28 protein-coding genes and 1 tRNA gene (1 of these 29 running past the window's edge) are annotated in these 41561 nt (G+C 69.1%); 13 read left to right on the plus strand and 16 right to left on the minus strand.

What is annotated here, in order from left to right; genetic code table 11:
- Positions 1-206 carry the start of a competence protein CoiA family protein gene (locus ACFV18_RS02145; protein ID WP_380478258.1) on the minus strand. It extends 1435 nt beyond the left edge of the window, so 206 of the gene's 1641 nt are visible here — the first part of the coding sequence; the start codon lies at positions 204-206; its stop codon lies beyond the left edge, outside the window.
- Between the two features lie 288 nt (positions 207-494).
- Here ACFV18_RS02145 and ACFV18_RS02150 point away from each other — a divergent pair, with 288 nt between their 5' ends.
- On the plus strand, positions 495-815 hold the full coding sequence (locus ACFV18_RS02150; protein ID WP_380478259.1) for a hypothetical protein: 321 nt from the start codon (positions 495-497) through the stop codon (positions 813-815).
- 33 nt (positions 816-848) lie between these two features.
- On the opposite strand, the gene ACFV18_RS02155 is transcribed toward ACFV18_RS02150, so the two are convergent.
- Positions 849-2117 (minus strand): hypothetical protein, encoded by a 1269-nt coding sequence (locus ACFV18_RS02155; RefSeq protein WP_380478260.1) that lies wholly within the window; start codon positions 2115-2117, stop codon positions 849-851.
- A 33-nt stretch (positions 2118-2150) separates the two neighbouring features.
- Positions 2151-4235, minus strand: coding sequence for a hypothetical protein (locus ACFV18_RS02160; RefSeq protein WP_380478261.1), 2085 nt, complete (start codon positions 4233-4235; stop codon positions 2151-2153).
- 242 nt (positions 4236-4477) lie between these two features.
- On the opposite strand from ACFV18_RS02160, the gene ACFV18_RS02165 reads away from it, so the two are divergent.
- Entirely contained in the window at positions 4478-4930 is a 453-nt protein-coding gene (locus ACFV18_RS02165) for a tyrosine-type recombinase/integrase (protein WP_380478262.1), read from the plus strand.
- Positions 4931-5091: 161 nt separating this feature from the next.
- Here the strand turns inward: ACFV18_RS02165 and ACFV18_RS02170 are convergent, their stop codons facing one another.
- The 6 genes from ACFV18_RS02170 to ACFV18_RS02195 all read right to left on the minus strand — a co-directional run bounded on the left by ACFV18_RS02170 (position 5092) and on the right by ACFV18_RS02195 (position 15307).
- On the minus strand, positions 5092-7740 hold the full coding sequence (locus ACFV18_RS02170) for a S8 family peptidase (protein ID WP_380478263.1): 2649 nt from the start codon (positions 7738-7740) through the stop codon (positions 5092-5094).
- Positions 7733-8710 (minus strand): AAA family ATPase, encoded by a 978-nt coding sequence (locus ACFV18_RS02175; protein ID WP_380478264.1) that lies wholly within the window; start codon positions 8708-8710, stop codon positions 7733-7735. Before ACFV18_RS02175 ends, ACFV18_RS02170 begins: the two co-directional genes overlap by 8 nt.
- A gap of 183 nt (positions 8711-8893) precedes the next feature.
- The gene (locus tag ACFV18_RS02180) at positions 8894-9427 is read right to left on the minus strand and encodes a hypothetical protein (RefSeq protein ID WP_380478265.1); all 534 of its coding nucleotides are present in this window, start codon (positions 9425-9427) and stop codon (positions 8894-8896) included.
- A gap of 510 nt (positions 9428-9937) precedes the next feature.
- The gene (locus ACFV18_RS02185) at positions 9938-11353 is read right to left on the minus strand and encodes a hypothetical protein (RefSeq protein ID WP_380478266.1); all 1416 of its coding nucleotides are present in this window, start codon (positions 11351-11353) and stop codon (positions 9938-9940) included.
- Between the two features lie 400 nt (positions 11354-11753).
- Positions 11754-13751, minus strand: coding sequence for an ATP-dependent endonuclease (locus ACFV18_RS02190; protein ID WP_380478267.1), 1998 nt, complete (start codon positions 13749-13751; stop codon positions 11754-11756).
- A 419-nt stretch (positions 13752-14170) separates the two neighbouring features.
- Positions 14171-15307 (minus strand): Fic family protein, encoded by a 1137-nt coding sequence (locus ACFV18_RS02195; RefSeq protein ID WP_380478268.1) that lies wholly within the window; start codon positions 15305-15307, stop codon positions 14171-14173.
- Positions 15308-15895: 588 nt separating this feature from the next.
- Between ACFV18_RS02195 and ACFV18_RS02200 the strand changes: the two genes are divergently transcribed.
- Positions 15896-17050, plus strand: coding sequence for a tyrosine-type recombinase/integrase (locus ACFV18_RS02200; protein WP_380478269.1), 1155 nt, complete (start codon positions 15896-15898; stop codon positions 17048-17050).
- Between the two features lie 493 nt (positions 17051-17543).
- On the opposite strand, the gene ACFV18_RS02205 is transcribed toward ACFV18_RS02200, so the two are convergent.
- The 3 genes from ACFV18_RS02205 to ACFV18_RS02215 form a co-directional block, all read right to left on the minus strand.
- Positions 17544-17617, minus strand: a tRNA-Pro gene (locus ACFV18_RS02205).
- Positions 17618-17757: 140 nt separating this feature from the next.
- Positions 17758-19197 (minus strand): MFS transporter, encoded by a 1440-nt coding sequence (locus tag ACFV18_RS02210; protein ID WP_380478271.1) that lies wholly within the window; start codon positions 19195-19197, stop codon positions 17758-17760.
- Between the two features lie 127 nt (positions 19198-19324).
- Complete coding sequence (locus tag ACFV18_RS02215) at positions 19325-19954, minus strand: TetR/AcrR family transcriptional regulator (RefSeq protein WP_380478273.1); 630 nt, start codon at positions 19952-19954, stop codon at positions 19325-19327.
- 112 nt (positions 19955-20066) lie between these two features.
- Between ACFV18_RS02215 and ACFV18_RS02220 the strand changes: the two genes are divergently transcribed.
- Positions 20067-20786 carry an SDR family oxidoreductase gene (locus ACFV18_RS02220; RefSeq protein WP_380478275.1) on the plus strand — a complete coding sequence of 240 codons (720 nt, stop codon included), beginning with the start codon at positions 20067-20069 and terminating at the stop codon, positions 20784-20786.
- 57 nt (positions 20787-20843) lie between these two features.
- Here ACFV18_RS02220 and ACFV18_RS02225 read toward each other — a convergent pair whose 3' ends face one another.
- Positions 20844-21101 carry a YbhB/YbcL family Raf kinase inhibitor-like protein gene (locus tag ACFV18_RS02225; protein ID WP_380478316.1) on the minus strand — a complete coding sequence of 86 codons (258 nt, stop codon included), beginning with the start codon at positions 21099-21101 and terminating at the stop codon, positions 20844-20846.
- Positions 21102-21524: 423 nt separating this feature from the next.
- Here ACFV18_RS02225 and ACFV18_RS02230 point away from each other — a divergent pair, with 423 nt between their 5' ends.
- The 4 genes from ACFV18_RS02230 (at position 21525) to ACFV18_RS02245 (ending at position 24691) form a co-directional block, all read left to right on the plus strand.
- Positions 21525-22058, plus strand: coding sequence for a helix-turn-helix domain-containing protein (locus ACFV18_RS02230; RefSeq protein ID WP_380478277.1), 534 nt, complete (start codon positions 21525-21527; stop codon positions 22056-22058).
- On the plus strand, positions 22016-22459 hold the full coding sequence (locus ACFV18_RS02235; protein WP_380478278.1) for a very short patch repair endonuclease: 444 nt from the start codon (positions 22016-22018) through the stop codon (positions 22457-22459). The genes ACFV18_RS02230 and ACFV18_RS02235 overlap by 43 nt, the downstream gene beginning before the upstream one ends.
- 92 nt (positions 22460-22551) lie before the next feature.
- Positions 22552-23511, plus strand: coding sequence for a DNA cytosine methyltransferase (locus ACFV18_RS02240; protein WP_380478280.1), 960 nt, complete (start codon positions 22552-22554; stop codon positions 23509-23511).
- 10 nt (positions 23512-23521) lie between these two features.
- Positions 23522-24691: a DNA cytosine methyltransferase gene (locus ACFV18_RS02245; protein ID WP_380478282.1), complete on the plus strand. Its 1170-nt coding sequence runs from the start codon at positions 23522-23524 to the stop codon at positions 24689-24691.
- Between the two features lie 38 nt (positions 24692-24729).
- Here the strand turns inward: ACFV18_RS02245 and ACFV18_RS02250 are convergent, their stop codons facing one another.
- From ACFV18_RS02250 to ACFV18_RS02260, 3 genes are read right to left on the minus strand one after another with little or no spacing between them, the layout of a single operon-like run.
- Complete coding sequence (locus ACFV18_RS02250; protein ID WP_380478283.1) at positions 24730-25638, minus strand: DUF6339 family protein; 909 nt, start codon at positions 25636-25638, stop codon at positions 24730-24732.
- Positions 25635-26612: a hypothetical protein gene (locus tag ACFV18_RS02255; RefSeq protein ID WP_380478285.1), complete on the minus strand. Its 978-nt coding sequence runs from the start codon at positions 26610-26612 to the stop codon at positions 25635-25637. Before ACFV18_RS02255 ends, ACFV18_RS02250 begins: the two co-directional genes overlap by 4 nt.
- Positions 26609-28693, minus strand: coding sequence for a helix-turn-helix domain-containing protein (locus ACFV18_RS02260; RefSeq protein ID WP_380478287.1), 2085 nt, complete (start codon positions 28691-28693; stop codon positions 26609-26611). Before ACFV18_RS02260 ends, ACFV18_RS02255 begins: the two co-directional genes overlap by 4 nt.
- 330 nt (positions 28694-29023) lie before the next feature.
- On the opposite strand from ACFV18_RS02260, the gene ACFV18_RS02265 reads away from it, so the two are divergent.
- The 5 genes from ACFV18_RS02265 to drmB all read left to right on the plus strand — a co-directional run bounded on the left by ACFV18_RS02265 (position 29024) and on the right by drmB (position 41334).
- Entirely contained in the window at positions 29024-29431 is a 408-nt protein-coding gene (locus ACFV18_RS02265; RefSeq protein ID WP_380478289.1) for a hypothetical protein, read from the plus strand.
- Between the two features lie 109 nt (positions 29432-29540).
- On the plus strand, positions 29541-34325 hold the full coding sequence (locus ACFV18_RS02270; protein WP_380478291.1) for a DEAD/DEAH box helicase: 4785 nt from the start codon (positions 29541-29543) through the stop codon (positions 34323-34325).
- Positions 34322-36244: a UvrD-helicase domain-containing protein gene (locus tag ACFV18_RS02275; RefSeq protein ID WP_380478293.1), complete on the plus strand. Its 1923-nt coding sequence runs from the start codon at positions 34322-34324 to the stop codon at positions 36242-36244. The genes ACFV18_RS02270 and ACFV18_RS02275 overlap by 4 nt, the downstream gene beginning before the upstream one ends.
- 29 nt (positions 36245-36273) lie before the next feature.
- Positions 36274-39477 (plus strand): helicase-related protein, encoded by a 3204-nt coding sequence (locus tag ACFV18_RS02280; protein ID WP_380478318.1) that lies wholly within the window; start codon positions 36274-36276, stop codon positions 39475-39477.
- A gap of 3 nt (positions 39478-39480) precedes the next feature.
- On the plus strand, positions 39481-41334 hold the full coding sequence (gene drmB / locus ACFV18_RS02285) for a DrmB family protein (protein ID WP_380478294.1): 1854 nt from the start codon (positions 39481-39483) through the stop codon (positions 41332-41334).
- Positions 41335-41561 lie beyond the last annotated feature (227 nt).

Here is a 41561-nt window from a genome sequence, read left to right on the forward strand (position 1 = left end):
TGCGCGAAGTGGCAGATCTTGTCATCGCAGCGGCGGGTCATCAGCTGGCGGCCGCAGCCGCCCGGGAGGTTCACGCCGCACCACCAGGTGGTGTCCTTGTTCTGCAGCCGGAAGAGATCCAGCTCCTTCGGGTCCTCCGGGCAGATCGCCGGCTCGTCGGAGTCCGGGGATCCGACAACCGCGGTCTGGATGAGGCGTCTGTCCATTCTGCTCCCAATGGGCCGAAAGGGTTACCTGGATCACATTGTGCTCCTGTCCGCTGACACGCCGGCCTTTCCGGGGGCGGATCAGCCGGCGGCCGACGGTCACACCCGCCCGCGCCGTGTTACCGGCATGGGAGCGAGCTGGCCGTCGCGTGTGCTGGAGCGCTGGGACTGCCTCGGTCGAGGCGGGGCAGCCTGAGCCGCCCCTTTTCCGCGGGGAATGCCGGCATGCGCACCGCATCGTTGAGATGATGCAATAGTTCTCAAATGCCATTCTCTGTAGGAGAGTTGATGCGCAAACGTTCGAAGAACCCGCTTCCCACCTTCGGCCAATTCCTCATGGCACCCCGCATGATGCGGCGCATCTCCCTCTGGATGCTCGATCACGACCTGACCTTCGAGGAGGCCCGAGCCTGGGAGGCGTCGCGGCGCCTGCTGAGGGTGCACCTCACCGACACCTACGGGCCGAAGTGGCACCGGAGCGGACCGGCCGAGCTGGTGGTGCTGGCTGGCCGGGCGGTGGACTTCGACCCAAAGCTCCTGCCGTACGGGGTGAAGGGGATCTACCACCCGGAGCCCCTCGCGGCGGTGCGCAGTCGCGAGCTCCGGTAGTAGGCGCGGCCGGGCTCGCTTCTATTTCGCCCATCATGACGCTTCTGTCGATGACGGTTCATCGTCCGGGGCCAGAAGGCTCTGCGCCACCCAGTCGGGAAGGGCCAGTGCAGTGGTCCGGGGCAGGTGCGCCTTGTGCCGGAGGAGCCGTTCTTGGAAGACGGCACGTGTCAGCCAGGCGAAGGTGTCATCGTCCAACAGGTCGGGGTGGCCGGCGGCGGCGTCAGCGAAGTGTTCCGGGTCTGTGAAGACTTCGAGGACCGAGGCGGGGAGGGTGCCGGCATCCGCGGCGCGGCCGATAGCGCGGCGGGTCACGGTTTCGAACCAGCCTGAGCCCCACCACTCGCCAACGGACTCGGTGTGGGAGCCGTGCATGGAGAGCATGCGCATGGTGGTCTCCGGGCCGAGCTCCTCGTCGACCCGTTGCCAGAGGTCGATCTCACGATGAATGGATGCGAGGATCGGCTCCCAGCCTTCTTCGAAGATGTCCCGCAGGGCTTGGCCGTCGGCGAGTCGGCGGGCGGGGGCTGTGAGGGCGAGCCGCACAGCGTGCCAGTCGATGGCCTCGGGGTGGACGTGGGGCAGGACGGCCCGGGTGGCGGCGATGTTGGCCCGGGCCATCGCGATGTCGTCGATCTTGAAGTGCCAGTCCTCAACGTCGCTCTCGCGCCGCCAACACCATTCGGCGACGCCCCGCGCTGCCGCTGATGGCACCAGGTCGGGGGAGATCACTGGGTAGGTGCGCAGTCCGCTTCCGATGCGCCAGGAGAAGTCCTCGCCGAATGCCTTGAGTGCCTGCAGGACGTCGTGCTCGCGGCGGTGCTGGCGGATCGCAGGGCTGATGTGCTCTTTCCAGAACAGGGTGCTCAGGGTCCCGCGGAGCGGTGTCGCGTCGTCGGGCAGGTGGATGCGTGTCGTGTCGAGCAGCCCGGCGGCGGCAAAGGCACGGCGTGCGGCCTCCGCCTTGTCCACCTGGGTGGAGTACGGGCTCAGGTCGATGGTGAGCGGCTCGTCGAGCGCGAACAGCGGAGGAAGGTATCCGTCCCAGTCCCAGGCGTCGGTGGGATCGTCGATGACGAGGCGGCCGGTAGCCGGAGACCAGCTGATGAAGAGGTGGAAGTTGGAGCGGCTCAGTTCGACAGTTGCCGGCGCATCGTGACCAGAATCGTCCTCGTCCTCTTCGTCCTCGTACCAGGTCTCGTCCTGCTTCCATCCGGCTTGCCGCAGCGGTGCGGTGAGCCGCTCGAGCAGTTGCGGCCCGAGGGCGTGCGGTGACAGGGGGCTGTTCGGTGTGTTGTCCATGGGGCCTCGTCAAGTGGTCGGTCGAGGGAGGCTTCAGGGCTGGTCGGCTTGGGCGGTTCGGGCCCGGAGCAGCAGCTCCCGGACGATCTGGTGCCACTGGTGGGAGTCCTCGCTGTGGGGGCGGTCGTCAGTGTCGGGGTCCCACTTCTGAAGTTCCAGGAGTTGCTCCACCAGTTGTCCGAGGCGGCCGGGGTCGTATCCGCCTCGGACGGGGTCCATTTGCTGCGCGATGTCGTGGAGCCAGTGGGCGGCGCGGTAGTGGGCGAGCTGGGTGTCCGTCAGGCGGCGGATCGCGTAGCCCCCGCACTTGCTGCACCAGTCGAACTTCGTGTCTCCCAGCAGGTCCGCGATGGTGAGCAGGTCGTCGTCTGCAACGACACCGCGTTCGCGGACGTGGGAGCAGAACGGCGAGTGCCCCTTGCCCTGGTAGCGGGGGTCGGCGTTGACCGCGTAGACCTGGACATGCGCGAGGACCCCCAGCGGGATGCCGCTACCGCTGCGCTTCCAGGTGCCGGTGTCGGGTGCTTCGAACGGTTCGAGGTCCAAGTCCTGGCCGTGGGCGAGGAGTCCTTGCCACACCGCGTGGGGAAGGCTGCGCGAACGTCCGGCCCGGTCGTACCCGGAGTCCAGACTGCGCAGGTCGGGCACACCGCGGGCCACCGCTAGCAGCCGCAGGTTGAACTCCCGCGCCCAGGGCCTGTCCCTGGAGACCAGCCAGGCGGCACGCTCGGCTCCGGCTTCGAGACCGAGTCGCTCACCGAACAGCGGGTCGTCGGCTTCGCGCATCCGCTCCCGCCACAGGGCGGAGGGCTCCTCCGGGCGCTGGCCGATCGCCTCGGACCAGGGCTCGATCAGTGCCGCGGGCAGGTCGGCGGAGCTGGCGAGCAGGACACCTCGCCAGCCACGGGCTGCACGCCGCTCCAACTCCTTGAAGGGCAGGACCTCCGTCCCGGCGTCGGTGGAGAATACGGTGTACAGCTGGTCCTCGGCGCCGGGCGCGGTGCTGAGCAGCCGCAGGTGCTCCGCGGTGAGGGGGCGGCGCTGGTGCACGGCGGTGTCGTCGAAGACGCCCGGCCCCAGGGGACTCGCTTCGCCGGCAGCCGTCGGGGCTGCGGGAGGCTCGGGCTCGCACCGCACGAGCGCGGCGCGGGCCAGAAGTTGGTCGACGATCAGCTGGGGCGCGCGGAGAGTGAGCCTGCGCCGGCCCCAGTCGGCGGTGGTCAGGTAGGTGGGCAGGACGCCGAGCGTCCAGTTGTCGAGGCCGCCCAGCAGCCCCCGCTCACGCTGCCGCGTGTGGGGGTCCTCATTCCGGGGTTCCTGCAGGTGTGCGGTCAGCGTCACCGTCACGCCCGGGTCCGACGCACGGGCGACCCGGCGTGCCTCCTCCTCCCAGGAAGCCAGCAGCCGGTCTGCCGCACTGCGGGCTCCGTCATACCCCTTGCGCCGTGAATTGATTCCCCCAACGGCCTGATACGTGACCAGGTGGTCGCCCGGCAGCCCCCATGCGTCCGCCGCTGCCCCCTGCCAGCGGGACCACATCGACCGCAGCCGCCCGGCGATCTCCTTGTGGTCACCGATGGCGCTGAACGCTTCGTCGTCCGTGGGGAGTTTGGGCATTTCCAGGCTCGCAGCCGCCGCTGCTTCCACCAGACCCGTCGCGTCGACGAACAGCCCCGCTCGTTCGCGCAGCGTCTGGAGGTACTCCTCCTTCAGCGCCGCCTTCGGCCGAGCCCAGTCGGCGAGCCAGGGGAACTTCGCGACGACGCTCTCGGCGAGGTAAAGGCTGTCCACGGCGTCACGCCACCTGGACAGCACCAAGTCCCGAAAGCGCTCCGCGTCGTCGCGGACCTCCCGGTCCCCGTCGTAGGTCTCGTCCTCCTCGGAGACCGGCTCGACGCGTAGAACGTCCGCGGCGCCTTCGGCTTCCTCCTGCGTCACCTCGTCGTGCGGGTCCGCCTCCGTGTACTCCTTCAGCTGGGAGATCAGCCCGCGGTGGCCGCCGAGTGCACGCAGGAAGAGGCCGACACCGCTGTCCGGCCGGTCCCAGTCACCGTGGTACGCGCAGACGGAGCACATGCGGGCGATCGTCCCGGCGTTCAGCGGCACCTCCAAGGCCACCGCCCCGTCCGCACGAAGCCGGGTGCACCTCAGGTGTGCATGCAGCTTGGAGGCTTTGCCCTTCGCCGCGAAGACAGGCACGAGATGGCCGTCGAACGGGCCGAGCGGAACATCAGCGGTCAGCACAGAGTCGCGCACTCAACTCCCCTATCAGTCTCGACCGGTGAGCCTATCCGGCAGCACGGACAGCGACCCCGACGGCGCCTGTTCCGGGCGAACTGCACCACAGCGGGAGCGCGTCCGTGGTACCCAGCACGCTCGCTTTGAAGAGAAACGAATCCAGCGTCGCGCGTCGTCCGACTCCTGCTTCCGTCCCACCCAAGCCCCTTGCAGCGGAACGCACTTGCTGGACCCCGGACGAGGCTGCGACGTTCCTGCGGCATGGTTCGGAGCAGTTCGCGGATCAGCTGACCGATCTCTTCGAGGTCATGCTCGGCACCGGCATGCGCCGCGGCGAGATCCTCGCCCTGCACTGGTCCGACGTCCACCTCATGGACCGCAAGCTCTACGTCCGCTGGACCCTCGCCGCCATCGACAACAGCGAACTCGCCGTCGGGCAACCCAAGACCGAGGCCAGCCGCGCCTGGATCAGCCTCTCCCCCAAAGTCATGACCGCCATCCACCGCCAAGCCACCCTCCAGATGGCCGCCCATCCCGTCCCCCGTGGCGACGACGACCTGCCGTTGGCGGCGTAGCGGTGAGCCGCGGCCGGCCCTGTCAGCCCGGCGGAGCTGTGCTTGGCCGACGACCCAGGACGGGTGACCGGTGGCCTTCAGGGCCTCGGGGCTGGCTGCCCTCCCGGCTTCGCACAGCGCTGCATGCCGCTGAGCCAGAGCAGCTGCCGGAACGCTGCGGTCTACCAGTCCAGGGGCAGCTGCACGGGGATCCCGGCAGACGTCTCCACTCGCGCGGCCAGGTCGGTCGGGATGGGCACGTCGAGCCGTACCGCGGTCGGGGTGTAGAGGTCGATCTCGATTTCGGGTGTCGTGAGGGACACGAGGAGGGCATAGGAGACCAGGCGGCCGACGCGGTCGGATCTGTTGTTGTACTTCCACCAGCCACCGGCCGGGTAGACCGCCAGGGCTCCGCAGTCGGCGAGCTCGGCGGCAGTACCGCTCCAGATGTCGGCATGCAGGGAGCCACGGTTGCGGTTGTCGAAGCCGACGAGCCAGGCCTTGTCGCCTTCGAACTTGCCGACCGTGGTCATGCCGTCGTTCGCAGCTTGCGCGTCCTTCGCGACGCGTCCTTCGAAGTCCGACAGGTTCTCCAGGGACCCCTTGATCGCGAACCGCAGCTTGTGGGACGCGTAGGTGTGCTGGCCCATGACACCGCGTCGGCCGGGGTTGGGTTCGACGAAGTAGGAGAGGGTGACGCGCAGCTGGACCGGGGTGGCGCCGAGGTCGAGGAGCTGCTCGCGCGGCCAGGGCAGTTGGTGGAGCTTGAGTTCTCCCAGGTGGACGCGGCCCTTGTCACGGCGGAACGGGACAAGGGAGCCCTGGATCATCAGCGTGACGGCGTTCGTCGCGCTTGACAGGACCCGTTCCTCGGTCGGCACTCCCCAGCCGTAGCGGCGCAGCACGTTGCGCGCGAAGTCCTTGCTGCCGTTGCCCTTGCCCGTGCGGCGGCGGCCGTTGGCGTTGAGGATGCCGTCGGTCATGGCACTGGTCCAGCGTGCCTCGTGGACCAGCAGTGCCCGGATGGTTTCGGGGGTGAGGGCGGGGTAGGCGGCGTGAGCGATGGCGGCGAGGCGTGCGGCCTGGGCGGTGGCGGCGCTGGTGGCGTTGGCGGTGGTGAGCGGTCGGTCGATGCCGTGGTGGGTGGTGGTGAGGCTGACGACGTCGTGTTCGTCGGTGAGGGTGCCGTCGGCATCGACGAGGAGGTTTCCGCCTTCGAGGACGATGTCCGGCTTGACGGGGGTCTTCACGGGAAGAGCGACGGAGGTGCGGCTGAAAGGCGAGAGCTCGCCTGCGGCAGCCAGGGGACGGTAGCCGTCGAACATGGCGTCCCGGGGCGGCTGGGCGAGGTCGGTGTAGGCGCCGACGGTCAGGACGTTCCAGGCCTGGGCAGGGTTCTCTATCGCGGAGGTGTCGCAGAGCGTGAGGTGGTGCAGGGTTCCGTCGTCCTGACGGAGGTGGGTGACGGGGTGTTCGCGGATGTTGCCGGCCGAGACGACGATGAGCCGGGAGGCTCGGGGGTCGGGGGCGCCGAGGAGTTCGATGCGGTCGTCGTGGACGGCGATGTCGGTTCCGGCGGCGAGGGCGTCGAGGGAGGAGGACCACAGGCTGGCCCGGCCGTCGGTGCCGTTGCGTTCGGGTGTGGAGCGTTCGGTGACCGCCATGGAGAAGACTCGGGCGTGCGGCTGGTCGATGCCGCCGGTCTCGGCGTCGGAGATCGCGTTGACGGTGACTTCCGCGTGGCTTCGCGGGGTGTCGTCGTGGCGGATCTGCCGGGGAAGGATTTTGACGGATTCCAGGCCGTGAGTGAGCGTGATGGTGCCTGTGGATTCGAGGGCGCCGGCAAGGTCGCCGAGGAGGGCGAGGCCAGCCATCTTGGTTCCGTGGCCGTTGTTGTCGTCGGGTCCTTCGTGGGGGAACACGCTCTGCGCGCGGCCGGCGAGGGCCTGCTTGAGGAGTGGGTGCTCCTGGTGGATGCCGGTGTCGAGGATGCACACGACGGGTGCGCCGGCGGCGGCGTGCTCCAGCCGGGTCGCGAGGTCGAGGGCGAGGTCGCGCTGGAGGGTTCGGGCGGTGGTGTGGATCTGCTCGGCGAAGCTGGGCTGCCGCACTTCCGAGGGGCAGGCGTTGGTGGCGAGGAGCGTCTTGAGCTGGGCGCCGGTCGTGGCGACGTGGGCGACCCGGTAGTCGCCGATGGTGATCGAGCGGTCGGCGATCGGCCAGCCGTTGGCGGCGGCGATCCGCTGGAGGACAGCGATCTGGTCGGTGTCGGTGATGCCCGGGTCGAACCACAGTTCCCACCAGCGGTGTTCGCTCATGTCCGGCAGTGGTGCGTCATCCTGCCAGAGGTGGTCAAGCAGAGCGTGCTGGATGCGTTCTGTGTTGGCGACGGCGGCCTGCTGCTTCGGCTTGCCGCTCGGGGTGTCCTGGGTGAACTGGCTGATCTTCTCAGCGAACGCCTGCACCCGTCCGTCGGGGATCCAGATGACGGCTTCCTGCGGGCTGCTGCCGGTTGCCTCGTGAACGCTCATGAGCGTCAGCCCGGAGTTGGCGAGGCTGCGGACCTGGAGGTCGTAGGTGTCGGCGGCCTCCACCCGGATCGCGAAACCGCTCGCCCGTTCGGCCGCGTCCACCTCATGACGCTCTGTGGTGGAGGCCTTCCGGGCTTCTTCGAGGCCGTCGAGCAGGCGGTCCACGTGGCCCTGCCGGTCCGCGGACCGGTCGGCGAACCCGCCGCCCCGTGCGGGTCCGGAGGGTTTCGGCGTGAGCGTCTTCGGATCCCACGGGACCAGCAGGTGCGGGGTGAACCGCGACGGGGCCCGGTCAGGCATGGCGCAGCGCGTGCCGCTCGTCCAGTCCTTCGGTCAAGAGGTGTTTGTTGACCACGTCGTTGCCTCCGAGAATGGCGCGTTTGGCCGCGGATTCGGCGGCCTTGACCAGTTCGGCGTGGCTGAGCTGGTCGACCTTGGCGATCAGGTCGGACCAAGGTACGCCGGTGGTGTCCATCCCGGCTAGGCGTCGTTGCAGAATCTCGATCGCCTGTTGTGGGGAGGGCGGTGCGTAATGGACGACGAGGTCGAAGCGGCGGAAGAGCGCGCGGTCGAGGAGGTGGCGGTGGTTGGTGGCGGCGACGACGAGGCTCTCGGAAGGGGCTTCGTCGAGGAAGAGGAGGAAGGAGTTGAGGATGCGGCGGGCTTCGCCGACGTCGTTGCCGGCGGTGCGTTCGGCACCGAGGGCGTCGAACTCGTCGAACAGGTAGACGGCGCGGGTCTCCGCGGCGGCTTCGAAGACGGTGCGGAGCTTGGCGGCGGTCTCTCCCATGAAGCGGCTGATCAGTCCGTCGAGGCGGATGGTGAACAGCGGCAGGGAGAGTTCTTTGGCCAGGGCTGCGGCGGTCATGCTCTTGCCGGTGCCGGGCGGGCCGGACAGCAGGATGCGGTGCACGGGGGTGAAGCCGAAGCGCTCAAGGCGGGCGCGCTGGCGCTGCTCGTGGAGGACCGTGTCCAAGGGGGCGCGGACGTCGTCGGCGAGGGTCATGTCGTCGAGGCGGACGTCGGGGTACCCGGCGGTGAGGAGGCTCGCGAGTTCGCCCCGGGGCTGGACGACCGGTGTCGGGGCGATCCTGGGGATCTTGTCGGCGCGGGCGGCGTCGATGAGCTCGCGGAGTTCGACGGCGAGTTTGCCGTGGCCCTGGCGCGCGGACTTCGCCGCGACCTGAAGGGCGATGCTGTAGAAACGGTCGTCGTCGCCGGTGGCATGGGCGTTGAGGAGTGCCTTGAGGTGGTCAGCCGTGGCAGCCACACCCCTCACGCTCCTCTTCAGCAGACCGGCCTGCCACTCTAACGAGCGCCTCGGACGACGGATACCCCTGGCGCGCGGTCCAGCACCTTGTTCATCGTACGGCGGCCCCCTCGGCGATCCCCAGGCGGGTTCGCACGCTTCACAATGACGCAACCGGGCGGCCGGGCGGCGCGACAGGATCGTTCAGCTCCTCGCGGTCCGGCCACCGGCGGCCGTGGGCAGCATGCGGGCGGGCAGTTCGCTCCAGTCGTTCAGGGATCCTTGGAGCAGGTTGTCCAGTTGCGCCTTGCCCTCGTTGACCAGGAGGTCGCGCAGGCAGGCGCAGTCGTTCATCGTGCCCGCGTCGGTGAAGCAGATGAAGATGCCGGCTGCTTGGAGGCCGCGGGCGGCGAGGGCGATCTCGTGTCCGAAGGGGAGCGGTACGCGGCTGGCGAGTTCCTGGGCGAAGACCTGCTCGATCCGGGGACGGCCCAGCGCGGCCAGCAGGGCGCCGACGAGACTGCCCATCACGCCGTGCAGGGACTTCTTGCCGTCCAGTAGGGCTCGGGCGAAGGCAGCGAGTGTGTCGCAGCCCTTGCCGCGGTGCCGCTCGACGAGGGCGTTCCAGGTGTCCGGGGCCACGTAGCGGACGGCCTGGGCGGCGATGACGTCACCACCGCCCCCGCCGACGAGTTGGGCGCACGCCCGGACGGTGCTGTCCGTCTCGGCACGGGTCACCACGCGCGGGGTCCGAGGTGGTGGCGCAGGCTGGCCGCGCTGGGCGGGAATCCGAGCGGGTCGCGGATCGGGTGTGCGGCGCGGGCTGGCAAGGGTGCCGGTACGGTGGGGCCGCGGCTTGGTGGTGCCGGTGCGTGAACCGGCCAGGGTTCGTCGGGGCGAGGGCCCGAGCGGGCGGCGGCCTGCAGGGAGTCCTTGGCGCTTGTGGCAGCGCAGTCCCTCCTCCCGCACCCGGTTCTTGCAGAGCCTTCCGTCCTTCTTCATGGCACGGCACCTGTTGACCATGGACAGAGAGTGTCGGCCCCATTACCTTCCGGCAACATCGGGGGTCAGTTGCCGGATCGATCCGGACATCTCAACTGTCCAATTGGCCAAGGACTTTGAAAGTCTCGCAGGTGAATCCGCAGCTTGCGGGTCTGCGCTCGTGGGCGGAACCTGCCCGGATTCGCAGCCTTCGCCTGCCCAGGACGCCGGGGAGCAGCGGCCTGGGCCTCCCCACCCGTTTTCCGGTCAGCGGCGGAAGCCACGGCGGGGGTCGCGGGCTTCGACGTTGCCGAACGGTTCGAACCACGCGGCCGGACGCAGGTCGCCGATGCCGAGGTCGCGGTTAATGTCGTTGTCGGGGTCTTCGATGCCGTCGAACCGAGCGCTGTAGAGCATCAGGACGTCGGTGTCCTGGAAGAACAAGTCTCTGCATGCGTCGTAGTCGTAGTCGTCGCGGTGGACGGGGAGTTGGTGGTGCGGGTGGCCGTCGTTGTCGTCGACCTCATCGCGGTAACTGGGTGCTTCGCGGAGCGCGAGGTGGAGGGCGAGTTCTTCGGCGGTGCAGGTCGGTTCGGGCCAGTCGCCCTTTTCGAGGTCGCCGACCAGATCGTCCAGGGCGCGGGCCATACGGCGGCGCCACTGCAGGTCGCAGCGGTAGGTGAGTTTGGGCATGCTGGCAAAGATGTCCCATGCACTGCGATTCTCGGCGGTCAGCGGCCGGTCACCGAGGTCCTCGGTTTCGTCGTACGCCTGGTCGGCGAGGACGCTCAGCGCGGTGTGCAGGAGGTCGGCGGTGCGGGGGGTGAGCTGCCAGCCGCATTCCTCGCAGTCGTCGTCTTTGCAGTGGTCTTCGGTGACCGGGAACAGGGCAGCGAAATCGGGGAGTTCCCCCTCCCCCTCCGGCTGATCGTCTTGGGAGGCCTGCAGGCGCCATCCGGATTGGAAGGTCGCGACGACGGGCTGGCTGCTCCAGTCGGCGAGCTCATGTCCCTGTTCGGCGTTCAGGAAGGAAGCCGAGCTCTGGTCGGTGAGTGTGTCGGCTCCCTCAAAGTAGCCGTCCTGGTCGGCCAGCCACATGACCGCCCCGACCAGGTCCTGTGGGTCCTCGTCGGGGAGTTCGTCGTCGGACATCGGAGTCCAGCCGGCTCCCCGGGCGGTCTTCAGCAGCAGGTCGGAGTCGTGGACGTGGAACTCGCGCAGTGTGGTGACCTGAACGACCAGGCCCGGGAGGTCGCGCAGCCTCGCGTCGTAGGGGGTCCGCTTCTCCCGCTCCTCGTGGCCGGTGTCCTCGTCTTCGTCAAGGTAGTCCGGCGCGGTTTCCTGCTCCTGGTCGGGCGAGACGGTGAAGGACGCGGCGCTCACGGGCCAGGTGCCGACGAGGGCGTGCGAGACAGCTTGGCGCAGGGACGAGGCCGGCGCGTCGGGGAGCCTGGAGTACAACGCATCCGCCCGCTCCGGCTGCCACGACTTCGTCGCGGACTTCAATGCCTGCCGCAGCAACACCGCAGCATGGTGGGCGAGTTCACGATCACGGCAGGTCAGGACGGCCTGGAGCGAAGCGGGGCCGCTCTCGTGGTCCACGAGGGCCATGACCCGGCTCTTGCTGGGGGTGTGCTCGCAGAAGAAGTCCCGCGGGATGGCGGCAACGTGCTGATCGGGCATGCGGAAGGCTCCGGGGGCAGAAGGGCAGGCGGACGGGCGTGCCCGGTGAAAGTGGAGTCCCGCTGGTGGGCGCGCTGCGAGCGCGCCCCCGGACGGTGGTGAAGTCGTCGCCCGTGACTGGTTCCGCCGGTATTGCCGGCAGCCCGGATCCGAGGCTTCCCTCCACCATAGCCGAAGCCGCTAACCCCACCGCGCATATCAGGACGACGAGTTCACCGCCGGAACGGAGAGCGCGGGGAGGTCAGCTTCGGTCCTCGGTGGTGAGCCGCACACGGCGAGCAGGGAGCGGCCGACAATTGGTGCGGCCTGTCCGAGATGACAGCTCACGGCAAGGACACAACTATCCCTGCTGGCGCCCTCGCCGGTACGCTGCGGCAGCTCCGGAATGGTTCGGTTCGGTCTAGGTAGCGGGTACTACAGCCTCGGCAGCGTTGTCGGGCCCGAGTTGGCGCGGCAGGGCGTGGACTGACGGCGGCATGCTGGCCTTCAGTAGCTCCTGGACGTTGGCCAGGAGCTGGACGAGCAGCGCGGGCGGATTGCCTTCCGCGCCGCTGGCGGCTTCCCGGTAGGTGGGGGCGTTCTTGCCGGGAAACCCCTCGCCGGATTCGATCAGTTGCTTGAGCCGCTTGGACCATGCGGGCCAGGCACCCTTGAGGTACTCCTCCAGGTTGTCGTCGAAGACCGTGTAGGTCGAGGTGGACACCGACTCCGGCCAAGGGACCCGCTTCTGCGCGCCCAGGTATCCGAGCAGGTCCGTATTCATCCGGGCGGCGTCGTCGGCCGCTGCGGTGATCTTCTTCATGGCTTGGAGGTAGTCGTCACCCTCCCGCCCCTGGATCGAAGCCAGTTTCCGCTCCTCCATACCGCAGTCACCGTCAAAGACGACGTAGCAGGGCACTCCGAGGGCGGTGAGGATGGCATGGCAGAGGATCAGGTTGTTCTTGCCACTGACGTGAATCACAGTGACGCCCTGGGCGGCAAGGCCGAGGTTCATGTTCTGGGCACAGCCGGTGATCAGACCGGCGTCGGTGTCCCCCTCCACGAGCACGGCGGCCAGAGCAAAGAAGCCTTCGGCAAGGGTGTCGGTGCAGCGAAGGCCGGCGTGGCGGCGCACGCTGTCAGGCTTCACGTAACCGGCGAGCGCCTCGCAGAGGTCGTCCACAGTGACCTGACTGGTGCGGGTCGTGGGGTGGTTGTCGACGAAGTCGCGGCGCAACCTGCGTACCTGGTGGAACGCGCGGTGGTCCACGAAAACGGTGCTGTGGGTGGCGTACGTGACCTGGACCCGACTTCCGTCAGCAGTGGCGAGGTCGCGCAGGACGTCGGCGAAGATCCTTGCCTGCGCGGGGTGTTGGAAGAGTTCGGGCTCCTCAATGGCGAGGCACAGGGTGCGCGTCTCCTGGCTGGGCTTCCGGGTCTCGGCGAGGAGTTTGAGGGCGGCGATGATCAGCGCGCGCTGGAAACCGTGGCCCTGGCGGCTGACGGAGGTCTCGGCCGCGCCATCCCAGATGCTGACCTTGAAGCTGGTCCTGGCCGGCTTCGGCGTGTGGACGACCGGTGCGAGCGCGATCCCCCGTCCCGTCGTGAACTGTGCGAGTTCCCGGGAGAGCGCACCCGAGATCCTGTCGAGGACCGGCTTGTACGCCTCGTTCTGGATCTTCAGACGCTCCTCGTGGGCGGTTTTCTCAAGTTCGCTGAGTGCTGCGATCTCCTGGGTCCGGTTCACCGCGTAGTCGAGGATGCGGCCCAGCGCGGAGGCCTTCTGGTCGTCGGCTTCCTCTGCGGCGCGAAGGTCGGCGGAGACAAAGACGAAGTCGATCAGTTCGGCGAGTTTGCTCTGGCCCGCGAAGCCGAAGAAGTAGGTGCTGTTGCGCTCAGTGGGGACGAGCCGGTCGCGGTGCTCACGCTCCCAGGTCAAGAGCGCCTCCATGACAGCGGCCTCGGAGCCTGCGGACGGGAGGTCCAGGTCCGGCTGCTGGTCGCACAGTTCGCCATATGCCTTCCGTTTGGCCATCGCGGTCGGCACGGCCCTGACGGCTTCGAAGGGCGGGAAGGCGAGCGCCCTTCCGCTGATCTTGTCCTCGCCGTCCTCCCAGGTACGCCACACGATCACGGTGTCGCTCTCGGGCGGGGCGTAGCTGCCCAGCACGCCCCGGTCGTACTCGGTGAGGTCGTTGAACTCGACCTCGACGGTGATCCGGCGGCTGTCGGCCGCAGAGTGGAGATCGTGCTCGTCAAGGGAGAGCGTCTTCTCCCCGTTGAAGAACCAGTCGAGCGCCCGCAGGACGGTGGACTTCCCCGCGCCGGTCGGCCCGATGAAGCACGTCGTCGCATCGAATTCGATGTCCACCTCCCGCAAGCTGCGGAAGTTCTGGATGCGTGCTCGCTTGATCTTCATCGTTACCTTGTGTCGTGCGAGGGGCGGTGGGACAGTCTGCGATCTGCGACGTATGGGAATGGTAGTAGCCAAGGTGACTGGCGGTCAGCGAAATTGCGGCCGGTGCAAACCACATTGGCGCACCAGAGATGCTGGGTGTTGTCTCCCTGGCCGAGGAGGCAGGTACCCCCGGGTTGGGCAGTCCGTCGGCTTGCTCGACTACATCCCGGCCAACACCGATGGTGAGGCGCTGACCAACCCCTTGGTGAACACCGGGCCGGGTGGACCGGCAGCGGGGACCTCTCCGGCCCAACGGTCCGTTCCTTTGCCGGACCCCTCTGGCACATTCTCAAGCAGCCGAAGCGCTGGGCCCTTCACACGCCGACCATCCGGAGGAAGCCCTACCGATCCTGATCGGCCCGGCATCGACTGAATGAGCCTCAGGACGAATAAGGATCGCGAAGGGGCCGTGGCTCCCGCACGCCTCGAACGATAGCTTCGGGAAGGCCAGGGCCAGCGGTGTAGTAGCGGCCCTGGGCCTCGCCGTTGGCGGCGAGCCACTCGGCGCGGACGAGTTCGCGGATGTCGCGCTGGGCCTGCTGCTCACTCAGGTCGGCATCTGCCTGGTAGGTGGCGCGACGGACGCGATTGCCCATCGCCGCCGGATAGAGGGCGTAGAGCATCCGGTCTGGCCAGCCCTGGCGCTCGACGGCCTCGTCGAGGCCGGTCCACACTTCCCGCGTGGTTGTGACCTGGCGTTCGACGGTCTGGGCCTGCTGGTGGTGGGCACGCAGGCAGAACCGGACCCAGGGCAGCGTGTCACGGTCGGGGGTCCAGACCGGGCCACCGACTTCGGCGAGGATGTCGTAGTAGCGGTAGGTGTTGCGGGCCCGGCCGAGCCATTCCTCGATGCTGGAGAACTCCGGCGCCATGACGCCTTCACGGGCCAGGACCAGGGTGTGCAAGGCGCGCGACATCCGGCCGTTGCCGTCCGACCACGGGTGGATCGACACCAGGTTCAGGTGCGCCATCGACGCCCGCACCAGACCGGGCGCTTCGAGGTCACCCGCGTTCAGCCAGGCGACCAACTCGCCGGTGAGTTCCGGCAGTTGCTGAGCGTCAGGGGCGGTGTAGGCGGCGATGGTCGGGTCTTCGGCGGAGGTGACGTACACCGGCCCGCTGCGCCACCAACCGGGCCGCTTGAGCAGGTGGTGGCCCTGCATCATGAAGTGCAGCGAGTTGAGCAGACCCTTGCTGTAGGCGAAGTCGTCGCCGGCCTCGGCCAGACGCTGGATGTAGGTCATCGCCTGCCGGTAGCCCTCAATCTCGGCCGCGACGGTGTCACTCGCATCGATCGGCGCCTCGCCGACCATGATGTCCTCGACATCCGACACACTCGCCGCGTAGCCCTCGATCGTGTTCGAGCCAGCGATCGCCCGCGCCGTCAAGTTGCGCCGCAACTGCCCTTCCCATCGCCGCGGAGTGCGCAGGTGCAGGCGCAGCCGGTCCCGCATCTCGCCGATCTCCGCGAGAACGGACTGGTCGATGTCGCGGAGGGCGGGCACAGCATAGAGCATGACGTGATGACACCATGACGTCGTCATTAAGTCAAGACTGACCGGCGACGGTTGCAGCGGACCGCGAGCCGACAGGCAACGGCCGCGCGGAGGCACGCCCTCTCCGAAGGCCGACCGGGGCCGGTCCAGCTTCGTCTTCGGCGGCGAGCGCACCCGGCCGATCAGCACCTCGCGCCGCCGAACGCCACGGTCGCGCGCAGGATGGCGCCTCCGAGGCGAGCAGGAGCTACTTGGCCCACCGGTGCCACGACCTCGCGGTCGAGCTCGGCATCCCGGAAAGTCTCCCCGTCCAAGAGCCAACGCCGCGACCATTCATCGGCGCACCCGCGCCACAGCCGCGCCAACTGCTGCGGCGCCGACCTGGAACCATCCATTGGACCCATGCGCCGTGCACGACCGGCGAGCGTCGCACCTCAGGCGTCCGACGCAAGAACCGGCGATGTCACGTCCGGCATCAGGCAACCCTGAATCATGAACACCTCACGCAAGACCCCGAAACACTCACCAGGCACCGGACCCTACGCACGGAGCGCCTCGTCCTCCGGCTCTACGGCACCTCGGGCCGCCCACCGCCCCAACATCGCAGACGTGCCCCTTCCCCACCGCCCCCTCGGTGATGCCATCCCGGCCCAGACGCAGGCGTGGGCAGTGTTCCTGAACACCGCCGTACACAACGGGCTCGACCCCACTCTCGTCACCCAGTGGCTGACCGTGCTGGCCGACGCCACCGAAAGCCCCGTCCTCCCCCGACTGAGCTCCATGCCTCTGGCCGAGTACGTCGAGCGGCGCCTGTCGGTGATCCTGGCTGGGCTGGAGAGCACCACCCACACCCCCTACCTCGCCGGCCTACGCCTGCGGATCCTCCCGGACCTCGGACACCTGCCCATCGACCTGATCACCACCGGCCTGATCCAGGACGCCGTGTACGCCTGGATCGCCGACGGCTGCGGCCGCTCCACCGCCAAGAGCACCCTCGCGATGCTCCACCGCATCCTGCGCCAGGCCGTCGCCGACGGACTGATCGCGAACGAGCCGGCCCACGTCACCGGCTGGCAGCACGAACTCCGCCAGGCCGAGGACGAACTCCTCGAACCCCGCAGCCTCGCCCTGCGCGACTGGGACGCCCTCACCGAGCTCGCCGACGCCCTCATCTACGCCTCCTACAACCACTACCGGGGCTGGGGCGACGTCGTCGTCCACAGCGCCTGCACCGCCACCCGCATCGGCGAGGTCTCCGGCGTCCGCACCGAGGACATCGACACCGAACAGTGGATCCTGACCTGCCGCCACCAGACCACACCCGCCCCCGGCGGCCTCGTCGACAAAGCCCCCAAAGGCGGCCACACCCGCCACATCCCCATCATCGAACCGCTGCGCCCGCAGATCCTCCGCCGCCTCCACACCACCCGCGGCGATCCCGACGCCCGCCTCTACACCGGCCCCCGCGGCGGCCGCATCACCACCGCCACCCTGCGCGACGCCACCCACTGGGACAACGTCGTCCACGCCCTCGGCCACACACACCTGCGCCGCCACGACCTCCGCCACACCGGCCTGACCTGGATGGCCGACGCCGGAGTCCCTCCCCACATCCTCCAGGAAATCGCCGGCCACCAGGACTTCGGCACCACGGTGCGCTACCTCCACCCCGACCTCCGCACGATCGCCGAAGCCGGAGACAACCTCACCCGCCACCTCGCCGAACAACTCCGCCGAACCGGACGAATCCCCCGAAGGTGGTGACACACCAACCAAGGCCACCGCGCACGACGGTAACGATTCAGGCGCGAAGCCACCGACTGAACAGCCGTCACATGAAGCCAACTCCCGCAGCGCAAAGCCCACTTCATGCAGAAGGGACCCCGAAACAGGACGTCACGAAACAGTCTCGATCACCCAGAGTGGTCAAAAAACTCAGGCAGATCGGGCGAGGCTGCGAAACCCATCAAACCGGAGACCGCCAGACGACCCATCAACAGCCGAGCAAGGAAAGGAATTTCGAGAATCGACACGCCGCGCGCCGGTCAAGTGCGCCAGCCAGCGACCAGCCTTGGAATAGGGCCGAAGATCGCCGCGAAAGTCGTGGGTTCAATGCCAGTTGCCCGATGCGACCTATGAATCAGCGATAACCCCACTTGACCCGATGTCCGAAATGCCCCGATTTGCCATGTCCGAAAACCGCCAGAGGCGGCCTTCCCGTTACCAGGAAAACCGCCTCTGACCTGCGACGTTACCGTCGGGACGACAGGATTTGAACCTGCGACCCCTTGACCCCCAGTCAAGTGCGCTACCAAGCTGCGCCACGTCCCGTGGTCGTCCGCCTTGGCGCCCTGTTGGGCTCCTTGGCTCTCTGACCTTGTCTCCGGTGTTCCCCGGCGACGTGGAAAACAATACAGCACGTCGGGGGGTGCTCGCTGCCAGGTATCGGGTGGGGTGGCGGAGGGGGTGGGTCAGGGGGTGGGGTGGCGGGCGTCGTAGTGGAGGAAGGCGGGGCGGCGGGTGGCGAGGAGGAGGACGGCGGCGATGCAGGCGAGGCCGCCGGTGAGGATGGAGAGGGTGGGGGTGGTGAGGGTGGCGACGGTGCCGGATTCGAAGTCGCCGAGGCGGGGGCCGCCGGCCACCACGACGATGAAGATGCCCTGGAGGCGGCCGCGCATGTCGTCGGGTGCGGCGACCTGCATCATCGTGTTGCGGAAGATCATCGAGATGGTGTCGGCGCAGCCGGCCGCCGCGAGCAGCAGCAGGCCGAGCGGCAGGTTGTGGACGAGTCCGAACGCGGCGATGGCCAGGCCCCACGCGGCGACGGCGGTGAGGACTGCGGCGCCGTGCCGGTGGATGCGGCTGATCCAGCCGGAGAAGAGTCCGCCGGCCAGGGCGCCGACGGCGGGGGCGGCGACCAGCAGGCCGACGGTGCCGGGTCCGCCGCCGTAGAAGGCGACGGCGATGGCGGGGAAGAGGGCGCGCGGGAGGCCGAAGATCATCGCGGCGAGGTCGGCGAGGAAGGATGTCCGCAGGTTGGGTTGCTCGCGCAGGAAGCGCAGGCCGTCGAGGACGGTGGCGCGTTTGCCGCTCGCGGCCTGCGGTCGCATCGCGGGCAGCCGCCACATCGCGTAGAGGGTGGCGGTGAAGGCGACGGTGTCGACCAGGTACGCGGCCTGGGCGCCGTACGCGGCGATGGCGACGCCGCCGAGCATGGGGCCGACGGTCTGGCCGAGGTTCATGCCGATGGTGTTGAGGGCGTTGGCGGCGGTCAGCTGCTCGCGCGGGACGAGCCGGGGGATCATCGAGGACCGGGCGGGCGAGCTGATGGCGAAGAAGCCGGCCTGGAGGGCGACGGCCGCGTAGAGCAGGGCGACGGCGTCGAGGTGGAGCAGGGCCTGGGCGGCGAGCAGGGCGGAGACGGCGGCGAGTCCACCGGAGCCGATCAGGCCGAGGCGGCGGCGGTCGACCCGGTCGGCGATGGCGCCGCCGTACAGGCCGAAGGCGATGAGTGGGAGCAGTGAGCAGAGTCCGACCAGGCCGGTGGCGAAGGTGGAGCCGGTGAGGTCGTAGACCTGGACGGCGACCGCGACGGCGGTCATCTGCTGGCCGATCGCGGAGACCGATTGGCCGAACCACAGTCGCCGGTAGTCGGGGCTGTGGCGCAGCGGGGTCAGGTCGGCGAACGCGCCGCGGGTGAGGCGGCGCAGTCGGGACGGGGTCGCGGGAGCGGCGGGTATGGGCGGGTCGGTGGGCACTCCGCCATGGTCGGCCAGCTGTTCGGCGGCCCGTCGGCCGGGGTCACCACGAAGGGCGCCCAGGCCTCTGCGCAGCAGCATCGCGTCAGAGGCCTCGGCGGCCCTTCGGCCCGGGTCACCACGAAGGGCGCCCAGGCCTCTGCGCAGCAGCATCGCGTCAGAGGCCTCGGCGGCCCTTCGGCCCGGGTCACCACGGAGGACGCCCGGGCTCAGCGCAGCAGCGTCCGGGTCAGAAGCCCGCCGACCCTTCGGCCCGGGTCACCACGAAGGACGCCCGGGCTCAGCGCAGCAGCGTCCGGGTCAGGAGTTCGGCGAGTTCGTCGTCCAGTGGCCCGCCGTCGCTCAGCAGCCGGTACCAGAGGGCGCCGAACGCGAGGTCGACGGCGGTGGCGGTGGTGAGTTGGGGGGCGAGCAGGCCTGTGGTGCGGGCGCGTTCGAGAAGGGCGCCGAGGGCTTCGCGGCGCGGGCGCAGCAGGGTTGCGCGGAAGCGTTCGCCGAATGCGGGGTCGATCTGTGCCTCGGCCATCAAGGCGCGCAGCGCGGCGGCGGTGCTCGGGGTGGCGGCGGCGAACGTGGTGGCGAGGAAGGTTCGCAGGTCGGCGGTGTGGTCGCCGGTGTCGGGCAGTGGGATGTGCTGCCGGGCGTGGGCGGTGACGGCTTCGAGCAGGACGTCCGCCTTGCCGGGCCACCAGCGGTAGACGGTCTGTTTGCCGGTGCCGGCGCGGGCGGCGATGCCTTCGACGGTGAGGCGGGCGTAGCCGACCTCGCCGAGCAGCTCGAACGCGGCGCCCAGGATGGCTTGGCGGCTTTCCTCGCTGCGGCGGCGGCCGGGGCGTACGGGCGTTTCCGGAAGGCGAGTTGACGATTCATCGGCTGCTCCGCCGGGGGCGGATTTCGCTTGCTCGATCACGGGCAGCACGCTACCGTAATTCGAGACGAGACGTCACGGTTCGAATTAGCAGCGCGACGGAGCGGCCGGGTTCGGCCCGCTCCCATCGACTGGCACAGGGGAGATGGCACAGATGAGTGAGCGCACCGCACTGGTGGTCGGCGGCACCTCGGGCATCGGGCTGGCCACCGCGCGCCGGCTGCACGCGCAGGGTGCGGCGGTGCACGTGGTCGGCCGCAGCAAGGAGCGCCTGGAGGCGCTCGCGGTGAGCGACCCGGAGCTGGTCGGGCACCGGGCGGACGGCGGCGACCGCGAGCAGATCGCCGAAGTCCTGCGCACCGTGGGGTCGTTGGACTGGCTGGTGGTCGCGCTCAGCGGCGCCGAGGGGGCGGGCCCGTTCGCCGAGCTCGACCTGGCCGCGCTGCGCAGCGCGTTCGAGGCCAAGTTCTGGGGGCAGTTGACGACCGTCCAGGCCGCCCTGCCGCACCTGACCGAGGACGGGTCGATCACTCTGGTCACCGCGATCTCGGCCCGGACGGCCCTGCCCGGCACGGCCGGACTGGCGGCGGTGAACGGGGCGTTGGAGTCGATGATCAAGCCGCTCGCGGTCGAACTCGCCCCGCGCCGGGTCAACGCGGTCTCCCCCGGCCTGGTCGCCACCCCGTGGTGGGACGGCATGCCGCAGGACGCCCGGGAGGCCTACTTCGCCCACGTCGCAGCCCAGTTGCCGGTCCGCCGGGTCGCCGACCCGGAGGATGTCGCGGAGACGGTGGCCCTGGCCGCCACCAACCGCAACCTCACCGGCACCGTCCTGGAGTCGGACGGCGGCCTGCACCTGATCTCGATGAACTGACCACCCCTTCCCGGCCTGCAGGCGAACCAACTCGCCTGTGGGCCGGGCCAGTTGCTTCTACCCGGCCGCCACCGCCGCGGTCTGCCCGTACGCCAGCACGTGGCCGCTCAGGGTGAACGCGGCGACGTCTGGTGGGGTCGCGGCCGGCAGTGCCAGGCTCGGCGTGTCCAGCGCGTGGACGCTGATCCGGTAGCGGTGCGGGCGGTCGCGGGCCGGGGGGCAGGGGCCCAAGTAGCCTGGCGGACCGGCGTCTTCGGCACCCGAGACGGCGCCGGGCGGCAGGGTGTCGCCGAGTACGGTGGCGGTCGCGGGCAGGTCCCCTCAGCCAGTGCCAGAAGCCGGAGCCGGTCGGGGCGCCATCGTCGAGCATGGTGACGGCGAAGCTGCGGGTGCCGGCCGGTGCACCGCGCCACTCCAGGCGCGGCGGCCGGTTGCCACCGGCGCAGCCCGAAGGAGTTCGCCCAACTCATCTGCGGGAACCTGCCGTTCACCGGATCGGGGCTGGTGACGGTGAACCGCTCGGCGTCGGCGGGGATCCCCGGGCGCACCGAGACCCGGCTGAAGTCACGGGCAGTTCCCCGGACTTGGGCGCTCGAATCGGAGGCCCCGAGCAAGGTCAGGACGGCGGCGGAGCCCAGCAGCAGAGCGGTGGTGCAGGACAGCTCCTGGTCGGTGTCGATTTCCCAACCCTGGCCCGCACCTCGGAAGTTGGGGAGGAACGCCGGATGGTGTCATCCGGTGTGCCTCCAGGATCCGCGCTGGACGCCCCGGGCGGCCCGTGCGCAACATCGACACCACGACCGGCACGCCCCGACGAGCGCCCCAACAGCCCGTACTGGCCGCCCTCCCGCACGCCAAGCGCGCCCGCCTGCAGCCCGAGGACGTCGGCGTTCCGCGCAGGGGCCGCGCCGCCGCACTCCGGGGCTGCGGCGCCAGGAAATCGCCCGGTTGGCCGCCGCCAGCGTCGAGTGGTACGTCCGCCTGGAGCGGGGGCGGGTCGGCACTCCGGGCCCGGCCGTCCTGCACGCGCTCGCCGACGCCCTTCGCCTGACTCCGGACGAGAGCCGCCACCTGCACCTGCTCGCCCGCCGTGAGAGCCCGCACCCGCACGAAGCGAACGGGTTCGCCCCTCACTGTTCCAACTCCTGGACGGACAAACGCCGATGTCCACCCGATCAGCGCCGCCCGACCCGCCCCCGGCTGTCGGCGGGCCGGCGGATACTGGCGGTATGTCGCCCACCGCGTCCTCGCCGTCCGTCGCCGCCCGGATGAGCCGGCAGTCCTCCCGGGACACCGCCCAGGAACTCGCGGTCCGACGCCTGTTGTACGCCTCGGGCCTGCGCTACCGGGTCAACGCCCGGGTCCCCGGCATGCCGCGCCGCACCGTTGACATCCTGTTCCTCGGCCCGCGTGTCGCGGTCTTCCTGGACGGCTGCTTCTGGCACGGCTGCCCCGAACACGCCACCCGCCCCAGGGCCAACGCCGAATGGTGGCGCACCAAGCTCGACCGCAACATCTCCCGTGACCACGAAACCACCGCCCACCTCACCGCCGAAGGCTGGACCGTCCTCCGCTTCTGGGAACACCAACCCCCCGAAGAGGTGGCCCGCACCGTCCACGACCTGGTCGTCGCCCGCCGAAGCTTCCGGCACCGGTCTCCGACGCAAACGTGACCCCTTCGCCGCCGGAACGATCTAGTCTGGCGGCGAACGATTGCGACGGGTACGAGGCAGCGGTGTCCGAGTCAGGCCACGGAGGTGGAAATTTGAGTCCCCGGCGCTTCACATCGCTGGAGATCTGTTCCGGCGCGGGCGCCCAGGCCCTCGGGCTGGAACGAGCCGGCTTCGACCCGGTGATGTTGATCGACAACAAAGCGCATGCGTGCGAGACGATCCGCCGAAATCGGCCGGACTGGCAGGTACGTTGCGAGAATGTGATCGATTTCGATCCGGTCGATCATCCAATGGTCTATGACGTGGATCTGCTCACCGGCGGCCTGCCTCGGATCAGATCGAATGCAGCGGTCCGCCGGGCCGAGGACGAGAGCGAGCGCAGGTTGCTGAAGGCCGCCGTTCTGCTGCTGACTGCCGTCCGGCCACGAGCGCTGCTGTTGGAAAACCTGCCCGACCTGGTCGAGAAGGACGAGTTCGCCGACGACCGGTCGTGGATCGAGGACGAGTTGGCACATGCCGGCTACCGGCCCCACTGGCGGGTTCTGAACGCGGCAGACCACGGCGTTCCACAGAACCGTCGAAGCGGCTTCCTGGTCGCCCTGGCCGACAGTTGTCGGGGCGACTTCGTCTGGCCCGAGCCCGGAACCGGGCCCGCCGTCACCGTCGGCGAGGCCCTCGGCAAGTCGATGGCTACCCACGGATGGCCAGGTGCGCGACGGTGGGCAGAACAGGCTGACCGTCCCGCGCCCGCGCTGGTGGGTGGATCCGACCGCCGAGGTGGGCCGGACCTCGGCCCGACGGGCAGCAAGCGGGCCTGGGCGGCCCTCGGGATCGACGGCAATGGAATCGCCGACGACTATCCTGCCGCCGACTTCCCACTGGACGGGGTCCCCCGGCTCAACGTTCGCCAGGCCGCGACGATTCAGGCCATCCCGGAGGACTGGGTCATCCATGGTCGGAAGACACCCGCCTATCGACAGGTCGGGCACGCGATGCCACCTCCGCTGGCCACGGCCGTGGGCGGCGCCATCGCGACTGCGCTGGGCGGCTAGGATCTCCCCCATGCACTCCGTCGCCGAAGCCCCCCTCGACACCCTCGTTCCCGGGGCACTCAGCGACCCGGTGGCCGAAATGGACCCCGCCCAGGATCGCCCCGAGATCGTCGACCTGTTCGCAGGGCCGGGCGGGCTTGACATGGCCGCGCAGGCGCTGGACCTCGCGGTGACCGGCATCGAGTGGGACGACGACGCGTGCGCCACCCGGCTGGCCAACGGTCTGGAGACCAGGCAGGGCGACGTCCGGAGGTTCGGCCCCGGCAACTTCCCGAACGCCAGAATCCTGGCGGGCGGCCCACCGTGCCAGACCTTCACCGTCGCGGGAAGCGGCGATGGACGCCGCGCTCTGGACCAGGTGATCGCGTATGCCCGCCGGATGGCCGGCGGCGAGAACGTCCGGGCGGAGCTCGACTCGCACAAGGACCCGCGCACAGGCCTGGTACTCGAACCGCTGCGCTGGATCCTGGAGGCCCTGAAAGCCGGCCGCCCGTACGAGGTGATCGTGCTGGAACAGGTTCCGGCCGTCCTGCCGGTGTGGCAGGAGTACCGGCGCATCCTCGGGCAGCGTGGCTACTCGGCGGAGTGCGAGGTACTGCACACCGAGGAGTTCGGTGTGCCGCAGACCCGCCGTCGCGCGATCCTCATCGCCCGGCTCACGACGGCGAACACCGCCCTGCATCCGCAGGTCGAGATGCCCGTCCCGACACACCAGCGTTTCCGCAAGGGTGAGCGGCCGGTTGCAAACGGCAAGCTCCTGCCCTGGGTGACGATGGGCGAGGCACTCGGTCGGAAGGACAAGTTCAGGATCGTCTCCAACTACGGCACGGGCGGCGATCCCAAAGCCCGCGGCCAACGTACCTCGGACGAGCCCGCCTTCACCGTCACCGGCAAGGTCTCGCGCAACCGTGTGGTGCCTGCAGGCCAGAAACCGGACCCGAAGACGGACGGACGGATCGGCGAGAAAGATGCCGGCCGGCTGCAAACCTTTCCCGCCGACTACCGGTGGTCCGGCCGGGCGGTGGCACAGCAGATCGGCAACGCGATCCCGCCCCGACTCGGGGTGCACGTGCTCGCGGCGGCGTTGGAACTCGGGACCGAAGAGATAGCGGCAGCCCTGAAGCGGCTGGAAAACTGGCAGCCTCCCGAGCCGACCGAGACCGGGGACACCGAAAGCTGAGGCGCGGAGACCCGACCGATCGGGTCTCCGCGGCGGGGTCAGGCGGAATTCGCCGCGCGCTTGCGGCTGCGATCGCGCAGCGGTGCCACGTCGGCGAGTTCCTGGAACATCAGGGTGAGCCGTTCCACCGAGGCACGCCGTGCGGTACCGTCCTCCGGTCCGTCCGGCAACCGGTCCCAGGGCACCGGAGGCGCGATTTCCGCGTCGTCGATCCACGCGAACAGTGCTTCCTGGTCCGGCAGATCGTCCGGGGCGAGGACGTCGTACAGCAAGGTGCTACCGGCGGAGTTCACCGCCGTGCACAGGGCGTTGACCCGGTCGCCCAGCCGGGTCGCGCCGGACCTGACCAGGCCTTCCAGGACCCGCACCATGGCCAGCGCGGTCGGCTTGTGGTCGATCGTGTCAAGGCGTAGCACGGTGTTGAGCATGTCCTGGTTACCGCATGCCACCTCGACAGGCCGGTAGTCGGGCCCATCCCGGAACATCTCGGCGGCCCACCAGAGCCGGGCGAAGGCCTGGCTGTCGTGGGGACCCGTGAAGCGCGGTGTGTTGACCTTCTTCGCCGTACCGTCCTTGGTCTCTCCTGTGGCGAGGTGGCGCCACTGGACATAGTCCGGGGCGACCGCGAGCGCGAGGAAGTTCCACAGTTCCGATCGGGCGGCCTCGGCTCGGGTCATTCGGAGGGTCGCGTGCAGGCGCGGCGCCAACCAGGCGTCGGCTTCGGTCCGTGTGTCGGCGAACCGGGACATCGCCTCGTCGAGGATCTCCCTCAGTGGCGCGGTATTCCACCGGATCGATCCGTCCTCGATCGGGCCGGCGGCCCGCAGGATCGCCACCTGCGGGAGTCGCTCGTGTCCCGAACGCACAGCGTTGGTCAGATACTTGGACGCCACTGCCGAGGGAAGCAGTGCGAGCCGATCGGGAACGTCGGCACCGGACCGGTTCAACGGGTTGCACCTTCCTGGGGTCGGGACACCGCACGGAGAGCGGTGGTCAGGTTCTTCGGGGCCTGGGCCCGACGTGAAGCCGCGAACTGGATCCTGGACTGCAGTTCGGCCCAACCGTGTCCTTCGGTTCGCCGGCTGTGGATCTCCGCGAGGGCGTCCGCGAGGGGAAGCCCGGGGAAGACATCCGGAAGCATCGCTCGCAGTACCGGTTCCTTCCAGCCGTCCGGTACTTGCGGAGCTCCGTCGTCGTCGACCTCCAGGTCACCGACGGCAGAATGGAACATCGCTGTCCAGGCGTCGCCGGCGATCTGGGTGGCGACAAGTCCGGCGGCTGCTTTCTCCAACGGGCCGCGAGCTCCGTTGAGCAGCGCCCCCAGCCCTTCGAACGAGGTGTTGAGGAGGACGGTGGGCAGTTCGCCGGAGGTCTCGATCAGCCAGGGGGCGTCCTTGAACGGCCTCAGCCATTCCTGCGGCCCGTCCCGGAAGTCCTCCTGCACGATCTCGATGTCGCGCTGCCGAACCGCATTCCTCGCGAGAAGGTCGACCACCCACGGCACGTCTCCGGTCCCGATGACCCGCCCGTCGATGCCACCGTACGAGCCGACCACGCTGACCTGAAGGACCGCACGGGCGACATACATGGAACGGCGGAGGCGCACCTCACCTCGCCAGCGAGTGTCGTCGCGGCGGCGTTCGAGTCGTGCGACCGTGCGGGAGTTGGTGGCGCCCTCCGTCAGAACGGCCACGCAGCCGACCGAGGCCCAGGGGCCGTCGGCCAGTTCGTCGTTGGGCAGGCCGACCTCGAGTTCGAGGGTGGCCTCCTCCCAGTCGTCGCGTCCGGCCAGGTGCAGCGCGACCACCTGTTCGCGTGGGGAGATCAGCGAGAACGGCAGGGCCTTCCCGTCGATGCCGGCCTGACGCACGGTGATGTCGATCCGTCCGGCGAGAGTCGGGTACGGGTACACGGTGCTCATGCCGGGACCTCCTGGGCCTGACGGATGTCCACGACCACGCCGGCCAACGAGGCCGGGACGGGATGGCTGTCGACGGCGGTGGTCCCGGAGAACCTGGCGGACCGTGCCTCGGGGTCCACGACGATCCTGCCGTCGAGCACCCGGCAGTTCTCGTTCGCCGTAAGTTCGGCCCACCTGAGCGCGGGCCTGCTACCGGAGCGGACGTCGAACTTGGCGACGGGCACGAGTTGCCAGGAATCGTCCCGCTGCGGGACCTTCAGTGTCACGTCGAGGGTCCACGATCCGGAGGCATCAACCCTGCCGCTCACCCGGTCCACCACCGGGTAGCCCTCGACCCGTCGGCCGCCGGCGGACGGGAGGTCCAGACGCAGCAGCCCGCGCAGAATCTCGGGTCCGTCACCGGTCGGCTGGGTCGAGCGACGCCCGACCACTGCACGCAGGGCCGCATCCACGGCCGCGTTGAACTCGGTGAGCCGGCGTGGTGCGTTGAGGTACGTCGCGGTGAGCTCGTCGGTGGTGCCCCACCGATCGTGTTCCGGTGGCTCGGCGGCGCGCAGGAACGCTTCGGCCGCCCGAACCGACTCGTCGTCGCGCCCGGTCGCGAACCCGGCGAGCAGCACCGCCTGGAACGGGTCGACGCCGAGTCCGAGGTTGCGCGGGCGCCTGGTTGTCACCGTCATGCGGGTACCGCGCATACACACGATGCGGCTGTGCTCGGTGTCCGCGTCATCCGCAGGCGTCACCAGCAGCACCGCCCGGTGCTCCCGCACCCCGCTCCCGCGCCCGGCCGCCCGCAGCGCGGGGACATCGAGCACCACGTCCGCCGCCACCACCTGGTCTGCGGCGGTGAGTTCGGCGACGGTCTCGCCGTCCAGGTGGGCCCGCAGAGCGCGAGTGAGTGCGGGGTGGCGTTCCGTCGGGTCCACCCGGCGCTCCTCTACGACGGTAACCCCGTCCTTCATCGCCCGTACCGATGCCTCCAGCACCGCGGGAGTGGAGTGGCCAGCCGTCATGGCCGCCCAGAAGTTGTCGGCGAGCGCCTCAACCAGCGCGTCGTACGTCTCCTTCAACGTGCTGCTGTGCCCGGCGGCGTCGTGCGCGCCGACAATCAGGAACGAGGTCCCCGGGTCGTCGCTGTCGCGCTCCAACCAGAGGTCGGCGGTCGTCCGTTCGTCGGCCCACCAGGAGCGCGAAACGCCCTCGTGCTCCTTCTCCGTGTCCGGTTCGCCGAGCCACGCCGGGCCGGCGTACGCCACCCCGTCGACCGTCCGCCACGGCAGGTCGAGACGGCCCACGACCCGGCGGGCCGTGCGCCCCTCATGACTCTCCGAAAGAGTGCTGTTGATCAGCACCAGGCCGAGTCGGCTGGCCGCCCACAGGGTCGCCTTGCCCAGGCCGTACGACCCGCCCGCCCGGTCGTCCCGCTTGTGGCTGTCGAGCTGCCGGCGCACCACGGCGGCGAAGCGCCCGTCGCCGTACTCGGGTCCGGTGAGGCCGGACGCGTTGTAGTCGTCGACGCGCAGCAGTAGCAGCGAGGACTCCTCCCTCAGCAGTCGCAGGCCCTCGGCGAGCACCCGGCCGACCTTCTGCCGGGACCGGGCCGCCACGTCGTAGTGGGGTTCGAGTTCGTTCCACTTCAACGTGGTGAGGAACTTGTTGAGGTGCTCCCCCGTCAACTCGTGCAAGGTGAAACGCACCCGCACCGGTCGGGCGGTGTCGTACCGTTCATCCATACTGTTCTGGGTCGCCTCACGCGCCAACACTGCCAGGTTCGCGTCGAAGGCGAAGGCCGCCGCGTTGCCGTACTCGCGCCCACCATCCGCGTGCGCGAGCCGGTGGTGCCAGGTGACCGGGCGGGCCGAACCCGCATCGGTGTCCCTGGTGACCACGGTGGCCAGGTCCGTGCCGAGGAGCTGGGCGATCCTCGGCATGAGAGTGGGCTTCGGCTGCGCCCGACCGGTCACCCATGCCGACACGGCCGCCCGCGTCAGGTCCAGTTCCTCGGCGAACTGAGCCTGCGTCATACCGACCCGCCGGAGCTGACGCCCCAGCCAGACGCCGAAGTGTTCGCTGTCCTCCATCGCTCCTCTTCCGTTCCACTGTCGTGCCGGACCAGAGTAGCAGTGGAAGTTGACAGCTCGGAGAGTGTCAAATTTCCTTTGACGACCAGTCGCCCGGAGTGCGCCAGCAGTGAAATGGAAGAAAATCTCAATTCTCAATAATTATCCTCAATGTCGGATTTCCGCCTCGTTCGACACCCCTTCGAGGGGGTGGACAGAGCTCCCCCGGAGTCGCTAGGGTCGGATCGTCGAGCAGCCCAACTCCCAAGCGGATACGGCTTACAGACCCACCGGGCCAGAGCTCTGTCGAAATGCAGGTCGGTATCCGGTATTTCATTTGGGAGGGGACCCATGGATTCGTTCTTGACGGAGATGGCGCGCCATCTTGCGCGTTACGACGCCCTGTCGGACGCCGCGCGCAGGGAGGACTACCGCACGAGGGTCTGGGGGGTCGAGGAGTACGAGGTGGAGCACTGGCGCTCCGAGGTCGCCGCCCAGCGGCATGCCCGGACGGCGGTGGCCGCTCAGCTCGCGTGCGCCGAGGAGGAGGCCGCGCAGTCTCCTGACCACGGGCGTGTCGTGCAGCCCCGCCCGCAGAGGCGCGGCACTTCCGGCACTCCCCGGGGCAAGCGACACCCCGAGACGCCGATGCCGCCTGTCGGTCCCGGCCGCCGGGGACGGACCGAGTCGGCGGTCCCGCCGTCCGCCGACTCGCCGCGCCGGTATGTCATGACGATCACCATCACGGTCGAAGGCTGACCGCGGAGTCACCCTGCCCGGGTGCCGGCCCCACATGCGCCGGCACCCGGCCCTTCCTCATCTCCTCGCGCCCTCCCACGGCCGGGACCTCTCCCGAGACAGGTGCTCCATGACCGACCCGCAGTCCGCCCTCCCCGTCATCGCCACCGTGCTCCGCCAGTCCGCCATCGTCCTGGAGACCTACCGGGTCGACCCGGGGCTGGTGCAGGAACATGCGAATGGCGAGCGCCGCATCACCCAGGGTGGTTACGGGGAGCGGCAGTTGTTCGAACTGGTGCAGAACGCGGCGGACGAGATCGCCGCCGCGCCCGGCGGAAAGCTGCACGTCGTCCTGACGGACGACTACCTGTACTGCGCCAACGAGGGCAATCCGGTCACACCGCAGGGCGCCGAGACAATCCTGCGAATGAGCGTGTCCCGCAAGCGCGGTGGGCAGATCGGGCGGTTCGGCGTAGGCGTCAAGTCGGTGCTGTCGGTCAGCGACAGCCCGCAGTTCTTCAGTTCGAGCGGCGACTTCGGCTTCGACCGTGACTGGTCGGCGGCGGAGATCGCCCAGGCGCTCGGTGTGAGTGGCGAGTTGGACATGGACACTCCGGTCCTGAGGATGGCCCGTCCGCTGGACCGGCAGCAGGAGTGCGCCGACGACTCCGAGTTGGAAAAGCTGCTGCAGTGGGCCACCACCGTGGTCCGGCTGCCGCTACTGCCGGGCGCTGCCGATCGGCTCGGGTACGACATCACCGGTCACAAGTTCCGCGACGGGCGGGAGATCAAGCCGTTCCCGTTCCACTTCCAGTTGTTCTCCTCCCACGTCGGGGAGGTGCTCCTGCTCGACCAGCGCAAGATGCCGCCGGTGCGGCGGGACATCACCGTCGAGAACAAGGGCATCTGCCGGACACTCAAGGAGATCACCCGCGGCGCGAAGTCGACGACGGAGTCCTGGAAGGTCTTCTCCGTCGCCCACTCCCCCACCGCCGAGGTCCGCGACACCGCCGGCGAGCTGCACGACCGCCCGATGATCGACGTCTCCTGGGCCGTTCCCGAGTACGACGTCCGCAACGGGCTGTACACCGTTCCCGTCGGCAAGGGCGAGTTCTGGGCGTTCTTCCCCACCAAGTACGAGGTGTCGCTGACCGGAATCCTCAACGCGCCGTGGAAGACGAACGAGGACAGACAGCATCTTCTGGACGGCAGCCCGTTCAACCTCGAACTGCTCCAGGTGGCTGCCCGGTTGGTGGTCGACAGCCTGCCGGCGCTGGTGCCCGCCGAGGACCCCGCCGCGTACCTCCCGTTGCTGCCCGGTCGCGCCAAGGAAAAGGTGAACTGGGCGGACGAGTACTTCCTCCGGCAGGTCTGGTCGATGGCCGCGCAGCGCCCGTCCCTGCCCGACCAGAACGGCGTCCTCCAGATCCCCCGGGACCTGTTCATCACCCCGGCCAACCTGGACAAGGAGTGGCTGCAGATCTGGTCCGAGTACCCCGGGCGCCCCGTCGACTGGGTGCACCCGTCGGTCGACGCTGCGGAGAGCAAGACTCGGCGCGGCAAGATGAACCACATCCTGGAGACCACCGACCGCAAGCCGGAGAGCGTCCGGAGTTGGCTGGAGGCGCTGGTTGCCGACGGCACCCCCGAAGCGTCCTGTCACGCCATCAAGATCCTCTCGGCGATGGTGACACAGGAGCAGGCCCGCCGACTGCCGCGCGACTTCGTGTTCACCCCGGACATCCGCCAGGCGAGGATCGTGCTGACCGAGGAGCACGGCATGGTCGCGCCGGTCGCCGGTGAGATCTTCCACCGGACCTCGGACGACTCGCTGCGCGACGACATGGTCTACGTCGACCCGCGGATCTCCGAGCAACCGGAGATGGCCCGGCACCTGCACGCCATCGGCATCCGAGTGGCAGACGCCCAGGGACGTTTCGAGGGCGTACTCGACCAAGGCTTCGACCATTACGACGGCCACGCCTGGACGAATTTCTGGGTACTGCTGCGCAGCGCCGGCGGCAACGCGCAGGTGGAGCGGATCCGGGCCAAGGTGCCGAAGCCGCTGGAGATCCTGCACGTGCGTACCGTGGACGGCCGATTCCGGCGCATGCGCGACTGCCTGCTGCCCGGTCCGGTGGTGCCCGGCGACGGCAGCAGGGACGGCGCGGTCGCCGTCGATATGGCGTTCCACGACGGCGACCGGGCGGTGTTCCGCGAACTCGGGCTGTCCGACCGTCCGACCCCCAACCACCGCCCCGAACTGGAGCCCTGGTTCGAGGAGTACCGGGAACTGGTGCACAACGGCTACCTGCGCACACTGCCGGCCAACGCGCCCCGCCCCAGCCTGGGCCGTCTGACCGTCGAGGGCGCCGCCACCGCGGGCCCGCTGCACCTGCTGCGCGAGCTGTCCGAGGAGGGACGGGCAGGTTTCGTCGCCTCGCTCCCCGAACTGGGCGTCGTCCAGCAGTGGACCGGGCAGTACGGCGCGCAGACTGCCACCCGCAAGCCCGTTGTGTCCCCGTTCCGCTGGATGATCAACAAGTACGGCCTGGTGAACACCTCGCTCGGTCTCACCAGGGTGTCCGAGGCGGTCGGCCCGCAGCTGAAGGAGTACGCCGCAGTGCTCGCGGTGGCGTCGATCGGCCCGGACCTCGCCCGGCGGCTCGGCATGCCCGTCACCGCCGACGAGGTGCCGGCGGACCGTTGGAGCAAGCTGCTGGACCGGGTGCTGAAGAGTGAGGACGACGCCTTCGTCGGTCGGGCCTACGCGCAGCTGTTCCGGGTCGCCTTCGAGTTCCCGGAAGGTGTGTTGACGCGGTGCCGAGTGGGTGCCGGTTGGGAGGAGCGGCCGGACGGCGAGATCGCGGTGGCCACCAGCCAGGCCGAGTACGACGAACTGGTGCGTGAGCAGTTGCCGGCACTGCTGGTCGCCGACCGTTCCGACGCCGCGACGGCCAAGGCCATGATCGAGGAATGGGGGATGTCGAAGGTCTCCGACGTCATCACCAAGGAGCTCGCTCCGGTCAAGATCGGCGCGCCGGTACCGCTGTTCGACGTGTACACCACGGTCCGGGCCCGGCTGGGCAACACCGGGAGCAACCTGAAGATCCAGCGTTGCTCGACCCTGGACCGGATCATCCGCACCACCACGGCCAGCACGCCCACTCCGATCAGGTTCGCCAAGAAGGGCAACACCCTGTACGTACTGGACTCGCTCGATCGACTGCAGGTGCTGCGCGCGGCCGATGAGGAGTTCAAGTGGGGTTTCGGCGCGGCCGGCTGCAAGCAGGCGCTGGAGCTGCAGGACCGTCAGGAGCAGAACCAGCAGCTGCAGGAACGGCTGCGCGCGGTCCGCGAGAGCGAGAGCGTCATCGACAAGATCGCACTGCTGATCGGACGCGAGGCACTTCAGCGCGGGCTGCCGCCGGGGCTGTTGGAGAGCGAGCTGGAAGAGAACGGCGGTGAGGAGCCGAGCGAGCGACGGATCGCCGAGATGGCGTTCAACTCGCACGGCGAGTCGATCCTTCGGATGCACGAGCGGGACCTGTCACTGGAGTTCCCCACCCGCGCGCCCAGCTCGTTCAACGGCAGCGAGAAGGCCCGCAGGTTCGTCGCGGACCTGAACTTCCCGGACTCCTTCGCGGGTGCCCGGGTGCCCTCCCTGGAGGCCAGGTTCGAGGTCGACGGGCCGAGCGAGTTCCCCGCTCTGCACCCGTACCAGGAGCAGCTCGCCAAGGCTCTGCTCGGACTGCTGGAGAGCCCCGTGCCGCGGCGCGGCATGCTCGGCATGCCTACCGGTGGTGGCAAGACCCGGGTCACTGCGGAGGGCGTGATCCGGTGGATCCGTGAACGGCAGGAGCTGCCGGGGCCGGTGCTGTGGATCGCGCAGACCGAGGAGCTGTGCGAACAGGCCGTGCAGAGCTGGCAGTTCGTCTGGTCGAAGGTCGGCCCGGAGATGCCGCTGGTGATAAGCCGACTGTGGTCGAGCAACGAGGCGACTCCGGTCGACGGCCGACCGCACCTGGTGGTCGCCACCGACGCGAAGCTGTCGCGTTGTCTGGACACCGACGACTACGCGTGGCTGCGGGAAAGCACCTCGCTGGTCGTGGTCGACGAGGCCCACACCGCGATGTCCCCGCGCTTCACCGAACTGTTCGCCCAGCTGGACCTGACGCACCACCGGACCGGCCGGCACCTGATCGGGCTCACCGCGACGCCGTACCGCAACAACGAGGAGCTGACCAGGTTGCTGGTGCAGCGCTTCGGCGAGCGACTCGACACGGAGGTCTTCCAGGGCGACCTGGAGCAGGCCATCAAGCAGCTGCAGGCGCTCGGGGTGCTGGCCCAGGTCAGGCACCGGGAACTGGCAGGCGGTCAAATCTCGCTGAATGCCGACGAGCTCAAGCAGTCCGAGAAGTTCGCCACCCTGCCCAAGGGCGCCGAGCAACGGCTCGCCGACGACCACGAACGCAACCAGCGGATTGTGGACGAGATTGCCGGCCTGCCCTCGGACTGGCCGGTACTGGTCTTCGCGACCTCGGTGGCGCACGCCAAGTTCCTTGCCGCGAAGCTCGGCGACCGTGGCGTCACCGCTGCCGCGATCGACGCGAACACCCCGACCGCGGAGCGCCGGCAGCGGATCGACGCCTTCCGCAAGGGGAAGATCCAGGTGATCACCAACTACGGTGTGCTCACCCAGGGTTTCGACGCCCCGGCGACCCGAGCGGTGGTGGTGGCCCGGCCGACCTACAGCGCGCACATCTACCAGCAGATGATCGGCCGCGGCCTGCGCGGACCCCGTAACGGCGGTAAGGAGACCTGTCTCATCCTCAACGTGCGGGACAACGTCACCAACTACGGCGAGAAGCTCGCCTTCACCGACTTCGAGTACCTGTGGAGCGAAGCGAATTGAGCCACATCGTCGACGATCACCCGCTGACCGCGGAACAGCAGGCTGTGGTGGACCAGCCGTGGGACGCCCGGGTGCTGGTCACCGCCGGTGCCGGCGCAGGAAAGACATACACGCTGGTGCGGCGGCTCGACGCGCTCGTAGAACGGGAGGAGCTGGAGGCCGGGGAGATCCTGGTGCTCACCTTCTCCCGGGCCGCGGTACGCGAGTTGACCGAGCGGATCGAACGGCGCGCGGGCACTGCCCAGCGGGTCCGGGCGCAGACCTTCGACGCCTGGGCCACCGCTCTGCTGACCCGTGCGTATCCGGACATCGACTGGCCGACAGTCGGCTTCGACCGCCGGATCGAGGCGGCCACCGAGGCGATCGACCACGGCGCGGTGGAGGTCGGGGAACAGGGAGTGCCCGCCCATGTCGTGATCGACGAGGTGCAGGACCTGGTCGGTGTCCGTCGGGAGATGGTCGAGGCGTTGCTCGACCGGTTCCAGGAGAACTCCGGCTTCACCGTGGTCGGCGACTCGGCGCAGGCCGTGTACGGGTTCCAGGTCTCCGACCCGGACCAGCGGGCCGAGGAAACCGACCGGTTCCTGGACTGGGTACGTGCCAGCTTCGGCGAGGATCTGGTCGAGCTGCACCTGGGCGACAATTTCCGGGCCCGCACGGAGGTCGCGCGCCTCGCCCTGCCGTACGGAACCCGGTTGCAGCACCTTCCCCGCGATCCGGCTCGGGCAGCCGAGGAGGCCGAACGGATCCACGGAGACCTGCGGTCGCTGCTCCTGACGACACCGAACTTCGGCGGCCTCGATCTGGAGTACGTGCAGGACGCGTTGCGCGACTACCCGGGCACCACCGCCGTGCTGTGTCGGGACAACGGCCAGGCCCTGACCGTCTCAGGTCTGCTCGCCGACGCCGGCGTCCCGCACACTCTGCAGCGTTCGGTCCGGGACCGTTCGGCCCCGCCGTGGCTCGCCGAACTCCTCAGTGCCACCGCCACCTCCACACTCGGCCAGGAGCGTTTCTTCGAGCTGCTGGCCGACATCGAACTGCCTGCCGACAGTTCGCCCGACGCGCTGTGGCGATCGGTCCGCAAGGTCGCCCGGGGTACCCGGGGCACCGTCGATGTCCCCGCACTGCACCTGGCGCTTGCCGAACGCCGGCTTCCCGACGAGCTCACCAGTGTCCGTTCAGCCCCTCTGGTCGTCTCCACCGTGCACCGTGCCAAGGGCCTGCAGTTCGACCGGGTCCTGGTGGTCGAGCCGCGGGTGCTGAAGGAGCCCCGGCGGGTCGAGAAGAAGAAGCGCGACTACGACCCGGCGGCGGAGGCACGGCTGCTGTACGTGGCGATGACCCGTGCCCGCGACGACATGTACGTCCTGGACGCTCCCAGTTCCTGGCTGGTCCGCAAGGACCGACGGCTGGATCGGTGGTACCTCGGTGGTCGGAGCGCCTGGGCACGCAACGGCATCGAACTGCTCGGCGGTGACGTGTCGCGGGCTCTGCCGCCCGGTACCGAGGACTTCCGAGTCGAAGCCCGGGAGTTGATGGAACATCTGCGTACCGCCGTCTCTCCCGGGGATCCCGCCGAACTGGCCCTGCTGCACGGCATCCCGGTGGCCGCCGACCAGTCACCGCCGTATGCCGTGGTCGTCAAAGGCAGGCCGACGGCGGTCGCCTCCGAGCGCTTCCGTACCGATCTGCACCGGATGCTGCAACGTAACGCGCACAGTCCGGTGGAGAATTGGCCGCAAGCGATCACCGGGCTGCGCGTCGACTGTGTGGAGAGCATCGGGGGCAGCACCACGGTGACGGACCGGGAGGGGCTGGGGCCACAGGGGGTGTGGTTGGCGCCGAGATTGTGCGGACTCGGGCGTTTCCGATGGGACAACGAGCAGATGGCCGGAGCTGAAGGGAACACTGCGTGAGCGAGTCAATCCACCAGGCGCACTACGAGATGTGCGACTCCCTGCTGACGGCGGTGCGCGACGATCTGCTCGGCCCGGTGGGCGGCCCGGACGAGGTGCTCACGGGTGACGCGCCGATCACCATGTACCCGATCGGCGTGCTGTTCCCGCGCACCCGCCCGCAGAACGGGTACCGCGAACCCTCCGAGCGGGAGAACGAACAGGACGGCCTGGACAGGGCCCCGCTCGCCCGGGGAACGGACGAGGAGGAGACCGTGGACCTTGGGGTCTCCCTGGCCAACGTCCGGATGCCTTCCTCTCTCGGCCTCACGTTCGCCGTGGACCCGAACCTGGCTCCGCGGCTGAGATTCTCCGTCCGCGCGGCCGTCTACCTGCCCGAGGACGAATACGGAAAGCCCATTGCGGCGAAGCGGACCGAGGCTCGCAGCACAGAGGCGCAGAAGGAACACTGGCGTCGCGTAGAGCTGCGCCCCGACCCGGTCGTCGTGGACGTGACGGTGCCCGGTTTCCCCGGCCTGGATCCACTGCACCCCGGCCTCGAACTCCGTGTCCTTGTGCGTCCGCCCTCGAAGCAGCACGGCACGGTGACCGTGACAGCAACGGTCGTGAACAGTCTGGAGGTCGGCCAATACGACCTCCGTGACGCCCACTGCTTCTACCAGCCGGTTCTGGAGGTGACCGCCGAGGACGGGACCGCCGCGCCGTTCGTGGAACGGCACGCGGTTCTCGGGACGGCCGACTCCGAGCTGGCCTTGAGTCGAATGCTGCACCGGCACGCGCCGACCTTCGCCACCGGGCATGGCTGTGCGGCGTACTGGGAGTGGACTCCCCCGGCGATCGGTGAGGTGGGCACCGATCGGGCCGTAGTGACGTCGGTCCGGACCGAGTTCGTGCCGTCCCACGAGGTGCTGCTGACGGACTCCAATCCGGAGATCGACACCACCGCTCTAACCATGCACGGTCTCGGCACCGCCCCGACCGACGAGATCGTCGCGGCACTGCGCCGGATGCTCGACGGGTACCGGGTCTGGATCGACAGTCAGGAGGAGCAGAGCCACGCGCTGGCCGGCACCGAGCACGGCCCGATCGCGATGGAGCAGGTGGGCCAGTGCCGCCGCGCGCTCCGACGCATGAACGACGGCGTGGACCTGTTGGCCGACCCGGACCGGCCGGAGGTGCTTCGCGCGTTCAGGCTGGCGAACCTCGCCATGGCCGACCAGCGTGCCCGAACGGCGTGGATCAAGGGGGGCGGGTCCGGCCTGCCCGATGCCTCGGCAGGTCGTTGGCGCCCGTTTCAGATCTCCTTCGTGCTGCTCTGTCTGGCGGGCATCGTGGACCCCGAGCACAAGGACCGAGGAGTGGCCGACCTGCTGTGGTTCCCCACCGGTGGTGGCAAGACCGAGGCCTATCTCGGCCTGATCGCGTTCACCACCTTCCTGCGGCGGCTGCGTGACGGGGCGCTGGGCGGCGGCGTCACCGTCCTCATGCGTTACACCCTCCGGCTGTTGACGCTGCAGCAGTTCGAGCGGGCCACCACGCTGATCTGTGCGATGGAACGGATTCGTGCCGAAGATCCGGCGTCGCTGGGCAAGGAGGAGATCTCGATCGGCATGTGGGTGGGTCGCTCCGCCACGCCGAACCGACTGTCCGTGGCGGCCCAGCGGCTGCGGGAACTGCGCAACAATCCGCTGCGGCCGCTTCAGACGGAGAACCCGGTCCAGTTGCGCGGCTGCCCGTGGTGCGGCGAGCCGTTGGCCCCGGACGACTACACGGTGCACGAGACCGCCGGTCGGATGGTGATCGGCTGTCCCGCTGTCGACTGCGCGTTCCACACGGGCCTACCGGTCCACTTGGTGGACGATGCCGTCTACAAGGCACGGCCGACCCTGGTGATCGCCACCGTCGACAAGTTCGCCTCGCTGCCGTGGCGACCCGATTCGGCCAACCTGTTCAATCTGACCGCTCCGCCCGGAACCCGAGCGCCCGAGCTGATCGTCCAGGACGAACTCCACCTGATCTCCGGCCCCTTGGGCACCCTGACCGGTATGTACGAGACGGCAGTGGACGCACTCGCCCGACGGCCGAAGGTGGTCGCCTCGACCGCGACCATCCGGCGGGCCGACGAGCAGGGCTCCCGGTTGTTCGCCCGCAGGGTCGACCAGTTCCCGCCGGCCGGGCTCGACTCGCGCGATTCCTGGTTCGCCGTCGAAACCTCCCGGGAACGGAAGGCAGCCCGCAGGTATGTCGGCCTGCTCACTTCCAGCACCAGCCAGGCGACGCTGCTGATCCGGGTGTACGCGGCCTTGTTGCACCGGGCGGCGACCCGTGGCGCGCCGGACCACGTGAGGGACGCCTACTGGACGCTCGTCGGCTACTTCAACAGCCTGCGCCTGCTGTCAGCGGCCGAACTCCAGGTCCTGGACGACGTGCAGGAACGCCTCGACTACCTGGCCTTCCGGGACGGTGTGGAGCCACGCCGGGTAGACGGGCTCACCGAGCTCAGCAGCCGGGCCAGTGCGAGCGACATCTCCCGGCGGTTGAAGGAGGTCGAGCGATCCCTGCCGTTGAAGGACGTCCTCGACGTCCTGCTCGCCACCAACATGATCTCGGTCGGCGTGGACATCGATCGGCTGGGACTGATGGCGGTCATGGGTCAGCCGCAGACGACCGCCGAGTACATCCAGGCCACCAGCCGGGTCGGCCGGCAGCACCCCGGATTCGTGGCGGTCATGCTCAACTCGGCCCGTTCCCGAGACCGTTCGCACTACGAGGACTTCCAACAGTTCCACTCGGCACTCTACCGAGAGGTAGAGTCCACCAGCGTGACGCCGTTCTCCTCCCGGGCCAGGGAGCGCGGATTGCACGCGGTGATTGTGGCGCTGGCTCGGCTGACCCTGCCGGAGGCGGGACCGAATGCCGCCGCCCGTAGGATCGAGGACTTCCTGGACGATCTGAATGGCAGCATCCGTCGCATCGTCCTCGACCGTGTTGCCCAGGTCGACCCTGCCGAACTCGACACCACCGCCGAGGCCTTCGACCACTTCGTCCAGGAGTGGCGGTACGCGGCCGAAGACCACCCCGATCTGGTCTACGAAGCGCCCCGGGGCACCCGTACGCCTGCTCTGCTGAGCAGCTATGACGACGAAGCTTCCACCACCGGGGCGGAATCGTGGCCCACCTTGTGGAGCCTGCGTGACGTCGATGCCTCGTCCGTCTTCTTCGAGGAGCGCTGAGCCGTGACACCTCTTCCCCCTCGTACCCGCCGTCGAAGCCTGCTCTCCGGCCCGGTCCGTGCCGCCCGCCGGCTCGGAGAGATCCGGCGCGCACAGCTGATCACCACGTACGGCGTCGGCGCGATGATCGCCGTGGACAACGAGTCGTTCCTGGTTCGCGGCATCGACTCATGGGACGTCTCGCAGGCGCCGGTCGTCGTGGAGCCGCGTCTCTCCGACCAGTTGCACGTGTACGAGTTCCGTCTGCCGCCCGCGCCCGACCCGGACCTGGCGAAGGACGGCGTCCGGGCGGTGCGGTTCCCTGAGTGGTACTCCTGCCCGCGCTGCGGTGCCCTCCAGCCGTACCGGAAGTTCAACTCCCCCGCGGGCCGGGCCGAATGTTCGAGCTGTCAGGAGAGCCTGGTCCCATCCCGGTTCGTGATGGCCTGCGCGAACGGCCATCTGGAGGACTTCCCCTACTGGCAGTGGGTGCACCGGAACAACGGCCGGACCGAGACTGGTAGCTGCGGAGGCGGCTTGACGTTCAGGTCGGACGGCTCGACCGCCTCGCTGCGCGCCGTACTGATCAGCTGCAGCTGCGGCGTATCGGCGTCGATGGAAGGCTCGTTCCGCCGCACGGCACTCGATGATCTGCGCATCCGTTGTGGCGGCCGCCTCCCGTGGTTGAAGGACGCACCCGCCGAACACTGCACGGAAGCACCGCGCACCCTCCAGCGCGGTTCCTCCTCCGTCTGGTTCCCTGTCCTGCACTCCGCTCTGTCCATCCCCCCGTGGAGCGAGGGCATGGCGAAGCTTGCGGCGGGCCTGTACAGCAAGTTGAAGGACGAGGAGGACTCCTTCATCCGCAGGTACCTGCAGGTCGAGAATATCCTCGAGCACCACCCCGCCCACGACCCCGAGGAGATCCTGGCGCTGATCCGCGAACGCCGGGAGACCGAGCGGAGCTCTGCGGAGCAGGGCCCGACCGAGTCCGGGCAACAGGTCGCAACGGATGCACCGCGCACTGCGATCTACCGCGACGAATACGACAGTCTGCGCCGGACGCATCGGGAAGATCCCGAGGTCGGGGCCCAGGATTTCGTCTGCGAACCGCCGGTCGGGTCGACCGGACCGCTCCGGGAGTCCCATGGCCTCGGTCAGATCATGCTGGTGAAGCGCCTGCGCGAAGTCCGCGCTCTGCAGTCGTTCACCAGGATCGAGGAGCCGGGCTTGGCGGCAATGCCCCGACACGCGCCGATCTGGCACCAGAGGCAGACGTGGCTGCCTGCGATCGAGGTCCGGGGCGAGGGGGTGTTCCTGCGGCTCGACACCGATCGTCTGCGCCGGTGGGAGCAACTGCCCGGCCCGATCTCCCGGGCGCAGCGGATCCGTGCGAACCATGATCGCCTGTTGCACGAGCGTGCCAAGAATTCGGACCGACCGGTGCCGTCGTCCCACGCCGATCCTCGGTATGTGCTGCTGCACACCCTCGCCCACGTGCTGATCAACGAGTGGAGCCTGGACGGCGGTTACCCGGCCGCCGCATTGCGGGAACGCCTGTACGCGGGCGACGACATGGCGGGAATCCTGATCTACACCGCCACGAGTGATTCGGCAGGCAGTCTGGGAGGCATCGTCGCCCAGGGCGAGCCGGACCGGTTGGAGAGCTCACTGCGGTCGGCGCTGGACCGAGCCGGATGGTGCTCCAACGATCCGCTGTGCGCGGAGTCGGAGGCCAGTGGCGCCGACGGGCTCAACCTGGCTGCCTGTCATGCCTGCGTGCTGCTTCCCGAGACCAGCTGCGAGAACAACAACATCCTGCTCGACCGGGCTGCCCTGATCGGCTCGCTGGACGGATCCTCGCCAGGATTCTTCTGAGCCACCGATGTCCGGGGCTACGGATCCAAACGGTTCGACGAATGTCTGAGGACGAATACGGCAGCGGCCGAACAGGATCCACGGCCGACCGCCGGCCTCGGCGGCAGAACCGGCCAGGCCGATTGTCCGAACACCCGGAGGCATTCGCCTGGCCTGCAGCGGTCGGTCACTGGAGGTCCGCCGGATGGTGGGACGGGGGCGGCGCGCTGAGGGGAAGTGCCCCTCAG

The organism is Kitasatospora sp. NPDC059673, from assembly GCF_042734215.1.
In the GTDB taxonomy this organism is placed as follows: domain Bacteria; phylum Actinomycetota; class Actinomycetes; order Streptomycetales; family Streptomycetaceae; genus Kitasatospora.

Bases quoted from the DNA above. Each gene is read 5' to 3' on its own strand.
- ACFV18_RS02220 (WP_380478275.1), top strand. From the start codon at position 20,067: ATGAGTGAGCGCACCGCACTGGTGGTCGGCGGCACCTCGGGCATCGGG.
- ACFV18_RS02185 (WP_380478266.1), bottom strand. From the start codon at position 11,353: ATGCCCGATCAGCACGTTGCCGCCATCCCGCGGGACTTCTTCTGCGAG.
- ACFV18_RS02260 (WP_380478287.1), bottom strand. From the start codon at position 28,693: ATGGAGGACAGCGAACACTTCGGCGTCTGGCTGGGGCGTCAGCTCCGG.
- ACFV18_RS02255 (WP_380478285.1), bottom strand. From the start codon at position 26,612: ATGAGCACCGTGTACCCGTACCCGACTCTCGCCGGACGGATCGACATC.
- ACFV18_RS02155 (WP_380478260.1), bottom strand. From the start codon at position 2,117: ATGGACAACACACCGAACAGCCCCCTGTCACCGCACGCCCTCGGGCCG.
- ACFV18_RS02265 (WP_380478289.1), top strand. From the start codon at position 29,024: ATGGATTCGTTCTTGACGGAGATGGCGCGCCATCTTGCGCGTTACGAC.
- ACFV18_RS02190 (WP_380478267.1), bottom strand. From the start codon at position 13,751: ATGAAGATCAAGCGAGCACGCATCCAGAACTTCCGCAGCTTGCGGGAG.
- ACFV18_RS02280 (WP_380478318.1), top strand. From the start codon at position 36,274: ATGTGCGACTCCCTGCTGACGGCGGTGCGCGACGATCTGCTCGGCCCG.
- ACFV18_RS02270 (WP_380478291.1), top strand. From the start codon at position 29,541: ATGACCGACCCGCAGTCCGCCCTCCCCGTCATCGCCACCGTGCTCCGC.
- ACFV18_RS02150 (WP_380478259.1), top strand. From the start codon at position 495: ATGCGCAAACGTTCGAAGAACCCGCTTCCCACCTTCGGCCAATTCCTC.
- ACFV18_RS02245 (WP_380478282.1), top strand. From the start codon at position 23,522: ATGCACTCCGTCGCCGAAGCCCCCCTCGACACCCTCGTTCCCGGGGCA.
- ACFV18_RS02170 (WP_380478263.1), bottom strand. From the start codon at position 7,740: ATGCCTGACCGGGCCCCGTCGCGGTTCACCCCGCACCTGCTGGTCCCG.
- ACFV18_RS02235 (WP_380478278.1), top strand. From the start codon at position 22,016: ATGTCGCCCACCGCGTCCTCGCCGTCCGTCGCCGCCCGGATGAGCCGG.
- ACFV18_RS02210 (WP_380478271.1), bottom strand. From the start codon at position 19,197: ATGCTGCTGCGCAGAGGCCTGGGCGCCCTTCGTGGTGACCCGGGCCGA.
- ACFV18_RS02195 (WP_380478268.1), bottom strand. From the start codon at position 15,307: ATGCTCTATGCTGTGCCCGCCCTCCGCGACATCGACCAGTCCGTTCTC.